The organism is Mycobacterium sp. 48b, from assembly GCF_048282725.1.
Taxonomy (GTDB): domain Bacteria; phylum Actinomycetota; class Actinomycetes; order Mycobacteriales; family Mycobacteriaceae; genus Mycobacterium.
This window is the reverse complement of record NZ_JBLVUL010000001.1, coordinates 629547-686446: the sequence shown is the minus strand read 5'-3', so window position 1 is coordinate 686446 and position 56900 is coordinate 629547. Positions and strand designations below refer to the sequence as shown.

The following is a 56900-nucleotide window of genomic DNA, read 5'->3' as shown; positions in this document are numbered from 1 at the left end:
ACCTGGCATCTGCCGTGCGCGACAACGGTTCTGGGCGGGTTTTCACCACCGAGCTCAGCGCCGCCAAGATCGCCGCCGCCAAGCAGACGTTCGCCGAGACCGGCCTCGACGACGTGATCACCGTGCTCGAAGGCGATGCGCTGGAGACGCTGAAGACGGTGACCGGCGACATCGGTTTCGTCCTTCTCGACGGTTGGAAGGAGCTCTATCTGCCGGTGCTCCAGCTGCTGGAGCCCCAGCTGACCACCGGCGCTCTGGTGGTCGCAGACAACACGTCGATGGCCGACACCCAGCCGTACCTGGACCGGGTCCGGGATTCGTCGAACGGATATGTCAGCGTCAACTTCCTCGCCCGCGACAGCGACAGCATGGAGCTCAGCTGCCGGGCCTAGCGCACCGGGCACCGCTAGGGTGCTGACATGGTGGATTTCGCCCTGCGGTCGTGCGGGCTGCGCGGGCACGCCACATTCGCCCCCGACGAACCCGAGCTCCGCGACCGGTTGCGGGTAGACACCCCGGTCGGTGAGGCATGGCGCTGCCTGCGGTGCGAGACGTTCGTCGTCGGCCCGCCGCGCGGGCGGGGGCCTGCCGACACCGCGCCGGAGATCCCGCGCGGACGGCTGCTGCGCGACCGCACCCTGATGCGACTGCTGGCCGTCGAGCGGGCCGTGCGCGGAATCGTCTTCACGCTGCTGGCGGTGGGCATTCTCAAGGTGCGTGCGTCGCGCAGTGAGTTGCAGGACGCGTTCGAGAAGGACATCCCGCTGATGCGGCCGCTGGCCGACCAAATCGGCTGGAACATCGATGATTCCAAGATCGTTCGGCACATCGGCGAGGCCTTCACCCTGTCGTCGACCACCTTGTTGTGGATCGCGGCGGGCGTGGCCGCCTACGCCCTGATCGAGTTCATCGAGGCCGCGGGCCTGTGGCTGATGAAACGATGGGGCGAGTACTTCGCGGTGATCGCCACCGGCATCTTCCTACCGCTGGAGATCTACGAACTGACCGAGAAGGTGACCGTTCTGCGCCTCGGCGCACTGGTCATCAACCTCGCCGCGGTGATCTGGTTGCTGTGGAGCAAGCGGCTTTTCGGGATCAACGGCGGCGGTGCGGCCTACCGCGCCGAGCATCACACCGAGAGCCTGCTCAGTGTCGAGCGGGCCGGATTGGTTGCTCCAGATGTTCCTCACGGGCCCGCGACCGATACGCCGACGGTGTCTCACCACAGAACTGACTGAAGCACCGGGTGAACGAACTGAGGTTCTCGAATCCCACAGCCGTCGCGGTCGCCTGCACCGACTGATCCGGCCCGGCCAGCAGCGCCATGGCCCGCAGCATCCGGGCATGCAGAAGGTATGTCCGCCAAGAGATTCCGATCGTCTCGGTGAACAAACGCCGCAGCGTCCGCTCGGACACCGCAACGGCCCGGCTGACGTCCTCGGCTGTCACCGAGGCGAGGTGTTCCTTGGTGTGGGCCAGCGCGGCGGCCACGATCGGGTGCTCGGTGGTCGGCAGGCTCAGCGGCGCCTCGTGATCGAGTGCGTCGGCGACGAGGTTGGCCAGTGCCTGGAAGAACGTGCCGGACGTGCCGTCGTCCTCGTCACCGGGGGACCGTTCGATCGACCAGCGCAGCGCGTAGACCATCATCTCGCGGATCAGCGGCGACACCGCGATGATCCGGGCCCGGTCGCCGCCATCGGGGAGCAGTTCGGGGTCGAACATCACCGCGATGGTCTTGACGTCGGGATTCATCACCGCCTGGTGGTGAAGTCCGGCCGGAATCCAGGCGGCCTGCTGCGGCGGCAGCAGGTAGTGCGCGGTCTCGGTCTCCACCTCGACCACGCCGTGCAGGGCGTACTCGATCTGATGCACATCGTGGAAGTGCCAGCCGGTGATCAGTCCTTCGCCCTCGTAGAGATAGCTGCCCGCCGTCGCCCGTCCACCCCGGCGCAGGTCGATGTGCCGAGGATTGGCCGATTGAGTCAAACCTCTGTCCGAAGATGCAGAGACGGTCACGCCATCCGAGGGTACTAGTTGAATCATGCAGACCGACGACCTGATCCTGATCAGCATCGACGACCACGTCGTCGAGCCGCCCGACATGTTCCTCAACCATGTCCCGGCCAAGTACAAGCCCGAGGCACCCATCGTCGTCACCGACGACAAGGGCGTCGATCAGTGGATGTATCAGGGCCGCCCGCAGGGTGTGTCCGGCCTGAACGCCGTGGTGTCCTGGCCGGCCGAGGAGTGGGGCCGTGATCCGGCGGGGTTCGCCGAGATGCGCCCCGGCGTGTACGACGTGCACGAGCGGGTCCGCGACATGGACCGCAACGGCATCCTGGCCTCGATGTGCTTCCCGACCTTCACCGGCTTCTCCGCGCGTCACCTCAACATGCACCGTGAAGAGGCGACGCTGGTGATGGTGTCGGCGTACAACGACTGGCACATCGACGAGTGGGCCGGGTCGTACCCGGGCCGGTTCGTCCCGATCGCGATCCTGCCGACCTGGAACCCCGAGGCCATGTGCCGCGAGATCCGCCGCGTCGCCGCCAAGGGCTGCCGGGCCGTCACGATGCCGGAACTGCCGCACCTGGAAGGTCTTCCGAGCTACTTCGACGAGGACTACTGGGGCCCGGTGTGGCAGACCCTGTCCGAGGAGAACGTGGTGATGTGCCTGCACATCGGCACCGGCTTCGGCGCCATCTCGATGGCCAAGGACGCCCCTATCGACAACCTGATCATCCTGGCCACCCAGGTTTCGGCGATGTGCGCCCAGGACCTGCTGTGGGGACCCGCGATGCGCAACTACCCCGACCTCAAGTTCGCCTTCTCCGAGGGCGGAATCGGTTGGATTCCTTTCTATCTGGACCGCAGCGACCGGCACTACACCAACCAGAAGTGGCTGCGCCGCGACTTCGGCGACAAGCTGCCGTCCGACGTGTTCCGCGAGCACTCGCTGGCCTGCTACGTGACCGACAAGACCTCGCTGAAGCTGCGCCACGAGATCGGCATCGACAACATCGCCTGGGAGTGCGACTACCCGCACAGCGACTGCTTCTGGCCCGATGCGCCCGAGCAGGTGCTGGCCGAGCTGAATGACGCGGGCGCAAGCGATTCCGACATCAACAAGATCACCTGGGAGAACTCGGCACGGTTCTTCAGCTGGGATCCGTTCAAGCACACCGCGCGTGATCAGGCCAACGTCGGCGCGCTGCGCGCCAAGGCCACTGATGTCGACACCTCGATCCGCCCGCGCGCGGAATGGGCCCGGCTCTACGAGCAGAAGCAGCTCACCAAGGCCTGACCTGTCAGGCCCGCAGAGGTACGCCGCCGCCCTGTGCGTTCATCGACGTGAACGCCTCGGCGGCGGACACCTCGTCGGCCGAGATGCAGGCAGCGGTGACGGCCAGGGTTTTGAATGCCCGCGCAGCCGCACTCAGGCTGTGCCCGAACAGGTGACTCGGATCCGGCGATTCGCCCCAGAGCAGAGCCTCCGCGTAGCCGGCCGGAAGCTGTTGGCCGTCACCGGAAATCGCGCGCGCGTACGCGTCGGCACCCATCACCAGGACACACTGTTCCTCGTCCGGGAGCCCGGGCGATGCCGCCGCATCGACGAGCTCGGCGCCGAGAATCTGGACCGGCCGAGTGTCACCCGGCGCGTCGGCGCTCTCGAGGAGCTGCACGCTGACCCGCCAACCGCTCATCATCCGGTCGACGATCAGCCCTCCGGCATTGACCGCCAGTTCCGCGGCATCGCGGGCCATCACGTGCATGCGGTATCCCACTGCGCCGCAGTTCTTCTCGCCTTTCATCGCAGCACCCGCACCGGAACATGCGCCCATCCGGCGACGTTCTGCATGCTCACCCGTTCGCACCGGTCCCAGGCCACCTCGTAGCGGGGCATGAAGTCGAGAAGTCTGTCCAGGGCGATGCTGCACTCCAACCGGGCCAGCGCCGCGCCGAGGCAGCTGTGGATCCCATATCCGAATCCGAGGTTCTGGGCCTCCGTACGGTCCCGGTCGATGTCGAAGGTGTCGGGGTCCGTCCACGCATCGGGGTCACGGTTGGCCGAGCCGCCGACGAGGAACACCGGCTTGCCCTCGGGGATCGTCATGCCGTGCAGGTGGATCTCCCGCTGTGAGCGGCGCACGTTGTACTGGGCCGGGGCCTCGTAGCGAAGCAGTTCCTCGATCGCCGCCGGGATCTTGCTGCGGTCCTCGCGCAGGCGCTGCCACTGTTCGGGGTGACGGGCGAACATCACCACGGCCGCGCCGACCAACTTGGTCACCGTCTCCGCTCCGGCACCGCCCAGAAGGGTGGCGAATCCGGCGATCTCGGAATTGCGCAGCCGGCTCAGCTCGCCGTCCTCACGCTCGATCTCGGCGGAGATCAACCGGCTGATCATGTCGTCACGGGGTTCGGCCCGGCGCTGTTTGATCAGGTCGTAGTACATCAGCCAGGTCTGGGCCATCGCCTCGACGCCGGCCTCCGACACCTCGATCTGACCCGGCTCCCGGTGCAGTTGCTCGTCGATCCACAGCCGCACCTGCTGGCGTAGCTCCGCGGGGACCCCGAGCATCGTGGTGATGACCTCGACCGGGAAGTACGCCGAGAAGTCGGCGACGACATCGAATTCCTCTGGACCGACGCCCTCGAGGTAGCCGTCGATCTGCTGCGCCACCATGTCCTGCAGTGCACCGATCGCCCTGGGCGTGAACACCTTGTTGACCAGGCTGCGCATGTGCCGGTGCTCGGGCGGGTCCATCGAGATGATCATCTTGGCCGGGACCTTCTGTCCGGTCCGCACCATGGCCAGGTCGACCCCGTAGGCCGACGAGTACGTCTCGAAGTCCTTGAACGCCGAGGCCACATCCACATGCCTGGTCAGCGCGTAGAAGTCGTATTCGGCGCTGTAGTAGACGGGGGCTTCCTCCCGCATGCGCCGATACGTCTCGTACGGACCGTTGAAGAAGTCCGCCGAGAACGGGTCGAACACCACCTGAGACGTCGTCAACATGACCTCCGGCCGGATAGGCAACCTGCCCCGATGCCATTCTGGGACGCCCAACTGTAATGGTTACAGTAGGTTCAGTTCAACTATCCGATCGGCTAGTCTCAGCGAGCGGTCGTGCCGCGACCTAATGCGTGATCTGCCAGTCCGCTGCCTCGCGCTGCTGGTTCCAGAACTCGTCAAAGCGTCCGTGGGCCGCCCGCAGCTCATCGATGCTGCCGTCTTCCACGATCTGTCCACTGTCGAGGAACAGCACCCGGTCCGCGTGCCGGATACTGGCCAGCCGGTGCGCGACGATGACCCGGGTCCGTGACCGCTCGTCGGCGGTCAGGGCGTCGACCACCGCGGCCTCGTTCTCGGTGTCCAGTGCGCTGGTCGCCTCGTCCACCAGCAGCACGGGCGCCGGTTTGACCAGCGCGCGGGCGATACTGACCCGTTGCCGCTCACCGCCGGACAGTGCCGTGCCTGCTTCACCGACCCTGGCGCCGTCCCCCTCGGGCAACCGGCCGGTCAGCTCGTCCACGCGAGCCAGCCGCGCTGCGGTGGCGAGTCGCTCGGCATCGGCTCCCGGATCGCCCACCAGAATGTTCTCCCGGATGGTCCCGTCGAACAGATAGGGATGCTGGAACACCACACTGGTTGCCGCCCTGCGGGTTTCAGCGTCCATCTCGGCGGTGTCGACGCCGTCGATCAACACCCGCCCGGCGTTCGGCTGATGCAACCCCGCGATGAGCGAGAGGATCGTGCTCTTGCCCGAGCCGGACGGCCCGACGATCGCGGTGGTGCCGCCGGGCTCCAGCACGAAACTGACATCCTGCAGCACCGGGGTGTCTCCGTAACCGAAAGTCACACCGGAGAATTCGATCCGCGGCGCGGTGTCCGTGGTCAACGTGGCAGTGCCGGTGACCATCACCGGGGCGTCGAGCACGGCCCGGATCCGGTCGAGCGTGGCCCGGGTGGTTTCGATCGCGGGAGCCAGCTCCGACAGTGACGTGAACGGCTCGAGATAGCGCGCGGCGACGACGATCATCGCGATCGCCTCGGGCACACCGAGCGTGCCGCGCACGGTCAGGAAGGTGGCCATCCCGGCCAGGATCAGCAGGGCCAGCTGGCTGGCCAGGCTGAACAGCAGCTGCCCGGGCACCTGCATCAGCAGCAGTCGCATGCTGGCGCCGTGCTGCGCCGCCAACGCGTCGCCGACCATGCTGCGCGCCGGCTCCACCCGCCGGGCCGCGCGCAGTGCCTGCTGGGTGCGGGCGAACTCGATGATGCGTTCGGTGAATGCGCGGTTCGTCTCGTCGGCCACCGCATCGGCCTTGCGGCTCAGCCGGCCCGAGGCCCAGAACGCCCCGAGCAGAATCACCACGCCGGCCAGCGCGGCCAGCCCGAGCGGTACCGAGATGAACAGCAGCGCAAGCGCAATGGCCGCCGGCAACAGAACCGCCCCGATCAACGGGGTGAGCAGGTTGACCACCATGCCGACCAGTTCCGGTCCGGTGGCCGCGATCGCCTGGCGGGCATTGGCGGTGTTGGCGCCGCCGTCGCCGCCCAGCCAGTCCATCCGGATTCCGGGCAGCCGGTCCGCCACGTCGTGCTGAGTGTGGTCCAACAGCGCGAAGCCGAGGTTGAATCCGAGCCGCGAGGTCGCGGTGTCGACGATCCAGCCGATGACCGTCGCGGCGGTGAGCCAGCCGAGCCACGGCAGCGCATCGCGTGGCGCATCGCTGAACAACGCTGCCACGAGGGGAATCAGCAGCACCGTGCCTGCCGCACGGATCACCACGGAAACCAGTGTGAGCGCGGCGTAGATGCCGACCTTGCCACGGCGGTCGGCCGGGATGAGGGCGATCAGGGTGCGGATCATCGGGTGGCCTCTCCTGCCGTGACGGCGTCGCCGGGGTGCAGCGCCTGTCCGGTCTGCCAGAGCTGGTGGTAGCGCCCGCCTGCCGCCAGCAGTTCTTCGTGCGTGCCGGTTTCGGCGATGCTGCCGCCGTCGAGGACCACGATCTGGTCGGCGTGGGTGATGGTGTGCAGCCGGTGGGCGATGACCAGAACGGTCCGGTCCTTGGTCAGCCGGTTGAGTGCCTGCTGCACAAGGTATTCCGATTCCGGATCGGCGAAGGCCGTGGCCTCGTCCAGGATCAGCACCGGGGTGTCGGCCAGGATGGCCCTGGCGATGGTGAGCCGCTGCCGTTCACCGCCGGACAACGCCGACGACGCACCGAGCACCGTCTGATACCCCTCGGGAAGCCGCAGCACACGTTCGTGGATCTGAGCGTCCCGCGCAGCCTGCTCGATCCGTGCGGGGTCGGCCTCCGGGTCGGCCAGCGCGATGTTCTCGGCGACGGTTCCCGCCACGAGCTGGGTTTCCTGCAGTACGAAACCGACGCGGCGGTACAACTCGTCGGCGGACAACGACCGGATGTCTTTGCCGTCCAACCGGATCGACCCGGTGTCGACGTCGTGGAAGCGCGCGAGAAGCGCGGCGAGCGTGGACTTTCCCGACCCCGACGGGCCGACCAGCGCGGTCACGGTGCCCGGGCGCAGGGTCAGTGACACGTCCTTGATCACCGGGACGCTCGGCCGGTAGCCGAAGGTCACGCCGTCGAACACCACCGCCCCCGCAGCTGCCGGCTCGCCGGCGTGCTCTAGCAACGCCAGGTCCGCCTCGTCGAGGGCGTTCTGGATGCGCCGCGCGGCCAGCATGCCGCCTCGGATACCGCCCAGCCCGTAGCCCACCCCGAGCAGCCGGACACCGAAGGTTGTGCCCAGCAACAGGAACGGCATCAGGTCGACCGGGGCCATCGAACCACCGATGATCATCGGGGTGCCGACGGCGGCGATCAGCCACAGGAAAGTGCCGGGCCGGGTGACCAGGTCCATCAACGACTTCTTGCCGGTGAAGGGTCGCTGCCAGCCGACCAGGAAGCCGATGTACTCGTCGAGGCGGCGGCGGAAACTCGATGACGCGGCACCGCCGAACACCCGGACGACGGGCTGGCCTTCGAGATAGGCGCCGGCCTCCCCGCTCATCCGGTCGGCCCAGCGTTGCGCCTGACCGATCTTGGCACCGGACTGGATGGTCATCACCGACATCAGCACCAGATAGGTGAGCACCGGGATGAACAGGACCAGCGCCAGCCGCCAGTCGACGGTGAACAGGTAGACCAGGACGGCCACCGGGGCGACCACCGCGGCCACGGCATCCGGGATCGCATGGGTCACCAGATAGTGCAGCGACAGGGTGTCGTCCTGCACGAGTTGTTTGATCGAGCCCGACCCGCGCGCGGTGAACCAGCCCAGCGGGAGCCGCGACATCTTGGTCAGCAGCCGGGTCCGCAGCTCACGGGCGAACTGCGCGTCGAGGCGGTGCAGCCACAGAGTGAGCCCGGCGCCCAGCAGTGCGCCGAGCCCCAGCAGCCAGACCGCGGTCAATCCCAGTGTCCACACCCGGGATTCCTCTGCGCCGGCCAACAGCAGTCGGGCGAGCTCGACCAGCAGCACGAACGGGGCCAGCTGGATCAGGGTGATGACCGCCTGCAGCACACCCGAGACGATCAGCGGGGTTTTCAGCGGGGACAACAGGCGTCCCGCACCCTGGGCCCGCCAGGTGCCGCGGGCAGGCGTGACGGCAGCCGGTGCGGGAACAGCTTCGGGCGCGGCGGTTTCTGGCTCAGCCTTGGCTTCGGTTTCGGCCTCGGCTTCGGTGCGGTCGGTGCCCATCGCCCGGCCCTCGGTCCAGTAGGCCTGGGCGTGCAGCTCGGATTTGGGAAAGCCGAACTCGTCCTTCAACCGCGTACGCAGATGCTTCAACGAGCCGGCTTCCGGCGTCACCCAGCAGTACCAGTCCGACCAGTCCCGGGCCTCGATGGCGGCGGCCAGCGACGTCGTGTCGCGGCGTTCGATCCAGTGCACCCGCAGCCGTGGGTGTTCGGCGATCGGGATCAGCAGATCATTCTCGTCGTGCTTCTCGAGATAGGCCTCGATCGAGATGTCCTGTGGCAGAGCGCCGATGATCCCGTTGATGGCGGGGATGGCCGCCGCGTCACCGATCAGCAGGTACCCGGCAGGCAGATCGTCGGGCACGGTGAACCCCGTCGAGCCCAGGGCCATCACCGGGATGGTGTCGCCGGGCTTGGCGCCCCTGGCCCACTTCGAGGCCGGGCCCGACGGTTCGTGCAGCACCACGTCCACGGCGAAATGCCCGGTCTCCGGGTCCATCTCGGACATGGTGTAGCCGCGCTGGAACTCGGTCTTCGAGCCGTCAGGATCGGGAACCCAGAAGCGCAGGTACGACGTCGGCTCGGCCACGGCGTCCTCGAACACCGTCGGCGACACCAGCCGCAGGCGCAGCATGTTCGGCGTCAGGTACGTGGTCTCCACAACCGTTGCCTGGTGATCGCGCGCGCCGAACCCGCGCATCATCACACCCTGAAATCCGCGTGCCATCAGCGGTCCCCTCCCCCGGCGGTCAGATCCGCCACGATGTCGGTAATCGGCCTGCCGGGTGCCACGGACGTCAGCAGCCCCCGGATCAGTGCGTTCATCAGAAGTTCCAGATACTGCGGGCTGCTCAGCTGCATGCCCGCGGTGTGCACCGGGCCCAGCGCGGCGTCACCGGCCAGGCGTTGGGCGGCGGCATCGCGTTCCACGACGAATTCCTCGCCGCCGCTGGCCTCAGCCTTGAGTTCGTGCTGGGCCGCCAGCCCGATGGCGAGCACAGCCACCGAACTGCTGAGCAGCGCCGCGCCCTCGGCCGGGTAGCCCCGCCTGCCCAGTGCGGCGATCTCGTCGGTCAGCAGCCGGGCGCCGGCCTCCCCGCGCGGGAACAACACCTGCATGTAGGTGGCCAGGCCCGGATTGCTCAGGGTGAACCGGTGCAGGCTGACCCCGAAGGCCAGCAGGTGGTCTTCGACAGATCGGGCCGGATCGTCGACGAATTCGAGCTCTGCCAGCAGACTTTCTCCGACCAGGCGTTCGAGCTCCCATCGCCCGCTGATATGCCGGTAGAGCGCGGTGGCCGAAACCCCGAGCCGGGCGGCCACCGCGTTGATGCTCAGGTTGCGCATGCCGAGGTCGCGTCCCGCGGCGACGATGTCGGACACCGCGATGAGCGGTGGGCGCCCACCCACGCGCGCTACGCGCGCGGGGACACCGGATCCGGCCACGACTACCTCCACAGGAAAGTTACCCCCACAAACTAAGGGTCACCTTACCGCTCGTCAACCGCTTCGTTAGTAACAGAGCACTTGCTCTGTTACTGTGACCGGGTGCCACGTCCTCGCGTCTACGACCCGGATGCGGTCCTCGATGCCGCGGAGGCCCTGGCCGTGCACTCAGGACCGGCGTCGGTGACCATCCGGGCGATCAGCGATGCGGTCGGACTGTCCAACGGCGCGCTGTATCACTCGTTCGGGTCGCGGGCAGGCCTGCTCGGCCAGGTCTGGCTCCGTGCCGGGCGGCGGTTCCTGGTCCTGCAGCGCGAACTGGTCGAGGCAGCCCAACCGGGCATCGCCGGGATCGCCGCGGCCGCCTACGCGCCGGTGTTCTTCGCCGAGCGTCACCCGGCCTCTGCACGTCTTCTTCTGCAGGTCCGGCGTGAGCAGGTGCTGGGCCACGATCTGCCCGCCGAACTGGCCGAGCAGGCGCAGGAGCTGGAAAAGCAGTTGGTGGACTTGATAATCGAACTCGCGCTGGCCGCGTGGGACCGGCGCGACCGGTCCGCCGTGGACACCGTGACGACGTGCATCGTGGACCTGCCCACGGCCGTCCTGCTGCACCGCAACCGCCTCGACAACCCCACCGCCCGCGATCACCTCAATGCGGCCGTGGCGGCCGTGCTGGCGGTAGGACCTGCTTCCAACCCCCGAAAGAAGGAATCCCATGGCCACAAACCTTGACTACGACGGCGACATCGCCATCCTCGATCTCGGCGACGACGAGAACCGGTTCTCCCCTGAATTCCTCGACGAGGTCGATGCGCAACTCGACACGGTCCTCGCCAAGGGTGCACACGGCCTGGTGACGACGGCGGACAGCAAGTTCTATTCCAACGGCCTGGATCTGGATTGGCTTGGCGCCCACAGCGATCAGGGTGACTGGTATGTCGGCCGGGTGCAGGGGCTGTTGGCGCGCATGCTGACGCTGCCGATCCCGACGGCCGCCGCGGTGGTCGGCCACGCCTTCGGCGCGGGCGCGATGCTCGCCATCGCCCACGACTTCCGGGTGATGCGTGACGACCGCGGCTACTTCTGTTTCCCCGAGGTCGACATCCGGATCCCGTTCACCCCCGGCATGGCCGCGCTGATCCAGGCCAAGCTGACCCCGCAGGCGGCCGTCGCGTCCATGACCACGGGCCGCCGGTTCGGCGGCGTCGATGCCAAGGCGTATGGGCTGGTCGACGGCACCGCGCCGGAGGGCTCGGTGACCACGACGGCCACCGATCTGCTGCGCCCGTTGAGCGGCAAGGACTCCGGCACCCTGGGCGCGATCAAGCAGGGCATGTTCGGCCCGGCGGTCCAGGCCCTGACCGCTGCCCAGGCCGGCTAGACCGGAATGACCGTGCCGGTCTCCCGCTCGGCGAATTCGACCACGCCTGCCGCGATTTCGTAGTCGCAGGCCACCGCTGAGCGTCCGATCAATACCGGTCCGCCGCGCAGTCCGAATCTGCCGTCGACCCCGACATAGCTTCCGGGCGGGATCGGCTCACTCAGGCAGTACAGCGTCGGCGCGGCCCCGGCGTCGACGTCGTTGGCGAAGACATCGGCCACCGCCTTGACGCCCCGCTGCACGATGGTCATCAACGGTTTGTCGGAGACGTTCGGCAGGTTGGACGCCACCCAGCCCGGATGCGTGAGTTGGGTGATCACCGGTGATTTGGCGGCCCGCAAACGCCGGTCGAGCTCAAGGCCCCACAACATCACGGCCAGCTTCGACCGGCCGTAGGCACCCATCACGGTCCATTTGTGGTGGCGCAGGTGCATGTCGTCCAACCGCAGCGTCGCCGACTTGTGCGCTTCCGAGCCGACGTTGACGATCTGTCGCCGGACCCGGCCGAACAGCAGATTGGTCAGCGCGAACGGCCCCAGAAGGTTTGTGCCGATGGTCATCTCGAAGCCGTCGACGGTCTCGGCTCGATGCTCGGTGAGCGCACCGGCGTTGTTGATCAGGACGTCGACATCGCCGTCGAGGCGCTCGGGAAAGCCGCGCACCGAGGACAGATCCGCGAGATCGAGTTCGATCACCTCGGTGGATCCGCCGATCTCGGCCGAGCGCTGCGCACCCAGCGCGGTGTTGCGGACCGCGAGGATCACGTGCGCACCGGCGCACGCCAACGCCCTGGCGGTCCCGAGGCCGACCCCATTGGTCGCCCCGGTCACGATGATTCGGGTGCCGGTGAGGTCGCCGAGACGACCGGGCGTCCAGTGCGTGGTCATGACGGGGCGGTCATCCCGGCGGATTCATGCCGGGATGACGCCCATCGGGGTGTCAGTTGCCCCAACCGCGCTGGCCGTCCCAGCCACCGCAGATACCGTTGAGGCAACCGTGGCCCCAGCCACCCTGGGCCGGGTTCCAGCCGCCACAGCCGTTCCAGCCGGGCCCGCTGTCGCAGCCACCGCCACCGCCGGCGTCACCGCCGCCACTGGGCTGGGCACTGAATGTCGTCGTCGAAGCAGGTGCATCGGTGATGAGAGCGGCGGCAGGCCCTGCTGCAATCACCGCTGCGGCTCCCGCTACGAACACTGACCCCATGAGTTTTCGTATGGTTAGCATGACTCCATACTCCTCTCCTGTGAGCCTCCTGCCAAGTGATGTGATCAAGCCCGCGTGTAACGCAGCAGTGTCGCACCAGTCCCAGCAAATGCGTCGGGATAGTCGGAGAACACTGGCTTCACCCGCATACCGACGCTGAGTTCTTCCGGTGCGACATCGACGATCTCGGTGGAGAACCGTGGCCCCTCATCCCATTCCACGATTGCCGGCATCTGCGGAACCGCGTCGGCGAAATGCGGGCCGACGGGGCGGCGGGCAACGGTGAACGAGTACAGCGTGCCCATCCCGGAGATCTCCCGCCACTCGAGGTCACCGGCCAGGGTGCGGGGCGCCAGCACACGTGGATAGAACACGTAGGCCTGCGTCGACGGGGAGTACTGGATGACGATGCGGTGCTCGGCGAGGGCGTCCCAGAACGGTGCGCTGGTAGGGGTTTTCACCGGCATCGGCCGGGCGAATCCGGTCATCGGTGTCACTCGCCTTCCAGGATCAGGGTGGTTTGCTCGGACAGGATGCCGCCGTTGCCGGAGACGAACGCTCGGTTGCAATCAGCGACCTGGGCCGCACCCGCTCGGCCCATGATCTGTCGGGTGGCATCGCACACGTGGTGCATGCCCCCAGCCAAACCTGCTTGCCCGAAACCGAGTTGGCCGCCTGCGGTGTTCATCGGGAAATCGCCGCGGAAGGTCAGGTCGTGATCGGACACGAAGGACATGCCCTTGCCCTTCTCGCAGAACCCGGCGTCCTCCAGGCTGAGCAGCACCGTGATGGTGTAGCAGTCGTAGATCGACACCATGTCCATCTGATCGCGGGTCAGCCCGGTCATCCCGAACGCGGTGTCCGCCGCCTTCCGGATCGGCGTATCCAGCAGATCCTCGGCGTAGGTGGGGGTCTTGAACGGCACGTGCTCACCAAAACCCTTGACCCACACCGGACGGTTGCGGGCTCGGGCGGCAACCTCGGCGCTGGCCACGACGACGGCAGCCCCGCCGACGCACGGCATCACGATCTCCAGCATGTGCAGCGGGTCGGCGATCACCGGGCTGGCCAACACGTCCTCGACGGTCAGCGGGGTGTCTTTCCAGATGGCGCCGTCGGTGTGGTTGGCGTTGACCCTCTGGTCCACCACGATCTTGGCCATCGCCCGCTCGTCGTAGCCGTACTCGTAGGCGTAGCGCTGGGCCACCTGCCCGTACGGGCCGTTCTGGCCGAGGTTGCCATAGGGAATCTCGAATTCGGCCTGCGGTGAACCGAATTGGTTGCTCGACGAGCCGAAGAACACCGCGTCGGTCAGCGTCTTCGGCTTCAGTTCCGAGCTCGCGGTGATGTAACGAGCAGGTAGGGCGCACAGCACCACGTCGCACAGGCCGAGTTCGATCGCGGCGGCCGCCCGCCACACCATGCCGGCCGCGCTGGCGCCACCGAGATCCAGCAACTCCGCGAAGTTCGCTCGTACACCCAGGTATTCGGCCACGGTGGACGGTACGAAGATCTCCGACTCGCCCAAGTGCGAGGTGACGATGCCGTCCACCTGCTCGGCCGACAGGCCGGCATCCTCCAGGGCCGCGGCGGCCAATAGCGCCCACTGCTCCAGGGTGAACGGCGCCGGCGACGCCTTGTTCATCTTCTCCGGCGGCAGCTCGACGTAGCCGACGATCGCGGCATCGCCCTGTAGTCCCCTACGCGATCCCAATGTCGTCTCCTTACTTTCGGGGTAGACCCAGAATCATCTGGGCGATGATGTTGAGCTGGATCTCGGTGGTGCCGCCGCCGATCAGTTCGGCGGGCAGGTCCAGGTACGGTGCCACCACGGCGGGTTGGCTGTCCTGTTCGAGGGCCAGTGGCCCGGTCAGACCCAGAGTGAGTTCGGCCGCCCGGCGCAACATCACGTTGGTGGCCACCTTGGCGATGCTGGATGCCGGCCCCGGGGCCTGCCCGTCGAGCAGACGCAAGGTCTCCCGTACCCCCAGCGCCTTGAGGGCGTTTGTGTAGGCGTCGATCTCGCCGATGGCGTGCAACACCGGGTCGGGATCGGGGCTCGTCCCAACCAGCTCACGCAGCGCACCCATCCGGTCGATGTTGACGTAGCCGCTGATCGCCACGCGCTCGTGGGCCATGGTGCTGATGGCCAACTGCCAGCCCGAGGCCGGGTCGCCGAGCACCATCTCGTCGGGAATGAAGACGTCGGTGAGAAACACCTCGTTGAACTCGGCGCGCCCGCTGGACTGGGTGATCTGCCGGAACTCGACACCGGGCGAACGCATGTCGAGGATGAAATAGCCGATGCCCCGGTGCTTGGGGGCGGTCGGATCGGTACGGGCCAGCAGCGCGCCGAAATCGGCCCGATGCGCCAGCGAGGTCCAGATCTTGTGTCCGTTGATCCGCCATCCGCCCTCGACGCGCGCGGCCCGGGTGCTCAGCGACGCCAGGTCAGACCCGGCACCTGGCTCGCTGAACAGCTGGCACCAGGACAGTTCCCCGCGCAGGGTGGTGGGCACGAAACGTTCTTGCAATTCAGGGGATCCGGCCGCCATGACACTGGGGAGAATCCATTCGGCGATGCCGACGGACGGCCGCACCAGGCCTGATCGCCTGCCGAACTCCTCGTCCACGATGAGCTGCTGGCGCACGGTGGCGTCACATCCCCACGGCGAGGCCCAGTGCGGGGCGATCAATCCCGCGTCGGCCAGCAACGTACGGCGCGCCCCGATCGCGAACTCCGGGTAGTCACCTTGGCGTCCGAAACCGTTGTCGGACAGGGTGAGCGCACGGTCCAGAATTTCGCCGACCCGGGCCCGGAAATCGGCGTCGGACTCACCGAGGTTCACCGTCACGTCGCGCGTCACGGTGGCCGACAGTTCACCTAGCCTGCGGGTCCAGCGCGACACCGGACCGATCGAGGCCGCCAGGCTGGTCGCCCGGCGCCAGTACAGGTGCAGGTCGTGTTCCCAGGTGAATCCGATCGCCCCGAGCATGGTGAGCGCCTCGAGCACCAGGCCGGGAACCGGCATGACCGCTCTCACCGCGGCCGAGCAGGTGGTCAGCCGGTGTTGGTCGGTGTCCGTGGACCCATCGAGGGCCCGCACCGCGTCCCAGGCCGCTGCCGTCGCCAGTGCGCTGTTCACCAGCAGCATCGCCGCCTTGTGTTGCAGCGCCTGGAACGTGCCGATCGGTTTGCCGAATTGTTCACGGGTGCGCAGATGTTCGGTGACGGTGTCCACGCACCACTGGGTGATGCCTGCCGCCACCGACGCGGTGAACGCAACGGTCAGCCCGGTGACCAGGTCGGCATCCAGCCCGGTCAGGACGGCGGCGGCGGGCACCGCCTGATCGCGCAGCCGCAGGAGACCCAGATCCGTGGTCAGGTCGGTGCCGCGGCGCGACTCGACCTGGCCCTCGGCAGGATTCAGCGACGCCCAGAGCAGCGCACCCGTCTCGTCGGCGAAGGGCACCACGACGCACTGCGCCGAGCACATCCCCAGGGTCAGGCCGGTCGAACCGGTGAGACGCCAACCGTCGCCGTCGCGGCGGCCCGCGATGTCGGACCGTTCGCTCGGCACCACGACGGCCGTGCCACCGGCGGCAATCTCCTTGAGCAACGTCTCGGCAGCGGGGCTCGGCCGCGAGGCCAGGGCGGCCCCGGCGATCGCCGTGGTGAGCAGCGGACCGGGCAGCAGTGCAGATCCCGCCGCTTCCAGCACGCAGGCCATGTCTTGCAGGCCGCCGCCCTGCCCGCCCACCGCTTCTGGCAGGTGTACGGCATGAAATCCGTTGTCCACCAAGGCACTCCACCACGACGGCAGATGCCCGTCAGCGAGGTGGTCGAGCACTTCCCGGGTCGTGTCGATCGGTGCATGCCGGCCCGCGAACTGCCCGACGGCGTTGCCCAGCTGTTGTTGTTCGGGTGTCAGTGCGATGGAGATGTGCGTGGTCATGCGCGCCGCCTGGACGCGAACAGACCGGAGACGAAGAACCGCGCGCCCTCGGCGATGGCCTCGGTCGTCGGTCGCGGCTGCCATCCGAGTTCGCGGACCGCCTTGCCGTGATCCATCGGCGACATCACGTGCATCAGGCGCACGGTCAGTGGGCTGAGCTGATTCTCCTTCTTGCGCAGCCGGGCCAGCGGATCGACGATCGCGCCCGCGGCTGCCAGTAGACGGACCGGTACGCCGCGCCGAGGCGGCTCCACATCAACAGCAGCACAGGCGGTTCGGTAGATCTCCCGGGCTGTCATGAAACGTTCGGACACGATGTAGCGTTCACCGACCCGACCCCGCTCGCCGGCCAGGATCAATGCCTCGGCGGCATCGGCGATGCCCACGGTCTCGGCGGCCGCTCCGTTGACGTAGAACGGCATCCTGCCTCGCACCGCGGCGGCGACCAGGCCGCCGTGCGGCGTCGGCAGCCAGTCGCCGGGGCCGTAGGTGTTGGACACACACATCGCCACCGCGGGCAACCCGTGCTCACGGGCGTACCGCAGCACCATCTGTTCGGCCAGCACTCGGGTGTGTACGTAGTCGCCGCCCACGTCGAGCCAGTTGTGCGGCAGATCCTCGGTGGCAAGCCCGGATTCGGCGATACCGATGGTGGCGATCGAACTGGTGAAGACGAACTTGCTCAGCCCCGCCTCGACGGCGACGTCCAGGACCTCTTGCAGCCCTTCGATGTTGGTCTTCCACAGCGGCGCCGGGTCGCTCAGCCAGGCCCGGGCGTCGACGACGCAGTAGTACACGACATCACAGTCGTCCATCGCGGCGCGCACGGAATCGGCGTCGAAGATGTCGCCGTAGACCCGCTCCACGTCGAGGTCGTCGATCCCGCGGGTGGAGCTGGTGGTGCGGATGAGCACCCGTACGTCCTCGCCACGCTCGACCAGTCGCCTGGCGACGTGCGAACCGAGGAATCCGCTGGCCCCGATGACCAGTTTCTTTGTTGCCATGCGCCCTTGCGTCCGTCGTTCTCCGATATTCACGAGACGCTACGTCTCGTCTTGTGGGAGACTACGGCGGGTAGCTTGCCGTGTAAAGATCCGTGCAGAGGACCGACGAGGACATACCGATGATCCCCACTACCGATGAGGTGACGCCGCCGCGGCGACGCAGCGAGAAGTCGCGGGTGGCCATCATCGAGGCCACCCGCGCGCTACTGCTGGAACGGGGCTTTGACGGCCTGAGCATCGAGGCCGTCGCCGCACGCGCCGGAGTCGGCAAGCAGACCATCTACCGCTGGTGGCCGAGCCGGCCCGCACTGGTCGCCGATGTCCTGCTGGAGGACGCCGACAAGATCCTGGCCACGATGCCCCACACCGGCGATGTGGCCGCGGACCTGGCCTCCTGGGCCGGAACCCTGGCCTCGGCCCTGACCTCAAAGCGCGGCAACGCCATGCTGCGCATCCTGACGGCGGCCTCCCTCGAACACGAGGACACCGCCGCGCGACTGCGTGCCGGATTCAGCCGACCGCTGGTCGATTCCGTGCGCAACCGGCTGCTGGCCGAGCACGTCGATGCCGACCTCGCGTCCGCAGCCGCCGACGCCCTGCTCGGCGGCGTCGTCTACCCGATCCTGTCCGAGGGACGGAACTATCCGCGCGGACGCGCCGAGGCCCTGGCCCGCATCATCGTCGCGAGCCTGCGCGGCCCGTCCGGCTGAAGGCCGGTGCGCTACGCCCCGGGAACGGCGCCCGGCGCCCGCACCACCATCGGCACCGCGGGAAAGTACGTCGCCATCTCCGAGCGGCACTTGCGCAGGGCGGCGGTGCCGTAGCCGCGTTTGCGGAAGTCCGGGTGGATCCAGATCCGGACGTTGACCTCACCGTGGCTCAGTTCGCCGAACACCATGCCGACCTTCTGGTCGCCCTCCAACGCGACGAACCAGGCGGCCTCCTCGGCGTCGACCCGGCCGAGGGCCGCGCGGATCTCGTCGTCGACATCGGCGGCGGCAGCGCCCGACCCGTCGCCGGAGGTACCGACGTCACTGGTTCGGGCGACGAAGATATCGCGGTCGGTGTCAGCGGCGAACGGCCGCAAATCCAGGGATTCGCCCGAGGCCGCCGGGCGTTCCGACACCGTGAAGCTGAGCTGGCTGTTCAGGTCGTCGAGCTCCGCGGCGATCGCGCGTCGCGAATCCTTGGTGATCTGCGCGAACGACAACCCCACCACGGCTTCGGCCGCGACATGAGAGGTGCCGAGCAGGCCGGCAACCGCGTCGACGGCCGCTGTGCGATCGTCGGCGTCCACGATCACGTCGAGCACTTCGTGGCGCCGGTTGAGGGCGTTGAGCAGAGCGTCGGCAATTTCGCGCCGGGCCGCGGCTTTGTCGTGATCGGTCATACCGCGAGAGTAGATCAGCAGTGCGAACTGTGCGCAGAGCAACCGTCAGCTCAGAGCCGGTCCATTTCTCGTGCCATCTCCGACCACTCGAAATAGATCAACCGTGATGCGCATTCAAAGGGATGGCGGCCGTGGTCATGACCGTCGATCGGCAGATGCCACGGCTGATGGGCAACCTCCATCGGTTGTGACGGGGTGAACGGGAACATGGCTGGCCCCCTTCGCTGGCTGGTACCCGCAGGAAACCACCCCGCTCGCGTCGACACATCATCCATCCGGTTGACATTGATCTGGATTATTCTGGCCTCAGGCGACGACCATGTATTCGACGACGAACGAATCGGGAACCGTGACATGTTCACGGTCGAAGGATTCTCGCGCCTCGTAGCCGGCATCTACGCCGCTGCGATCGCTCCCCAGCACTGGGAGTCCACGATCCGCGACATCCACCGCACCATCGGCGGCAACGGCGGCGCGTTGCTCACTTCCGAGAAGTCGGTCTGGTCGATCCAGAACTCGATCCTCCCCACTGGCGCGGCCGCCGGCTATGCCGCGTACTACCACCGACTCGACGCGCCGATGGCCGCCGTGGAGAAGGGTGCGGTGGGTACCGTCCGCACCGGGACAGAGCTGATCGTCCCGATTCGCCACTCGGAGTTCTACTCAGATTGGCTGCACCCCAACGAATTGGAGGACGGCCTGTTCATCCGGCTGTCCCGGGGTACGCGCCCGGCCTGCTTCCTGCTGCACTCCGCGGTGACGTCCGAACCGTTCGGGTCAAGGGAGCGGATCCGGCAGTTCAGCGGCCTGGTCCCGCACCTGCAACAGGCCCTGCGCGCGCAAGGGGCGCTCGACGACTTCGCCCATGAGGACGCCGACCTGCACGCTGCCCTCGATTCGGTGGACCACGGCATCGTCGTGGTGGGACCGAACGGGCAGGTGCTCAACCTCAACGCCGCCGCCGAGAAGGCCCTGCGCGGCGACGACGGCCTTCAGGTCGCCGCCGGTCGCATCACGGCCGCCGGCGCCGCGGCCAACCGGACCCTCAACCGCGCCCTCAACTCGGCCCTGACCGGCACCACCGACAACATTCGCGGTGGTTTCTCGTTCACGGTCCAAAGACCCTCGGACGCAAGGCCCTTCATCCTCCACGTGCTGCCGCTGCACCGACTCGAGGAGCCGGACCGGCGACGGGCCCTGCTGATACTGATCGACCCCGACCACGAGCCCGAACCCAGCACGGAACTCCTGCGACGCCTGTACCACCTGACCCGTACCGAGGCCGACATCGCACTGCGCGTAGCCCAGGGCGCCGACCCCAAACACATCGCCGAGGACCTGTCGGTATCGATCACCACGGTGCGTACCCACCTGCACCGGATATTCGACAAGACCGACACGCACCGCCAGGTTGAGCTGGTGCGCCTGCTGCTCAGCCTGCATCCGGTGGCCTAGTTCAGCCGAACAGCTCCCGCCCCAGGTGGCCGTCCGGGGTCCGCACCCCGCCGGGCACCACGAACACCGACGACCCGACCGCCGTGGTCCACTGGTTGAGCGCGTCGAACTGGGCGAGGCGGCGCTGCACCGGCAGGAACTGCTCGTCGATATCGCGTTGGAACGTCGCGAAGATCAACCCCGTGTTGGACGTCTGACCGGGTTCGGGCGGATCGTCGTAGTTGTAGGGCCTGCGCAGAAAGCGCTCTCGCGTACCGCGGTGGTGTGCCAGCGCAACGTGCGAGTTCTGCGGGATGACCGGAATTCCATTGTGCAGCAAGGAGAAATTCGGTTCATCCGTCTCCCGGGTGCCGGTCAGCGGTGCGCCGGAGTCCAGGGTGCGTCCGACGGCGAACTCCTTGCTCGGGCGGTCCAGCTCGTCCCAGGTGTCCAGGTGCATGGCGATGCGCCGGACGATCATCAACGTGCCGCCGACCAGGCCCGGGTGCACCGCGCCGGACATCCAGACCAGATCGTCGAAGTCGGCGGCGGTCAGGTTCGCGGTGCCGTCGACCTGTCCCATCAGGTTGCGCATGGTGGTGCCGCTCGCGTCGGCGCCGCGGGCGTTGCGGAACCCGGCCTGCCGCCAGCGCGGGGTGGCCATGGACCGCACGTTCTTGGTCAGCACCCGGTTGGCATGGGCCACCGTCACCGGATCGTCGGCACAGATCTGCAGCAACAGATCACCGCCGGACCACCTGTGATGGAGCTGGTCCACGTCGAACACCGGCAACTCACGAGCCGACCGCGGCAAGGATCCCGCAGGCCCGACCCGGCCGAGCAGTCCGATTCCCAGACCGACCGTGATGGTCAATCTGGCTGGGCGGGTGGCGAGTTCGGGTTCGGTGTCGGCCAACGCGGGCGCACCGCGCGTCAAGCGGGCGGCGTCAGCCGTCCACAACCTCAGGATCGCCGCGACGGTTTCCCGCTCCGAGCGCCGCATGCCGGGCTTTCCGCCGTGGTCGAGATCGAAGGCCACGAACAGCCCGTGGGACTGCGGCGCGGTGGCGACCCCAGCCTGATGCGGTCCGTAGAACGGTTCCACGTCGACCCCGAAACCGTTCTTCACGGTGGCGGAATTGGCCGCGCCGGACTGGTTCAGCATGGCGCCGGCAGCCAGCGCGGCGGCACCCCCGGCGAAGAGGCGCCGCCGGTTGACCGCCGGGCGGGACGGCTCGGCCTCAGCCATGTCCGTGCGGGGACGACGGCGCATAGTTCTCGTTGCCACCGGCGAAATCCCGCACCTGGGCCGTAACCGGGAGCGACGATCCGTCCTCGAACACCAGCGAGACCGGGACATCGGCGCCGGGCTGCAGCGGCGCCTTCAGGTCCATCAGCATCACGTGGTCTCCGCCGGGGACCAGTTCATGGGTACCCCCGGCCGCGATGCTGAGCCCACCGTCCTTGGGCCGCATGGTTTTCGACCCGCTCCCATCGCTGACCACCTCGTGCAGTTCCACCGTGCCGGCCGCCGGGGAGGTCGCCGAGACGATGCGCACATCGTGGTGCCCCGTGTTGGTGAGGGTGCCGAAGACCGCGGTCGTGCCCGCGTCAGCCGCACCGGCCCATTGCTCACTCACCTGGACCGTCTCGGCCATCTTTTCCTCGTGATGGCTCTCGGTACAGGCGGCAAGGCCTACTGCCAAGCTCAACGCGGTCGCCGTCAGAACAGCTGCGACCCTAGACATTTGATCGTCCTTTCCACCACGCCACCGCGACGTCGATCAGCAGAAAGGCCAGCAGGCTCAACCCGAACAACGGCAGGGCCCAGCCGATGACGGCTGCGACGACAACCACGGCCACGCTGCCCCACGGCGGCAACTCGCGGAGGGCTCCCCGCAGCGGCGGGCGCCCGACCGCCCAGGCCGAACCGCGCGTGGGCCTGCGCTGCCACCACATCCGGTAGCCACGCACGATGACACTGATCAACCCGATCATGGTGAGTGCCAGCACGATCTGGTTGGCGATGCCGAACAGCAGACCCATGTGGGCGTCGATCGTCCAATCGGTGAGCTTGGCCAGCAGCGGCCATTGCGCGAAGTTCACCCGGTCGGTTACTGCCCCCGTTTCCGGGTCGACCGCGATCTCGTCGGCACGGGACGGCCAATCGCGTTTGCGCTCGGCCACCTTCCACGCCTGGCCCGCTTCGGTCGGCGGGTACATCCACATCGGTCCGCGCAGCCCGGCCTGCTCGGCAGTGCGCAGTACGGTGTCCGCGCCGCGCAGCTCGGACTGGCCGCCATGCGCACCGTGGTGTGCCGCCTGGGCGGCCGCAGCCCCGGACAACGACGTGTCCACTGCAGGCGCCGTGGTGTTCAGCTGCGCCTGGATACCGTTGACCGTCTCCCCCGCATAACGCGACCAGGTGATACCCGACACCGACAGGGCCAACAGCACCGCCACGATCCAGACGCCGACCGCGCCGTGCCAGGACAGGGTGCGCCGGCGGCCGGATGCCGACCGGTCGGGCAGGACCAGATCGCGCACCGTGCGGTTCTCCCGGCGCCGCATGACCCACAGCGCGAGCCCGGCCAGTGCGATCACCCACATCCAGCTGGCGGCCAACTCGCTGTAGTTGCGGCCGAATGCCCCCAGATGCAGGTTGCGGTGCAGCTCGTCGAACCAGGCCCGCATCGGCATCCACTGCCCGTAGGTGGTCAGCGCCCCACGCACCGCACCGGTGTACGGGTCGACGAACACCGTGCGCGAATAGTCCGGCGGAATGTCCTTGAAGGCGGGGTCCACCAGCAGCCGGATCTGGGTGGTCTCGTCGGGGGCCACGGGCGGGCGGATGCTCTCCACCGTGCCTTCGGGATGGGCGTGGCGCGCCGCGGCGAGCTGGTCGGCCAGCGGCAGTCGCTCGGCCCCGACGTGCTCGACGGTCAGCTCATGCCGGTAGACGAATGTGTCGATCTGCGGGATCAGCGCGTAGAGCAGACCGGTGATCGCCGCGATCAGGATGAACGGCCCGACGAAGAGGCCGGCGTAGAAGTGCAGCCGCACCAGAAGGGGGCGGATGGAGTTGGATTTGACGGGGGGAGGCGATTTTTCGCGTAGCTGATCGTCGGGGGTCGTGGTCATGGCAGTGCTTTCGCTGAAAGGAACGTGGGAAGGTGCGCACGCGCGGGCACACCAAACGGGTGACAGCCCGTCGGTGATCGACGGGCTCAGGCGAAGAGGGGCGTCAGACGCCCGTGCCGGACCCCACCGGAGGTGCCCGCATTCCCAGACCGGCATGCAGCAGGACAGGCCGCGCCACAACCACATTCGAAGGCCACCAGAGCTCGCGGACCGGCGGCCGGATCCGGGCGGTGGCAAAGATCCGCAACCAGGACAGCACCGAGGCACAGACCACGTACAGGTACTCGGCCATGCCGATCACCAGACCGAGACCCACCGCCGCCGCGACGTGCATGCCGAGCATGGGTGCGGTGAGAAGCGACGCTGCGTGATGATGCCCGCCGGACATCGCCAGCGCGAAGTGACCGAGTAACTGCCCGGCGCCCAGGCCCGCGATGAGCAGACCGGTCTTGACCAGGCGCGTCTGCGGGTTCAGACCGCCCACAGCGGCGCCGAGCGCCGCGCACAGCAGCAACAGCACGATCAACGGGCTGCTCGTCGGGGCCATCCCGCCGGCCGCGGTGTGTGCGACCGTTGCGGTGAGCGCCGAGCACGCGCCGACCAGACCACCGCGCAGGCGCGCGGCATGCTCGGCTGACGTGCTCACCTGCGGAACCTTACCGTGCAGCCTGAGCTGGGCTTCCGGCATCGGCCCCTAGAGTTGGCCCGGTGGGTGGCCCGGCATATGAGCAGTACGACTTGATCGCCGACGAGTACGCCCGGGCGTTCGCCGGCGAGTTCGAATCCCGGCCCTTCGACCGCGCGATCCTGCGGTCCTTCGCGGATCTGGCGGTGCGGTCCGGCGGCACCAGAGCCCTCGATGTGGGCTGCGGCCCCGGCGAGGCCGCCGCCGAGCTTGCCGACTGTGGACTGCAGACCGAGGGGGTCGACGGCTCGGCCGCGATGATCGCCCTCGCCAGGCAGCGGTGGCCCGGAGTGCGGTTTCAGACCGCCGACATGCTCGGCCTCCCCTATGACGAGGGAACCTTCGATGCGGTGTGCGCCTGGTACTCGATCATCCACACACCCGCCGAGGCATTGCCTGACCTGTTCGCCGCGTTCCGCCGGGTCCTGACCGATGCGGGGTGGTTGCTGCTGGGATTCCAGACCGACGGTGAGACGGCGGTCTACGACCACGCCTTCGGCCGGGACGTGGCGTTGACCTTTCTGCGTCACGACCTCGGCACGGTCTGCGCAGCGCTGGAAGCGTCGGGATTCACCGTGTACGCGACCACCAGGCGCGCGCGTCAGGCGCAGCTGGACGAGCCCACGGCCCAGGCCATGGTCATCGCGCAGGCCGGCCCACGGTGATTATCATCCTTGACTTATATAAGTAAGAACTTCTAGTCTGGTCACGTGCACGCCTTCGACATCCTCGGAGATCCGGTGCGCAGGCGGATCTTGGAACTCATCCACATGGGCGAAATGTCATCCGGCGCCATCACCGAGGTGATCCGGGCCGAGTTCGAGATCAGCCAGCCTGCGGTGTCCCAACACCTCAAGGTGTTGCGGGACAACGGTTTCGCCAGCGTGCGCGCAGAAGGCACCCGCCGGCTGTACAGCGTCGACTCCGCGCCGCTGCGCGAGGTCGACCAGTGGCTGGAGCAGTTCCGGCGCAACTGGACGCCGCACCTGGATGCACTGGCGACCGAGATCGCGCGCGGCAAGCGGGAACGAAGAAGAACCACGAACAAGGAGGCTTCCCAGTGATCGACGTCCAACACCAGCTCAACGAAGTCCGCCGCAGTGTGGGCCGCAAGACGTTCGAAGCCCGCGAGGCGCGTGTGGTGAGCGTCAGCCAGACCTACGACACCGACGCCGCCGATCTGTGGGACGCCTGCACCAGCATCGAGCGGATCCCCCGCTGGTTCCTGCCGATCACCGGCGATCTGCAGGTGGGCGGACGTTTCCAGCTGGAAGGTAACGCGTCCGGCGAGGTGCTGAGCTGTGATCCGCCCCGGTCGTTCACGACCACCTGGGAGGCCATGGGCGCCACCAGCTGGGTCGAGGTCACCATCACGGCCGCGGGCGAGGATCGGTCCACCTTCACGCTGGACCACATCATGCACTCCGGCGACGACGACGAATTCTGGCTGCAGTTCGGCCCCGGGGCGGTCGGAGTCGGTTGGGACTCCGCACTTCTCGGACTTGCCGGTTACCTCGGTGGCGGCGACCGCATCACGCCGGAAGAGGGCGCGGCCTGGGCGGCCGGCGAGGAGGGACGCGCGTTCATGACTGCAGCCAGCGAGCTCTGGTACCAGGCCGACCTGGCGGCCGGCGAGGATCCGGCCCGGGCGCGCGGCGCGGCGGACCGCACCGCGGCCGCGTACACGGGGGCTGAACAGGGCTGACACCACGCGATGGGGCGCCACGGCACCGTCGCCGTACCCTGTCGTTGTGCCCGACCTCCACCCGAACCTGAACGTGCTGGCCCCGTTGCTCGGCACCTGGGCCGGTCCCGGCGCCGGCGAGTATCCGACGATCGAATCGTTCGAGTACCTCGAAGAGATCACGTTCGGCCATGTCGGCAAGCCGTTTTTGACCTACAGCCAGCGCACCAGGGCCCGCGACGACGGCCGCCCGCTGCACGCCGAGACCGGGTACCTCCGGGTCCCGGCGCCCGGCCGGGTCGAATGGGTGCTGGCGCATCCGACCGGGATCACCGAGATCCAGGAGGGCACCGTGCGCGTCGACGACGGGCGCATCGATATGGAGCTGGCCGCGACCACCATCGGGCTGACGGCATCGGCCAAAAACGTTGCGGCACTGTCACGCTCCGTCCACGTGACCGGGGACCAGCTGACGTACGACGTGCAGATGGGCGCCGTCGGACAGCCACTGCAACACCACCTTTCCGCGACCCTGACCAGGAAGAGCGAATGAGCCAACCAGCACCGACCGGCAAGATCGCCCTTCCCTCGGACCTCGACTCGGTCACCGACATCGGCGACGAGGACCACTCGGAGATCGACCCGAGGGCCGTCGAGCGGATCTGGGAGTCGGTCCGGCACTGGTACGGCTCCGGCCTGCACCCGGCCATCCAGGTGTGCTTGCGGCGCAACGGGAAAACCGTGTTGAACCGCGCGATCGGCCACGGATGGGGTAACGGCCCCGACGATGCGCCGGATGCCGAGAAGATCCCGGTCACCACCGCGACCCCGTTCTGCGTCTATTCGGCGGCCAAGGCGATCAGCACGACCGTGGTCCACATGCTCGTCGAACAGGGACACTTCTCCCTCGACGACCGGGTCTGCGACTACCTGCCCAGCTACACCAGCCACGGCAAGGACCGCACCACGATCCGGCACGTGATCACCCACAGCGCGGGTGTGCCGATCCACACCGGACCGCGCCCCGACGTCACCCGCGTGAACGACAGCGAGTACACCCGTGAGCAACTCGCCCTGCTCAAACCGGTGTACCGACCCGGCCTCGTGCACATCTACCACGGTCTGACCTGGGGTCCGCTGGTCCGCGAGATCGTCTCGGCCGCGACCGGCCGCAACATCCGCGACATCCTGGCCGACGAGATCCTCAACCCACTGGGGTTCCGGTGGACCAATTACGGCGTTACCGCAGAAGAGGTTCCGCTGGTGGCGCCCAGCCACGTCACCGGCAAGCCGCTGCCCGCGCCGATCGCGGCGGCGTTCCGGGCCGCGGTGGGCGGGACCCTGGACCGCATCATCCCGCTCAGCAACACGCCGCTGTTCCTGACCAGTGTCATCCCTTCGTCCACCACCGTCTCCAACGCCGACGAACTGTCCCGATTCGCCGAAATCCTGCGCCGCGGAGGTGAACTCGACGGGGTGCGGATCATGAAGCCAGAGACGTTGCAGGCCGCGACGGCGCCGTGCCGGCGCATGCGCCCCGATGTGGCCACCGGCCTCAAGCCGATGCGGTGGGGCACCGGCTACATGCTGGGAGGCAAGCGTTTCGGGCCGTTCGGCCGCAACACCGAGGGCGCGTTCGGGCACACCGGATTGGTCGACATCGCGGTGTGGGCCGACCCGCAACGCAGCCTGTCGGCGGCGGTCGTCAGCAGCGGTAAGCCCGGGGCTCACCGGGAGGCCAACCGCTATCCCGCGGTGCTGGACCGGATCGCGGCCGAGATCCCCGTCGGCTGAGAGTCGTTCGCCAGGTCAGCGCAGCTTCTCCCCGTACACCCGCTCGACCGTCAGCGTCATCAGCACCCGTCGGTCGGAGACCATGACCGACCGGTATTCATCCCAGTCGGGGTGCTCCCCCGCTGCGCTTCGGTAGTAGTCGACGAGCGCCTCGACCTCGGGGCTGTGCGGATCGGTACCCGGGCCGATCAACCTCACCGGCCCTTCTGCCGTTGCCCAGGCCCAGCCGTCGGCACTGGTCACCTCCAGCGCCGCGCGGGGGTCGCGACGCAGATTGGACGTCTTGGCGCGGCCTTCGGTCATCGACACGTGGATGACGCCCGCGGCCCGGTCGTAGAACGGCGTCACCGGCGACAGCTGCGGGATACCGGAGGCCTTGATGGTGGCCAACACGCCCAAGCGGGCCTCGGCCAGCAGTTCGTGCGGATCGAACGACGGGTTAGATGAGGTGGCGGTCACATGTGTGCGCAACCTCCGGCCGCCCGCCCGCTATTCCAGGAGCCTGCCGATGCCTGATGAACCACTCCGCGACGATCTCGCCGAGCTGCTGCGCCGGAGGGCGTTGACGCAGGATGCGGGCCGGCCCGACGCGGTCGCCCGCCGGCATGCCACCGGGGGCCGTACCGCGCGGGAGAACATCGGCGACCTGGTCGATGAGGGGTCCTTCGTCGAGTACGGGCGGTTCGCGATCGCGGCTCAGCGCCACCGTCGCAGCCTGGACGATCTCATCGAACGCACGCCCGCCGACGGTCTGCTGGCCGGGACCGCGCGGATCGGCGGTGCGGCGTGTGCGGTGCTGTCCTACGACTACACCGTTCTGGCCGGAACCCAGGGCGCGCTGGGGCATCGCAAGAAGGACAGATTGTTCGAGATCATCGAGCGGCTCAAGTTGCCGACGGTGTTCTTCGCCGAAGGCGGCGGCGGACGTCCCGGTGACACCGACATTCCCACGGTCTCGTCTCTGGAGATCCGGGCATTCGCGCTGTGGGCGGGGTTGTCCGGCGTGGTGCCGCGCGTCGCCGTCGTCAAAGGCCGGTGTTTCGCGGGCAATGCGGTGATCGCCGGTGCGGCCGACCTGATCGTCGCCACCCAGGACAGCTCGATCGGGATGGGTGGGCCCGCCATGATCGCCGGCGGCGGGCTGGGTGAGGTGGCGCCCGACGACGTCGGCCCGATCTCGGTGCAGGCGTCCAACGGCGTCGTCGACGTCGTGGTCGCAGACGAGGCGCAGGCCGTCGCGGTCACCAAGAAGCTGATGGGCTACTTCACCGGGCCCATCGAACCCGTTCCCGTCGCTGATCAAACCGCTTTGCGCACAATGATTCCCGAGCGGGCCCGGCGCGCCTACCCGGTGACCCCCATCATCGAGACGCTCGCCGACCCCGACTCGGTGACCGTGCTGCGGGAGAAGTTCGCCCCGGAGATGGTGACCGCCCTGGCGCGCATCGACGGTCGGCCGGTGGGCGTCATCGCCAACAACACCATGGTGATGGCCGGTGCCATCACCGCCGCGGCGTCGGACAAGGCCGCCCGGTTCCTGCAACTGTGCAATGCGTTCGGCCTGCCGGTCATCTCACTGGTGGACTGCCCCGGGTACATGGTCGGCCCGGCGGCCGAGGCCGAGGCCCTGGTGCGGCGCGGTTCACGGCTGCTGGTGGCCGGTGCGGCTCTCACGGTGCCACTGATAGCGGTGATCCTGCGGCGAGGTTACGGCCTTGGGGCACAGGCGATGTGCGGTGGCAGTCTCCATGAGCCGCTGCTCACGGTGGCCTGGCCCGGTGCCCACCTGGGTCCGATGGGCCTGGAGGGAGCCGTCCGCCTGGGCCTGCGGAAGGAGCTGGAGGCCATTGCCGACGAGGACGAGCGTGAGCAGGCCGTGCGGGCCGCCACCGCGGCGGCCGAGGAGAACGCGCGGGCGCTCAACTCCGCCTCGCTGTTCGAGATCGATGACGTCGTCGACCCGGCGGAAACCCGTGGCCTGATCGCCGCAACGCTGGCCGCGGCCGCTGCGCACGAGCGTCCGGCGCCCCATGCGCGGTTCGTCGACACCTGGTGAGGAACGCGATCGGCACCGTTGACTACACGCTGTAGTAGACGTAGCGTCCCCACACTGTGTCTAATGGTCCTCCTCGCGTGCGGGGTCGCCGCTGGAGTTTCGCTCAGTGGGGACTGCTGATCATCTCGCTGTTCCATGTGGTGCAGGCAATCATCGGTTTCATTGCCGAGCCGAGCTTCGCCATCGGCCCCGATGCACCGACCACGCCGATTCTGGGCATGGACTACAACGGCTGGCACGCAGTGGCCGGCCTGGCATTGTTCGGCCCCGGCCTGGTGCTGTGCCGGCGAAAAGCCTGGGCCGTGCTCTATCTCCTGCTCGCCGCGGTGGCCGGAGCGCTGCCGGGAATCTGGGCGTTCTTCTCGAACCAGGTGGCCTACGTGTTCGCCTTCCCGAACAACATCACCGATGCGATCGTGCACATGGCAACCGCCGCGGTGATGCTCGCCGTGGCAGGTGTGCAGATCTACCTCGATGGCGGGCTGCGCAACTCGCTGTCCGGGCTAACACTCAAGCGGTGAACAGATCAGTTAGCTGAGCGTTTCCTGGATAACAATTCGGTCACTACCGCGAACGCCGCAGATCACGATCAATTAAGAATGGCGCGCGGTCTCTGAGACATTTCAAGATCATCGGTCGCAATTCGTCGGTATTGAGGCGCAATTCACGGCGGCGCACTGTAACGCCGCCACAGCCGTCACTGCCGTTTCACACCGCAGATGTTTTGCTCGACCGCATCGCGGTTACTTTCGAATTCGGGCCGGGGACAGCGATCACGAGTCGCGACCCAATGAGAATCCCAGAAGGAAAAAATGATCATGAAATTCACTGCTCTCACCGCACGCCGTGGAATTGCCGGCGCCTGTGCCGCGGGCCTGCTCGGCGGGGTTACCGCGGCGATGATCGGCGCACCGACGGCGGCCGCCGCACCCGACTGCAGCGCCAGCGGGGTGGCCGGCACCGTCAGCAGCACCACCGGTGCCGCGCGCGCCTACCTGGACAGTCACCCGGGCGCCAACCAGGCTGTGACCGCCGCGTTCAGCCAGCCTCGCCCGCAGGCCGCGGCCACGCTGCGCGGTTACTTCACCGCCAACCCGCAGGAGTACAACGACCTGCGCGGCATCCTGGCCCCCATCGGGGACACCCAGCGTGCGTGCAACGTGACGGCGCTGTCGCCCGAACTCGCCTCGGCCTACTCGGAGTTCATGGCCGGGTAGTCATTACGGTGGAGCCAGGCCGACACGTCGAGGAGGACGGATGGCGAACCGGTGGCAGGCGGTCCGAGGCAACCAGGGCAACAGGGTGGCCGGACGATCGACGACACGTGTCCGTAAGCGCAATCCGTCGCCACTCGAACCGGCCTGGACCCCACCACCGGCCCGCTACGGCGTCGGCGTCCACCACAATGTGGCGGTCCGCGCGTCCGACGGCACGGTGCTCCGGGCCGACATCCACTACCCGACGGACCCCGAGACCGGGGCGCCGGCGGTGGGACCGTTCCCGGTGCTGCTGTCCATCACGCCCTACGGCAAGAAAGCCCCGCCGCCGGCCGCCCAGATCGGCGGCGGGGCCACCCCGTACCTGATCCGGCGCGGCTACATCGAGGTGATGGCCGACGTGCGCGGCACCGGCGTCTCCGGCGGATCGTTCGAGATGCTGGGTGCCGTCCAGGTCCAAGACGGTGTCGACCTGGTGAATTGGGCTGCGCGGCTGCCGAATTCCAATGGCCGGGTCGGGATGTTCGGCATCTCCTACCTCGCGATCAACCAGCTGCTCACCGCTGCCGCGGTCGGCCCTGACTCACCGCTGAAGGCGATCTTCCCGGTGATGGCCGCCAACGACTTCTACCGCGACGTGGTCACCATGGGCGGCGTGCCGCACATGCGCACAGTGCGCGCCTACGGTGCGGTCTATTCACTGCTCAACGTGGTCAACCCGGCCCTGGAGTTCGCCAAGCGCGGTACTCATGAGCGCCCCCGGGCCGGCGGCCTCGCGGCGGTCCGGCAACGCGGACGTGACCAGCGTCAGTACTTCCGCAGCATGATCGGTGACGCTGCCGCCGGCGGCGACACGGCCTTCGACGGCCCCTTCTGGGACACCATGCGCGCCTCGGACGTGCTGCCCGACATCGCGAAGAACGACGTCGCGGTGTTTCTGGTCGGCGGCTGGCACGATGCCTTCCAGCGCGGCGCCCCGCTCAACTACGTCGCGCTGCAGAACGCCTACACCGGCAGGCCCCCCAACGCTCCGATGGAGCCCGGCCAGCCGCTCTCGGACCGGGTGCAGCTGATCATGGGCCCCTGGTACCACGTCTCGGACCTCGACGGCCTGCATCTGCACGCGCTGCAGCTGCGCTGGTTCGACCGCTGGCTCAAGGACGACGCCGAGGCTGCGGTCACCGGTTCGCCGATCCGCTTCCAGGCCATCGGCAACCAGTCGTGGTTCCAGGCAGAGGACTACCCCTTTCCCGAGGCCACGCCGACGCGCCTGTATCTGGCCGAAGGCGGGCATCTTGAGACCGAGCCTGCCGCCGACCAGACCGAGGCCACCCTGCGCTACGCGGTGCGCGGGCCGATATCCGGTCGCAGCCTCGAACAGTGGACTCTCGGAATGGGCAGCTTCATGGCCGCGCAGGCCGGGCGACGAATCCGGTACGACATGGACAACCGCAGACTGCAACGCGAAGCCCTGACCTACACCACCGACCAGTTCACCGAGGCGCAACTCATCGCGGGACCGGTCACGGTGACCGTCCACGCCACCGCTGACACCACCGAGACCCTGTGGGTTGCCCACCTCGACGACGTGGCACCGGATGGCGCCAGCCGTCCGCTGACCCAGGGCGCGCTGCTCGGATCGCACCGGGCGCTGGATCCGGAGACGACGTGGTACACGGCGGACGGACCGGAAAGAGAAGTGTTGCGGCCGCATCACATCAGCACCCGCGCCGCCGTCGAGCCGGTGGTGCCCGGTGAGCTGACCCGGTACGACCTGGACGTCTTCCCCACCGCGGCGCTGATCGAGCCGGGGCACCGGCTGCGGCTCACACTGACCACCTACGACTTCCCGCACCTGGTGCCCACCCAGCCGGCCCGCCACGCCCTGGAAGGGGGTACCTACCGGATTCGTCAGGGCGGCGACGCGCCGTCGAGCCTGCTGATCTCGGTGGCCAAGCCCTCCGCGTTCACGCCGGACGAGTCGCACGGAGGTAGGTGAGTTTTCCGGCCAGCCGGATCCGCCCGAATCCCACCACCGCGCAATCGAACCCCGCGTCCTCGAACAGCTGTGAGAGGCCGTCGCCGCGCACGTCGACGACGTGCAGTCCCCCGCCCGGCTTCAGGACCCGGAACAGCTCACCGGCGGCGGCGGTCTTGGTCTCATCGTCGAGGTGGTGCAGCATCATCGAGGACAGCGCCTGATCGAACTCGCCGTCGTCGAACGGCAGTTCCTGGGCATACGCCCGGATGAATCCGATACCACTGAGCCCCTTGGCCTTTCGCTCCGCACGCTGCAGCGCCCGTGGGTCAGGGTCGGTCCCGACGATCTCGACTCCCGGGTACGCCTTCTTGGCACGGACAGTGAGATTTCCGGTACCGCAACCTATTTCGATGACCCGCTGGCCGGCTGAGAGTCCGGCCTGCGCCACGAGGTCGCGGTAGGCGGGGTTCATCCCCAGCACCCGGGTCAGAAGGTCGTAGCCGGGCAGGAACGCATCGTGGCCCGCGGCAGGCAGGTAGTCATGCCGGTTCTTCAGAAGATGTGGACGATGTTCGGTCATGACCTCCATGATCCATCTGGAGAAACCCGGATAGTTGGGTGAAGATTGGCCAGATCAGGATTATCTTTGGTCCCATGCCCGACGCGTCTCGCCTGGTGCGCCACCGCGACGGCGTCCCGGTCTACCGGTACTGGACGGATCACGACGCCCCGCCGGTGTCGGTGACCAGGGGTCGGCGCGCAGATCTGCCCGAGCACCGTCCGCACATCCACGACTTCCCGGTGCTCTGGTACGTGCCGACCGAAGGAGTCGTCTACGTGGTGGCAGCGGGCGAGGTGATCGATCCGCGACCGCTGACCGCCGAGTCCGACGGAATCGGCGTGTACTTCGAGCCCACCGCGCTCGGCCATGACGCCGGCTCACCCTGGCCCACCTGGCAGGCCCACCCGCTGCTGTTCCCGTTCATCCACGGGCGATCCGGCGGACTACTTCTGCTGCACATCCCTGCCGATCGACAACCGCTGTGGGACAGCACGATCCGATCGATCGAGGTGCAGCTGGCCGCTCGGCGCGCGGGCTATCGCCAAGCGGCGCTTGCCCATCTGACCCTGCTGCTCATCGACCTGGCCCGTTTCGCCGACGACGTGGTCAGCGATCTGCGCCGCAGCGGAGAGCCGTTGCTGGCCGAGGTATTTTCGGCGATCGACCGCAGGCTGTCGGAGCCGCTGTCCCTGCGGGACATCGCCGGCGAGGTCGGAATGACAGCGGGCCATCTCACCACGCTGGTCCGCCGGCGGACCGGACGGACGGTCGGCGAGTGGATCAACGAGCGCAGGATGAGCCGGGCGCGGGCCCTGCTCGCCGATACGGACCTGACCGTGGCCGAGGTCGCCGCCAGGGTGGGAATGGCCGATCCCGGATACTTCAGCCGTCAGTTCCGCCGGTCACACGGCCGCTCACCGCGCGAATGGCGCCGAACCTCCGGCATCGGAACCGAATCACCTTGATAACAGAGGGGTTACGCCAGGCGCGGCCCCGGTAGGGCCTGCACGGGCGTTGTTAGCGTGCCGGTGTGAGACTGAGAATGTTCGGTCGGATGTCGCGCCGCGTGGCGGCCGCGGCGATTACAGGACTGATGTTGCCGGGGCTGGTGATGGCCGCGCCGACGCCGACGGCCGCGGCGTATTCGCGCGATGGCCTGCCGGTGGAGCGCCTGCAGGTGCCGTCCGCCGCGATGGGACGCGACATCACCGTGCAGTTCCAGGGCGGCGGTCCGCACGCGCTGTACCTGCTCGACGGATTGCGCGCGCAGGACGACGACAACGGCTGGGACATCAACACCGCCGCGTTCGAGTGGTTCTACAAGTCCGGCATATCGGTGGTGATGCCCGTCGGTGGGCAGTCCAGCTTCTACAGCGACTGGTATCGCCCCGCGGCGGGCAGTGCCGGCACCACCACCTACAAGTGGGAAACCTTCCTCACCCAGGAACTTCCGGCCTACCTGGCCGCCAAACGAGAGGTGGCGCCCACCGGCAACGCCGTGGTCGGACTGTCGATGTCCGGCGGGGCCGCCCTGACGCTGGCCGCCTGGCACCCCTCCCAGTTCATCTTCGCCGGTGCCCTGTCTGGCTTCCTGAATCCGTCTCAAGGCCTGTGGCCCACCATGATCGGGTTCGCGATGAAGGACGCCGGCGGCTACAACCCCACCGACATGTGGGGCATCTCCAGCGATCCGGCCTGGCGTCGCAACGACCCGACGGTCAACATCAACCGTCTGGTCGCCAACAACACCGCGATCTGGGTGTACTGCGGCAACGGCGTTCCCTCCGAGCTCGACGATCCCGGCGGCAATTTCGGCACGCTGTACAGCGCGCAGTTCCTGGAGAACATCACGATCAACTCCAACAAGGAGTTCCAGCAGAAGTACATCGCCGCCGGCGGGCGCAATGCGAAGTTCGACTTCCCGCCGAACGGCACCCACAACTGGAACTACTGGGGATCGCAGTTGCAGCAGATGAAGCCGGACCTACTGCGGGTACTCAGCCAGGCCGCGGCAGCGGCCGCCGCTCCGCCTGCGCCGGTCCCTGGAGCGCCCGGGCAGGTCGCGCCGGTGCCCGGTCAGGTTGCCCCGGTGCCCGGCCAGGTACCGGGTGTCGCAGCGGCTCCGGCTGCACCAGTCCTGCCCGGCCAGGTGCCCGGCGTAACCGCAGCGCCGGCCCTGCCCGGCCAGGTCGCTCAGGTGCCGGGTCAGGTGCCCGGTGTGGCCGGCATGCCGCGGGTGGCGGGAGTGCCAGGGGCGGTTCCCGCGCCGGTGGCCCCGGTGTACCCCGGCCTGCAGACAGTGCCCGTGGCGCTGCCGCGGACCTGAGCCGCGTTTGCAACAACCGAGAAAGTGTCATCACTGATGCTGATGACGTTCATCAAAAAGCATCGTTGGACTCGATGAGCTGAGGCGAGTGTGATGGAGACATGACCCGCACACGCCTCGCCCTGACCGTCCTCGCCGTGTCCGCCGCCGCCGCGACCCTCACCGCTCCCGCCGCGCTCGCCGATGATCCGACCGCGGGTGTCTCACGCACCGAGCTTCAGCGTTCCGCTGCTCCCACACCTGGATTCGAGATCATCCAGACCCGCTTCGAGATCCCGGTCGGCAAGGAGTCCGGCCGGCACAGCCATCCCGGACCTGAGGTGGGCTACATCGTCCAGGGCGACGTGGACATGGTCTTCGACGATCGGCCGACCCAGCACCTGCACTCGGGCGATCCGTTCCTCATCCCGGCCGGTGTCGTCCACAACGCCCACAACGTCGGCACGGTGAGGACCCTGATGCTGTCCACCTACGTGGTGCCGGTCGATCAGCCCTTGGTGACGATGTACTGATCCTGCGCCCGCACCCCGCGGTAGATGCCGCGTCGGACGATCCACGGCTGCAGCACCCGTTCGATCGACCAGGAGGGGAACCGGAAGGCAAACCCGTTGGGTGCGAACACTTCCAGCCCGTCCGGTTGGACGCCGAGGATCGAGCCCCAGCGGCCGGCCGGCGGACGGTAACTGCGCATGCGGCCACCGGCGAAGTAGGCGGTGACGTTCCGGGCCACCAGTCCGTCGGCCCGGTTTCGGGCCGAGGAGCGCAGCGGGTCGGTAGCCGCGACATCGCCGACGGCGAATACGCCGTCGGTCCCCGGCACCCGCAGTTCCGGTGACACCCGCACGAACCCACGCTCGTCGAGAATGTCGGCGGGCAGCCAGGCGGTGTTGGGGCTGACCCGGCCGATGGCCCACAGCACGGCGTCCGCCTGCACCGGCGCCTGGCCGCCGCTGAAGTGGACGGGTTCGGAGGTGATGGCCGCGCAGTCGAAGCCCTCCGGTACCACGGCTCGATGCCCGGGGTGCAGGGTCACACCCAATGCAGCCAGCCGGTCTTCGACCCGTTTCCGGGCCCGCCGATGATGCTGCGGCAGAGGCTGTTCGCCCGGGTAGTACAACCCCACCCGGGTGCCCGGCCACCGGACGGCGATGTTGGCCGCACTGCTGGCCGCCGCGGCGCCACCACCGATGACGGCAACCGAGCGTGCCGAACCCAACCGCTCGTGCGCGGTCCGCAGACCCGCATCGACATCCCCTGCCGACTGCAGGACGGCTTGGCGCCAGAACCCGTTGGTCACACCGGTGGAGATGACCAGCGCGTCATAGGGTTCCACCCGCTCGTTCCCGTCGGCGCCGCGCAAGCTGACGGTGCGCGCGGACAGGTCCGCCCCGCTGAGCGTGCCGTGCACGGTGCGGACGCGGTCGAGTTCGCGGAAGCGCTCGAAGCCGATCCAGTAGTTGCGGGCCCAGTCCTCGGGCCGGGCCAGCCGCGTGCCGAGCTCCTGCCCGCTGACCAGGCCGGGGTTCACCGAGATCCCGACGACATCGAACCGACGCGCCAACCGGATCGCGGTGAGCACGCCGGTGTCACCGAGCCCTGCGATCACCACGCGCTTTCGGTCCACGATCGGTGACGCTACCGCCCGCGCGCGACCGGCTGAATCCCTTTCCCTATCGTGGCTGGATGAGCAGCGTCGCTGATGCGGACCGGGTCGCCGACCTCGCCCGCTGGGTCGTGGCCGACCACGACCCCAAGAAAGTCCCGATCCCCGAGTACTTGGCTGCCTGTTACGACGCAGGCCTGTCCTGGGTGCACTTTCCGGAGGGCCTCGGCGGGCTCGGGGTGTCGCGCGGTCTGCAGGCCGTGGCCGACCGCATCCTGCAGGGCGCCGGCGGGCCCATACCGTTGGGCCTCAATCCGATGGGCTACGGGATGGCCGCACCCACGGTGCGCGAACACGCTCAGTCCGAGGAGCTCAAGAAGTCCTGGCTGCGCCCGCTGGCGACCACCGAACACATCTGGTGTCAGCTGTTCTCCGAGCCGGGCGCCGGATCGGATCTGGCCGGGCTGGCCACCTCCGCGGTCCGCGACGGCGACGAGTGGGTGCTCAACGGTCAGAAGGTATGGACCAGCCTGGCGCACCGGGCGCGCTGGGGACTGCTGCTGGCCCGCTCGAATCCCGATGTGCCCAAACACAAGGGCCTCACGTACTTCGTGCTGGACATGCACGGGCCCGGCGTCGAGACCAGGCCGCTGCGGCAGATGACCGGCCAGGCCGAGTTCAACGAGGTGTACATCACCGACGCCCGAATCCCGGATGCTCATCGGCTCGGTGAGATCGGCAACGGCTGGAACGTCGCGATGACGACACTGATGAACGAGCGCAGCGCGCTCGGCGGCAGCGGCAACCGTCGCGGAGCCGGGACCATCTCGGATGCCGTGGCGCTGTGGGCATCCCGCCCGGAGCTGCGCACCCCAGTGCTGCGCGATCGGCTGACCAAGCTCTGGCTGCGCTCGGAGGCACAGCGGCTGACCGCAGAGCGTTCGCGCGCGGCGGCCACCGTCGGCGGGCCGGGTCCCGAAGGGTCGATCGGAAAACTCGTCGGTGCCGAGCTCAACCAGCACATCTACCAGTGGTGCATGGATCTTCTTGGGCCCGAAGGGATCCTGTATCACGGGTACGGCTCGGGTGACCGCGAAGACGACGAGAGCGCCAAGGATTGGCGTGGTCCCATTCAGCAGCGTTTCCTGCGCAGCAAGGCCAACACCATCGAAGGCGGCACGTCAGAAGTGATGCGCAACATTCTCGGCGAACGGATCCTCGGGTTGCCCGGCGATCTGCGGGCCGATGCTGGTATGCCGTGGAAGGAGATCCCGCGTGGCTGAATCTGAGTTCGCATTCACCGACGAGCAGGCTCAGCTGCGGACAGCGGTCCGAAAGTTCTGCGCCGAGAACTTCGACGAGCAGACGGTGCGGACGCTCATGGAGTCCGAGCCCCGGTTCGACCCGAAGGTGTGGGCACGGTTGGGCAGCGAACTCGGCGTGCTCGGCCTTGCAGTCCCCGAGGCCGACGGCGGTGCCGGCGGCACGCTCGTCGACCAGGCCATCGCGCTCGAGGAACTCGGTGCCGCACTGGCGTGCGGTCCGGTGTTCGGCACCGTGTTGCTGTCGATCCCGGCGCTCGTCGCCTCCTCGGCCGGTGCGGTGCGCGACGAACTCCTCGGCGCACTCACCGAGGGCACCCGCACCGCGGCGTTCGCGGTCCCGGACACGGCGGGCGCATTCGATCCGACCGCGGTGAATGTCAGTGTCGCCGAAGACGGGACGCTCACCGGCACCGTGGAGCGCGTCGTCGACGGCGATGCCGCAGATGTGTTGCTGGTGGCAGCGACGGGCCCCGACGGCGTGAGCCTTTACGCGGTCGAGGCGACGAGACCTGGCGTGGAACGCACCGCGCTGGTCACGCTCGATCTCACCCGGCCGCAGGCCGCCATCGTCCTGACCGCTGCCCCAGCACAATTGGTGGCAGGCACCGGCGAGGCCGATCGCGTCATCACCCACGCATTCCAGGTGGCTTCGGCGTTGCTGGCCGCCGAACAGGTCGGCGCCGCACAGCATCTGCTGGATCTGTCGGTGGAATACGCGAAATCGAGGCTGCAGTTCGGCAGGCAGATCGGCTCCTTCCAGGCCGTCAAGCACCGGCTGGCGGACTGCCTCGTAGACCTCGAGCACGCCCGCTCCGCGGCGTATCACGCGGCATGGGCACTGACCGACGGCACCGACGACCCGGTGCTGGCGAGCAGCATCGCGCAGGCCACCGCGTCGGCGGCGTTCGCCGAGATTGCCGCAGACACCATCCAGGTGCACGGCGGCATCGGATTCACCTGGGAACACCAGGCGCATCTGTACTTCAAGCGAGCCACCACCGATGCCGCTCTGCTGGGCAGCGCTGAGGCGCACCGATCGCGAGTGGCCGAACTGGTGCTTGACAACGCAACCGCCGAGCGGGTGCCGTGGGTGGCGACGGGCACGCTTTGATCGCGTGAAATCGCGCGGAGAGCATTACGCGACCGTAAAATCCCGCTGATGGACAGCGCTGCCGAACACCGCACGCTGGCTGTCGACGGGGTGCGGTCGCCGGTGCTCGTTGCCGGACCGTCAGGCCCGGACGGGCAACAAGCATCAGAAGCAGTGGTGTTCGTGCACGGCAATAATGCCGGGGCCAAATGGGACCGGTTGCTGACGCCGGTGGCCGGCTTCGCGCGGGTGATCGCTCCGGAGATGCCGGGTTTCGGCGCGGCCGACAAGCCGGCTCAGTGGCCGTACACGGTGGCTGCCTATGCGGAACACCTCGACGCGATCCTGGATCAACTCGGCGTCGAACGCGTGCATCTGGTCGCCCACGACTTCGGCGGACCGTGGGCACTCGCATGGGCCGTCGACCATCTCGACTCGGTCGCCAGCATCACGCTGATCAACGCCCCGGTGGTGATCAACCACTTCGCCGCCAAGCTGTGGCGAACCCCGGTGCTGGCCGAGGCATTGTCGCGGATCGGCAATCCGGCTGTCCTGCGTCGCGTGCTCGCCATGCGGGACCCGGGCCTGCCCGCCGACGCACTGGACTCGATCGCCGAGCACATGTTCGCCCGCGGAACACCCGATGCGGTGGTGAAGCTCTACCGGTCCACCGGTCCGGATGCCCTTGCGCCCTATGTCGATCGGCTCGCCGAATACGGAGGCGAGGTCCTTGTGGTGTGGGGCGCCGACGACCACTACGTACCCTTCGCGCAAACCGACGACTACCGCCGGATCTTCCGGAACTGCGAGATACAGCTGATTCCGGGGACCGGCCACTGGCCCTGGCTCGAGCAACCCGACGTGGTGTCCGGGCACGTCACCGCGTTCCTGCGCAGGCAATTGGGACGTGCCCGGTGAAGTTGCGTCGCGTCCGCACGGCCACCGGCCCGGGTCTGGAAGCCCTTGATTCTGAAGGTAACTGGTCCGGGTACCGCGACCTCACCCCACTCGGCGGCCGCGTTTTCGACGAGGCCTGGCTGACGGCGGCGGCCGAACGTCAGCTGCGGCACAGCGAACATCTGCTGCCGTTCCAGCCGCTGTCCTTCCGCGACTTCATGCTGTACGAGCAGCACAACATCGACGCGGCCCGCGGGCTGATCCGGCGCTTCCATCCGGGCCTGTACCGGGTGACGTCGCTGTACGAGCGGGTGACCGGCCGGCCGGTGCCGCAGTTCAAACCCAAGCCGCTGTTCTACCAACAGCCGATCTACTACATGTCCAACGCACAGACCTTCGTACCCACGGGAACCCCGGTTCCCGTGCCCGCCTATTCGCAGGCGCTGGACTTCGAGCTGGAGATCGGATTCGTCCTGGCTGCACCGCTGTTCGACGCGACGGCGCAGGAGGCGGCCGAGGCGATCGGTGCATTCGTCGTACTCAACGACTTCAGCGCCCGCGATGTCCAGCGTCCGGAGATGCTCAGCGGATTCGGACCGCAGAAGTCCAAGCATTTCGCCAGCTCGATGTCGGACACGGCGGTCACCGCCGATGAGATCCTGCCCCGGATCAATTCCCTCACCGGTTCGGTGCAGCTCAACGGGGCGGCGGTCAGCACAGTCAGCAGCGCGGGGATGCAGCACAGCCTGGGCGAGGTGCTGGCACACGCATCACGCAGCGAACCGCTTTATCCCGGGGAACTTTTCGGCACCGGAACCCTTCCCGGCGGAAGCGGCATGGAAACCGGGCACTGGCTACGCCCCGGGGACACGCTCACGCTGACCCTCGACGGAGTCGGCCGCATCGAGCACCGGATCACCTGACTACCGGGCGGCGGCGTCGATCGCTTTGTAGATGCGCTGCTCGCTGACCGGCCTCGGCGTGCCGAGCTGCTGAGCCCACAGGCTGACCCGCAGCTCCTCTATCTGCCACGCGATGTCACGGATGTCGGCAGCGGCGGCGCGGCCGGGCGAAAGCGCCTGGACCAGTTCGTCGTAGGCGTCCTCGACGGCATGCACCCGCGACATCCGGTCCCGATCGGCACCGACCGCCTGCGGCAGCCGTTCCAGCCGGCGGACGATCGCGGTGACGTAGCGAGTCAGATCGTTCAGCCGGGTGATCCCGGTTACGGTGACAAACCCCTTGGGCAACAGTCGATCCAATTGCGACCGGATATCCGCGATGGCGTCAGCCTGGGCAGCCGACGGCTTGTCGGGCAACGCGACCTGTACCTCGTGGGTGGCGGCGAGTACCTTCTCGACGCGGGTCACCGCGGCCTGCGTGGTCGGTCCCAAATCCTTGCCGGCCCGGGTAAGGACGCCGGCGAACTCGGCCTTGGTCCACACCGGCTTGGGAACCAGCATGTCGGCGGCCGCATCGACGCAGTCCTCGAGCAGCGCGGCCAGCGTGCCGTCGGGATTTGCGTTGAGCGCCAGGCGGGTCCGGGTGCTCAGGCCCCGTTCGATCGACTTGACCGGTGACGGTGCTGTCAGCCTCAGCAGTCGGCGAAGGCCCGGCCGCATGGCCGCGGCCTGATCGGCCGGGTTGGCGAACACCTTGATGTCCACGGCTTTTCCGGTATCCACGAAGGCCGGATAACCCCTGACGGTGTGTCCGCCGCTGACGCTTTCCACCGTGCGCGGCAACTCGTCGAGGTCCTCGGGCCAGGCCCGCAAGCCGGTGCGTTCCAGATCGCTGCCCAGCGCCGCGGCCACGGCCTGGGCGACCGGCACGGCCAACTGCTCGCGCAGCGCATCGATGTCCTTGCCGCGTGCCACCTCTTTGCCGTCAGCCGACTCCACGGCGAAGGTCATCCGGAGATGGTCGGGGATCTTGCTCAGGTCGAACGCCTCGATCGGCACTAGAATGCCGCTGCGCCTGCGTAGTTCGCGCTGCACCTCGTCCAGCAGGGACCCCGCGGCCGGATCGATGTCACCCAGGATCGCCCGCGCGGTGTCCGGAGCCGGGACGAAGTTGCGCCGCAGGTCCTTGGGCAGCGCCTTGATCAGTGCGGTGACCAGTTCCTCCCGCAAAGCGGGTACCTGCCAGGCGAAGCCGTCACCACCGAGCCGGGCCAGCACGCCGACCGGCACGTGCACCGTGACGCCGTCGTCGGCTGCCCCGGGCTCGAACCGGTAGGTCAGCGGCAGTTCGAGATCGCCGGTCTGCCAGGTGTCGGGATTGTCCGCACCGTCCTCGGAGCGCAACAGATCGTCCCGGGTGAAGGTGAGCAGATCAGGTGTCTTGTGCCGCTGCTTCTTCCACCACGCGTCGAAATGGCGCGCGGAGACGATGTCGGCGGGGATGCGGGCGTCGTACAGGGCGTAGATGTCGTCGTCGCCGACGAGCAGGTCACGCCGCCGGGCCCGTTCCTCGATCTCTTCGAGTTCGGCCCGCAGCCGGGCGTTGTCCCGGAAGAAGTGGTGCCGGGTCTGCCAGTCGCCCTCGACCAGTGCATGCCGGATGAACAACTCGCGGCAGAGTTCCGGATCGATCTGGGTGTAGCCGATCTTCCGGCGTGGAACCAGCGGCAGCCCGTAGAGCGTGACCCGCTCGAACGCCACCACCGCGCCACGCCTGGCCTCCCAGTGCGGCTCGCTGTAGTTGCGCTGCACCAGATGCCCGGCGACCCGCTCGATGGCCTCGGGTTCGGCGTTGGCGGCGATACGGCCGAAAAGCCGGCTGGTCTCGACCAGGTCGGCCACCACGATCCAGCGCGGCGGCTTGCGCGTCAGCACCGAGCCCGGTGCGAGCACGAACTTGGAATTGCGCGCGCCCGCGTAGTCGCGGCCCTCACCCTCGCGCAGGCCGACGTGGGACAGCAGGCCGGCGGTCAGGGCGGCGTGGATCGCGGCCGGCTCTGCGGCTTCATCGCTTTCGCGGATCCCGATGTCGCGGGCGATACTGCGCAGCTGCCCGGTCAGGTCCTGCCACTCCCGGATTCGCAGGTAATGCAGGAACTCCTCGCGGCACATCCGCCGGAAGGCATTCCCGGAGAGCTGGTTTCGCTGCTCGCGCAGATAGTTCCACAGGTTGAGGTACGAGATGAAGTCCGAATGCTCGTCCGCGAACCGGGCGTGCTTCTGCCGCGCCGCCTCTTCCTTGTCGCTCGGGCGTTCCCGGGGATCGGGAATCGACAGCGCCGCGGCCAGCACCAGCACCTCACGCACGCAGCCCTCGGTGTCGGCCTGCAGGATCATCCGGCCGACCCGCGGGTCGAGCGGCAGCCGGGCCAGTCGCCGGCCGACGTCGGTCAGCGCACCGGCCGCGTCGAACGCGCCGAGTTCCTGTAGCAGTTGGACGCCGTCACGGATACTGCGGGCATCCGGCGGATCGAGAAACGGGAACTCCGCGATGTCCCCGAGTTGCAGCGCGGCCATCTGCAGGATGACCGCGGCCAAGTTCGTCCGAAGGATCTCCGGATCGGTGTAGCGGGGCCGGGATTCGAAATCCTGCTCCGAGTACAGCCGGATGCAGACGCCGGGCGCGGTGCGTCCGGAGCGGCCGGCCCGCTGGGTGGCCGACGCCTGCGAGATCGGCTCGATCGGCAGCCGCTGCACCTTGGTGCGACGACTGTAACGGGAGATCCGTGCGGTGCCCGGGTCGACGACGTAGCGGATGCCCGGCACGGTGAGTGACGTCTCGGCTACGTTGGTGGCCAACACGATTCGTCGCCCGCTGTGGCTCGGCTGGAATACCTTCTGCTGATCTGCGGTGGGCAGGCGGGCGTAGAGCGGCAGCACCTCGGTGTTCCGCAGGTCCTTCAATGCTTCTGCGGTGTCGCGAATCTCGCGTTCGCCCGACAGGAACACCAGGACGTCGCCCGGTGGTTCGGACTCCAACTCGCGGACCGCGTCGACGATGGCCTCGGTCGGATCACGCAGTTCGGTCCGGACGATCTCGTGGTCGGGGTCGTCCGGATCCTCGGTGTCGTCCTCACCGCCGACCGTGACTTCCAGGGGCCGGTACCGGATCTCCACCGGGTACGTCCGGCCTGAAACCTCGACGATCGGAGCTTCATGGAAGTGGGCCGCGAACCGCTCCGGCTCGATGGTGGCCGAGGTGACGATGACCTTGAGGTCTGGCCGACGCGGTAGGAGCTCGCGCAGATAGCCGAGCAGGAAATCGATGTTGAGGCTGCGCTCGTGGGCCTCGTCGAGGATCAGGGTGTCGTAGCGCAGCAGCCGGCGGTCTCTTTGAATCTCGGCGAGCAGAATGCCGTCGGTCATCAACTTGATCAGGGTCGAGTCGCTGGCCTGGTCGGTGAAGCGCACGGTGTAGCCGACGGCGTCGCCCAATGGGGTGCCCAGCTCGTCGGCGATGCGCTGGGCGACGGTGCGGGCCGCCAGCCGGCGGGGTTGGGTGTGGCCGATGGTGCCGCGGATGCCCCGGCCCAGCTCCAGGCAGATCTTGGGCAGCTGCGTGGTCTTGCCCGAGCCCGTCGCGCCGGCGACCACCACCACCTGGTTCTCGCTGATGGCCTTGGCCAGCTCGTCGCGGTGCTCACTGACCGGCAGGTCGGGGTAGGTGATGGCCGGGACGGCAGCCTGGCGGGTGAGCACGAGCGCTTCCGCGGTCGCGATCTGTTCGGCGATCCTGGCCGTGTCTCCACCACGGAGATTCCGCAAGCGGCGGCGCAGCCGATCCGCGTCTCGGATGGTCAGGTCGTCGAGGCGGGAGCGGAGCTCGGCGACGGACGGTTCGGACACTCGGTCAAGGATAGGGGCTGGAATCAAATGTGATGTAGCTCACATCGCCCGCGGAACTGGCAACCTCCGGTTCCGTAGCCGTAGGTTGCTGGAACCTACGCTTGCGTACCCCGTCCGGCCTCGGCAACGCTTGCCGATCGTGGCTCACTACATCGCCAACGTTCGCGATATCGAATTCAATCTCTTCCAGGTTCTCGCATTGGGTCCGGTCCTCGACTCGGGCGCGTTCGGCGACCTCGACACCGACACCGCACGCACCATGCTCGAGGAGGTGGCGCGGTTTGCCGAAGGTGTGGTCGCCGAGTCGTTCGCCGACGGTGACCGCAACCCGCCCGAGTTCGATCCGGCCACCCACGACATCACGGTGCCAGGACCCCTCGCCAAGACCGTGCAGGCCGTCAAGGACGCCGAGTGGTGGCGCATCGGGATCGCCGAGAACGCCGGTGGCACACCGGCACCTGCCTCGCTGGTGTGGGCCATCCAGGAAATGATCATGTGCGCCAATCCGTCGGCGATGTTCTTCTACGGTCTCGGTCCGGCCATGGCGCACACCCTGGCCGAGGTCGGCACCGAGCAGCAGCGGCGCTGGGCGCGCATCAGCATGGACAAGGGCTGGGCCGGCACCATGGTGCTGACGGAACCCGATGCCGGATCCGATGTGGGCGCCGGACGCACGAAGGCCATCCCGCAACCCGACGGCACGTGGCACATCGACGGGGTGAAGCGTTTCATCTCCGGCGGCGACGTCGGCGACACCGCCGAGAACGTCTTCCACCTCGTGCTGGCCCGCCCCGAGGGCGCCGGGCCCGGCACCAAAGGCCTGAGCCTGTTCTACGTTCCGAAGTTCCACTTCGACCCGGAGACCCTGGAACTCGGCGAGCGCAACGGCGTGTTCGTCACCGGGCTCGAGCACAAGATGGGTATCAAGTCGTCGCCGACGTGCGAGCTCACGTTCGGCGCGCACGGCACCCCGGCCGTCGGCTATCTCGTCGGCGACGTGCACAACGGCATCGCGCAGATGTTCCGCGTGATCGAGAACGCCCGCATGACCGTGGGAGTGAAGTCCGCGGGCACCCTGTCGACCGGCTACCTCAACGCTCTGGCGTACGCCAAGGAGCGCATCCAGGGCTCGGACATGCTCAGGATGACCGACAAGACCGCACCGCGGGTCGCGATCATCGAGCACCCCGACGTGCGCCGCAGCCTGCTCACCCAGAAGGCCTACGCCGAGGGCCTTCGTTCGGTGTACCTGTACACCGCCGCGCACCAGGATTCCGTGGTGGCGCAGCATGTCTCGGGCGCCGATGCCGGCCTGGCGCACCGCGTCAACGATCTGCTGCTGCCGATCGTCAAGGGCGTCGGGTCCGAGAAGGCCTACGAGATCCTGACCGAATCGCTGCAGACCCTCGGCGGATCGGGATACCTGCAGGACTACCCGATCGAGCAGTACATCCGCGACGCCAAGATCGACTCGCTCTACGAGGGCACCACCGCCATCCAGGCCCTGGACTTCTTCTTCCGCAAGATCGTCCGCGACCAAGGTGCTGCGCTGGCCCACGTCGCGGCCCAGATCTCGGCGACGATCGAAGCCAACACCGATGGGCTGGAATCCGAGACGGCCCGGCTCGCCACCGCGCTGGCCGATGTGCAGTCGATGGCGGCCACCCTCACCGGTTACCTGATGGCGGCCCAGGAACAGCCCGAGCAGCTGTACAAGGTCGGCCTCGGTTCGGTGCGGTTCCTGCTGGCGGTGGGCGATCTGCTGATCGGCTGGCGCCTGCTGGCCGGCGCGCAGGTCGCTCAGACCGCGCTGGCCGGTCTGACCGGTCCGGCCGCCGACCGCGACCGGGCGTTCTACGAAGGCAAGGTCGCGGTGGCGAAGTTCTTCGCGCACAACATGTTGCCGCTGCTGACCGCCGTGCGTGAGGTCGTGGAGTCGGTCGACAGCGACGTCATGCAACTGGACAACGACGCATTCTGACAACGGACGGGGAAGATGGTCGCATGGCCGACTTCGTGATCCCGCCCCCACCGCAGGCATCGCTTCCGGTGAGCACCGGACCCGAGCGCTTCCCGGTACGACGGGTGTTCTGCGTCGGACGCAATTACGCAGCCCACGCGAGGGAGATGGGCAAGGACCCCGACCGGGAGCCGCCGTTCTTCTTCATGAAGCCGGCCGACGCCGTGATCGATGCGACGGGCACAGTCCCCTACCCGTCGCTGACCACGTCGTTTCACCACGAGATCGAGCTCGTGGTGGCGCTGGGTGCCGGTGGCCGCGACGTGGCGCCGGACGACGCGCTGGACCTGGTGTGGGGCTACGGCGTCGGCGTCGACCTGACCCGGCGCGACCTACAGGACGAGGCCAAGAAGCTGAGCCGGCCATGGGATTGGGCCAAGGGATTCGACGCGTCGGCGCCGTGCACCCCGATCCATCCGGTCGGCGAGGTCGGTCACCCCGACAGTGGCGAGATCTGGCTGCGGGTCAACGGCGAGCTGAAACAGCACGGTGACCTCAAGGACCTGATCTGGTCGGTGCCGGAGGTCATCAGCGCGATCTCGGCAGCCGTCGACCTCGCACCCGGCGACCTGATCTACAGCGGTACCCCCGCCGGGGTCGGCCCGATGCAGCCCGGCGACATCGTGTCCGGCGGCGTGGAGAACGTCGCGGAGTTCACCTTCACGGTCGGCTCAGCCGATCGGCGGCCCGCCTGACCCGATGACCGGCGGTCTCCACCTGGCGGGCGGTCATGGATCGCAGCGGGTGGACGGACAGGATCAGCGCGACCCGGCCGTGAGCGTCGAACACCGGAGCCGCGATCGTGGCGACCGGCTGTGACTTGCCTGCGCCGCCTGCCGGGGCCAGGCCGATGGTGGTGAATTCGGCGAGCAGTTGATCGGTGATCCCGCGGACGTGCTCGGGCAGCCCGTCACTCGGTAGCGAACCGACCATCTGCGCCGCCCGGGTCAGGTCCGGTGTCGTCCAGTCGACGTCGAAACCCCGCTCCCTGGTCTGGGCCAGAACGTCGCTGAGCCGTGCGGTCAGCGCCTTTCCCGTGGTGGGGGCCCGGTCGATCCAGGCGAGCTGCTCGGCCGGCGAATCCCATGCCGCGAAGGCGACGCCGAACGGCGGCGCATACCGGATACGGTCCCCCGGCGTGCCCGCCGGACGCGGGCCCGCGCCTTCGAAGGCGGTGATCACCAGCTCGTCCGACACCCGTTCCACCACAGAAGCGGCGTACTCCAGCTGCTGCGAAAGTTCCTGTGCGGCAATGCGGGCCGCATGCGCCAGCGGTCGCGCCGCCTCCGTTCGGGCAGCCACCACCGCCAGGCCCGGCCCGAGGGCGAAGGTTTTGTCGACCGGGTCCCGGATCAGCCAGCCCCGGTCACACAGCGTCTTGAGGATTGCGTGCGCGGTGGCCTGCGTCAGGTCCACTGCGCTGACCACATCGGAGAACCGCAACCGCGAGTCGCCGGAACCCGCCAGCAACTCGATCACGTCGAGCACCCGTCCCGTCGGCGCCGAGCCCGCACCGCGCACCCTTGACTCCGTTCTGGGCGGTTCCTACAGTCAGCCTTGTCAATTCGAGAGACTATCTCGAATATTAGAGAATTGATAGGTGCGATGCGCGCAGTCGTCTTACGAGAGGGCGCACTGACGGTGCGAGAGATCCCCGATCCGCTGCCGGGCCACGGCGAGCTTCTGTTGCGGGTACTCAGCACCGCGATCTGCGCGTCCGATGTCCACTTCATGGACCACCCAGAACTCGGGCTCGACGACCCGACAGGCCGCTCGCTCTACGATGCCGACCGGGACGTGGTCCTGGGCCACGAGTTCATCGGGGAGGTCGTCGGCCACGGGCCCGGCTGCACCGATCAGTTCCCCGTCGGCACCCGCGTCACGTCGATCCCCATCAGACTGGTCAACGGCGGCGCCGACGGTGCACACATCATCGGCCAGCACCCGGATACCCAGGGCAGTTTCGCCGAACTGCTGGTGGTCGCCGAATCCATCGCCCGGGCCGTCCCCGACGACTGTGCCGCCACCGACGACGCCGTCGCACTCACCGACGCCTTCGCGGTGGGCGAGTTTTATGTGCGCAGCGCCCGACTCGAACCCGGCGAGATTCCCATCGTGATCGGTGCCGGCGCGATCGGGCTGTCCGCGGTGGCGGCCCTGGCCCGCCGCGGCGTCGAACCGATCATCGTCTCGGACTACCAGGCCGATCGACGTGACTTGACCTGCAAAGAGTTCGGCGCCCATATCGCCGTCGACCCGGCCGAGCACTCACCGCTTGCGGTCTGGCGCGAGGTACGCGCCGAACGCAACCTGTGGGGTCCCGCCGTGGTGTTCGAATGCGTCGGGGCATCCGGCTTGATCCAGAAGATCGTCGAGGAGTCCGACATGGGGACCCGCATCTACTGTGCCGGCGGTTGGTACACGGGCGACACCCTCGACATCACGACCGCCACCCGCCAGGGAGTGACCCTGCAGTTCGGCGGCGGGCCGTGGCCCCAGGACTGGTACGGAATACTGGACGCCATCGTCGCCGGAGACCTGGACCCGTTACCCAGCATCGGCATGGTGGTGCAGCTCGACGGGGTTCCCGACGCGCTCGACCTGGCCCGGCGGTCGGCGGGCCCGGCGCGAATCATTGTGCATCCGAACGGAGATCACGCATGACCTACCACGAAGACCACCTCGGCATCGTCGATGTGCTGGTTCGCTACGCGACGGGGATCGACCGCCGGGACTGGCCGCTGTTCCGCATGGTGTTCACCGATGACTGCGTGCTGGACTACGGGGAGATCGGCAAGTGGAACGGGGTGGATGCGGTCACCGAGTTCATGGATCAATCGCACGCGATGGCCGGCCACACCATGCACCGGTTGAGCAACTACGCGATCGCCGTCGATGGCGACACCGCAACCGCACGGACCTACATCGACGGTCTGATCATGGCGCAGGACAACAATTCCGGCGTCAACGCCGTCGGCTTCTACGACGACGAGCTGGTGCGCACCGCCGGCGGTTGGCGCATCGCGCGGCGGCGCTTCACCCCGGTCCGAGTCATAGCTGTCTAGGGAGACACGTATGGAATACGCAGACAAGTACGGTCCGTGGGCGCTTGTCGCCGGCGCCTCCGACGGGGTCGGCTCGGCGATGGCCGAAGAGCTGGCCCGGCGCGGCCTCAACGTGGTGCTGCTGGCGCGACGCCAAGCGGTTCTCGATGACGTCGCGGCGGGCATCGCCGCCCGCACCGGGGTGCAGACCCGCACGCTGGCAATAGATCTGGCAGCGTGCGGTGCCGCCGACGAGGTGATCTCGGCGACCTCGGATCTGGACATCGGGTTCCTGGTCTACTGCGCGGGCGCCGATCCCAGGTTCGCGCCGTTCTTGTCCGGGCCGCTGTCGGACGCCGAATCACTGGTGCAGCGCAACTGCATGGTGCCGATGCAGTTGTGCCACCACTACGCACAGCCGATGGTGGATCGCGGCCGCGGGGGCATCATTATCTTCGGGTCAGGGGCCGGATTCGCCGGCGGCCCGAACATGGTGGCCTACGGTGCGAGCAAGGCTTTCGACATGGTGTTCGCCGAGGCGCTGTGGACCGAACTGCATGACAAGGGCGTCGACGTGCTCGGGCTGATCCTCGGTAAGACCGACACCCCGGCGCTGCGCAAGCTCGAGTACGAACGGGGCCAGATCTCCTCGGCCGAGCAGACGCCGCCGGGCGCCGCCGCCGTCGACGACGTGGTGGCGACCGCGTTCGCCAACCTCACCGAGGGACCGACGTGCCTGGTGGGCCCGGAGATTCAGGCGGCTGCGCAGTTGATGGCATCGGTCAGCCGCAACGACGCCGTGCGCTTCATCGCGCAGGCGGTCACCGCTGCCATGGGTGCGGACTAGGGCCCGCGTACTCCCTTGCCTCCGCCGGCGCGGTCGTTGTCGACGCGTTGCCATGGGTCGGGGTGGTCGAGCAGGGTCCAGTCGTGTGGGAGTCGGGGATCGGACAGGTCTGGGTGTAGCGGGTCTGTGTCCCAGAGGTGTTCGATGTTGGGTGGGGTGAGCCCGGGTGGGTCGAAGTCGTTGTTCCACTGCGGGTCCCAGTCCAGGTTCGAATCGGGTGCCCACTCTGGCTCGGGTTGCCGCTCCCACGCTGGATCCGGCTTGAAGTCCCATTCGGGTGGCCACTGCGGTTCCTGCGCCCGGTCCCACTCCGGTTGTGGTGTCGTGTCCCACTCCGGCTCCCGGACGTGCCCGGGCTCCGGGTTGCGTTCCGACTGTGGGTTGCGCTGGGGTGCCGGCTCAGCGTGCTCGTTGAGCATCGGCGCGGCGTCCCGTTCCGGTTCCTGCTCTGGCTCGGGAACGGGCTGCAGGTTCTGTTCGGGCGGGGTGGGCTGGTGGGCTGCGGGTTCGGGTGGGGTGAGCAGCAGTTCGGGGCGGTGGAGGTAGTTGATGCGGTTCTGGCCGTGGTCGAGTTCTGGTGGCGGTTGCCATTCGGGCACACCGTCGGGATTGATGGTGGTGCTGTACCCGCCGTCGGTGTGGACCAGACGGTTGTCGGGGCCGCAGGCCAGGGCCATCTCGTCGACATTGGTGTTGCCGCCATCAGCCCAATCGGCGGTGGCGTGATGCACCTGGCATCCATAGGCGCCGACAGCACAGCCCGGTTTGGTGCAGCCCCCGTCACGAGCGATCAACATGATCCGCTGCGCCGGGCTGGCAATGCGCCGAGCCCGAAAATAGTTCAGTGCTGATCCGGTGGCGCGGTCGAACACCGCGAGGTGATGGTGGGCATGGCTACCCATCCGGATCACGTCTTTGATGGGTAGTTTGGTGCCGCCGCCGCTGACTCCGATCCCGGCCCGCGATTCGAGGTCGTGCAGGGTGGTGCGGATGATGATCGACACCGGTAGCCCGTTGAGCTGACCCAGATCGCTCATCAACGCGATCCGCCCGATCACGATCAGGGCGTCGTGTTGGCGTTGGGCCAGGCTGCGGTGATCGTTGTCGATCTGGGCTTGGCTGGGGGTGCCGAACGTGCAGGGTTCCTCGTCGTCGGGGTTGCACATGCCCGGCGCGGCGAATTTCGCGAACAATACTTCCCACACCGCAGCGGCTTCGGGGCTCAGGTTCGCCGTCAGCGCGGTGATGCCGTCGCGGCCCTGTTTGCCCACCGACAGCCCGCGTTTGCGGGCGCGTTCGGTGTCGTCGGGTTCGGGCCCGTCCTGATCGAGCAGGAACAACCGCAACTCCGCGGTGTCTTTGAGTTCCTTGGGGCCCACCCCGACCGCGACCCGCACCAGGTCGGCTTCGAACTGCTCACGGGTCACCTGGTCGACAAACCCCGGCAGTCGGTTGATCGCGTCGCGCAACACCTTCACGTGATCACCGTTGATCAACCCGGCGCCTTGCGCGGCGGCGACCACTGGCAGCACCGGGGGCAGGGGTTGCCCGGTCAACGAACGCCGCGGACCCAACTCGGCGGTCTCACCCAACCGCCGGCCCGCTTCGGTGGTCGAGAGCCGCCACCGGATTCGCAGGACCTCATTCCACGACTTGGCGCCTAGCTCCCGAGGTGTGGCCTCGACCTGCAACCGCGCCAGCATCCGATGCATCGACGAGGGCAGCTGACACAGCAGTGCCTCGTACTCATCGAGCACCTCAACCAACTCGGACCGGGTCAGCAAGGCGAAGTCACAGGCAGCGAACGCGTCGTAGGCGGTCCGCAACGCCGCTACCGCCTCAACCGCACCCGCCTGCATGATTCGAACATACATTCGACCACCGACAGGTACAGCCCGCGTCCGTCAATCCCGCGCGGGCGGGATGCCATCTGCGAGGGCCGCCGCTCCGAATACCGATTGAGGGGCGGCAACGAGTGCCGCCCCCGGGGTAACTACGCCGAGTTCCAGCCAAGGGGGCCACTTGCAGCCTGAACAGCAGATCAACTCCGCTGAAGCGGATCGCTTCGCCCCTGAGGAAGTGGCGCTGCGCCCGCGGCAGGTTCAGTTCGATTGGAAAACAGCACCTCTGCATTGGATTCCGGGAGACCCTTACGGTTCGCACATCGTCACGGCGCTCAACCTGTTTCTTCCGGTCGCTGAGCGGTGGTTCAGCAGACTGCTCCGCGACTCGCTGGAGTATGTACGCGACGAACAACTGCGAGACCAGATCGTGGGTTTCATCGGTCAGGAAGCCGTGCACGCCAAGACGCACGACGACGTCCTCGTCGAATATGTGCGACGACATGGGATCGACCCCGACCCGTTCTACCTGCAGCTGGAATGGGTTGCGGGCCAATTCGACCAGCGGGTCAGCTCGGCCACCGGCCAACGCCGACGCAAAGCCCTGTCCTCGGGCACCCATGCGCTTTGCGCCGCAGAACATTTCACCGGCGTACTGGGTCACTGGGCACTGAACAACGCCTGGGACGACGCGGACGTCGATCCGACGCTGTGCGACCTCTACCGGTGGCACGGAGCCGAGGAGGTAGAGCACCGCCACGTCTCCTACAACGTCGCCAAGTACTTCGGCATGGACTACGTCGCCCAGGCGGTCTCCGGTGTCCTGGTCAGTGTCGTGTTCTTCGCGCTGCTGCTGCGCGGCACGAGATTCCTCGTCCACGAGGATCCGGCGTTGCCCAACCTCGGGTACCTGCGGATCCTGTGGAAGCTGCGCGCGTCTGGCAAGTGCGGCAACGTACCGACGGCCGGCTTCATGCTCAGGTCCGGGCTGAGGTTCCTCAGACGTGACTACACCCCGGTCGATGAGGGCGTCACGGCGCAGGCGGTGGCATATCTGGCCACCTCCCCGGCGGCGCGAGTTGCCCATGGCTGAGAAGTACGACGGACCCGCTCGGTCCCGGCGGGTTTCCCGACTGGCGCAACATCTGTTCAAACCGTATGTCGATCAACCGCCACCGGGCCTTCACCGGGCCGTGCGTCCCGACGCCTTCACCCGATTGGCCGGATCCGCGGTATCCCACTTCGCGTCGGGGGTGATGCGCCTCGGTGGCGATCAGAAACTGCCCGAACTCGGGCGAGCCTTCAACCGTAGGGCTGTGTTCGTGACGGATCGACGAACGGTCGCGCGCGACGGCACCGTCGTCGAACTCACTTTGGCGGTTGGGGACGGAACGCCTCTGCCCGCGTGGCATCCGGGCGCACACGTCCACCTGCATCTGCCGTCCGGCCGAGTGCGGCAATACTCACTGTGCGGAGATCCGTACCGCACGAAGGAGTATCGGATCGCGGTGCGCAGGATCCCCGGAGGCACGGGCGGTTCGGTGGAGGTGCATGACCTCCGTGTGGGCGAGATCGTCGAGATCAGTGACCCGCGTAATGCTTTCATGATGCCCATTCCCGGATCTGCGTCACGCGCCGAGAAACTGCGCTTCATCGCGGGCGGTATCGGCATCACCCCGATCCTGCCGATGGCCAGGCTCGCCGAGTCTCTCGATGTGCCATGGTCGTTGCGCTTCGTCGGCCGTCACCGGAGCAATCTGCCGTTCTTGGAAGAACTGTCGGCTTGGGGCGACAAGGTGCGGGTGCGCACGAGTGACGAACACGGCCGGCCCGCCGTCGCCGAACTGCTCGACGGGTTGGATGAGCAGACCGCGGTGTACCTGTGCGGCCCGACGACGATGGTGGAGACCGTGCGCCGGGCCGTGCCAGTCGGTTCAGGGATCGAACTGCATACCGAACAATTTTCGCCGCCACCGGTAGCCGGCGGCTCGTCATTCGAAGTGGAGCTGGCGCGTAGCGCGAGGGTGATCCGGGTCGGACCGGGCGAGAGCATCCTGGCCGCTTTGCGAGCAGCCGTGCCCGACGTGGGCTACTCGTGCCAGCAAGGCTTCTGCGGGACCTGCGTCCAGCGGGTGCTCGACGGCACCGTCGACCATCGCGACACGCTCCTGACCGATGGGCAACGCCAACTCGGCCAGATGCTGGTGTGTGTCTCTCGCGCCGGATCGAAATCCGGACGGCTCGTCCTCGACATGTGATTCGACCTGACGCGTCACGGCTACCGGCGCATCTGACCGGGCACTAGACCCGATCCGGCGCCCAGTACTCCAGCATCTCGGCGAAGGTCTCGAACGCCGGCCTCGAGACCCCGTAGGCCGCCTCGAAGTGGATGCTCAGCGGGAAGCCGAGCTCGGCGACGCCATCGATGACCCGCTTGTAGAGGTCGAGCATCAGCCGGCGCTTGTCGGCGGGCTCCCGCTGGGCCAGGTCCGCGACGAACGCCTGCTCGGCCGCGACGGCCTCGTTGCCCGGGTCCTGGATCAGCCAGTTGATCAGACCGACGTTGGTCTCCATCTTCGGCACGAACCCGAAGGACAGCAGGATCTCAGGGCGGTGGTCGGTGGTCTTGGCGAGCTCGGTCAGGAACTCGACGATGGCGTCGGAGTACAGCAGTTGGGTCATGCCGTACGTCGCGCCCTGGTCGCACTTGAAGTTGAACCTGCCCTGCTCACCCTCACGGGTGGGTATCAGGATGGCGCCGCGGTTGGGCACCAGCTCCTCATAGATCGACAGGGCATCGGTGGGCGCCACGCCCTCGCCTTCGCCGTCCTTCATGGTTCGCGGCACGCCGACGAACGCGATGCCCTCGAAGCCGGCCGCGCTCAGATCGTTCAGGCGCTGGCCCAGCGCCTCGGAGTCCAGGAATGAGGTGACCTGCGTGCAGAGACCGTGCATGCCGGGCAGCTCGGGCCGGAGGATGTTCCAGTAGTCCAGGACATCCATCCGCGGCTTCATCTCGATCGGACGGTCGTCGTCCTCATCGATCATCCCGGGGATCATCACGTGGCGGATCCGGCCTTCGATGCCGGTCTCAGCTGCCAAGGCGAGCACTTTTCGCGCCTCTTCGACGGGGTACTGCACACCGCGTTCAAGGGTGGGCGGGACGAGCTCCAGCGCGATGGTGTTCAGAGGCACCTGATTGCTCCACACTCTCATTACATTCAGACACGGCGTCATGGGCGACGTTGACCATGACCGGCCGGTCCATTCACCCTACGGAGCCAGGCTGGCGACCACACAGGTACCTCCGGTCAACACCTGGCGCGCGGCATCGTCGCCGCTTTGCTCTGGCCCGTGGTAAACCACCGTCATGGGTGAGCGCGTCACATTCGCAGGTTCGACCGGCCCGACGCTGGCGGGTGTGATCGACCG

Annotated in this window: 55 protein-coding genes (2 of these 55 cut by a window edge); 31 read left to right on the top strand and 24 right to left on the bottom strand. The window is 67.8% G+C overall.

Annotation, left to right across the window (positions count from 1 at the left end; translation table 11 throughout):
* Both ACNQR1_RS03195 and ACNQR1_RS03190 read left to right on the top strand, forming a co-directional pair.
* Positions 1 to 392, top strand: partial view of an O-methyltransferase gene (locus tag ACNQR1_RS03195; RefSeq protein ID WP_418043951.1) — the 3' portion only. The gene continues 268 nt to the left of window position 1, outside the view; the window shows 392 of its 660 coding nt (coding positions 269–660); the start codon falls outside the window, past its left edge; its stop codon occupies positions 390 to 392.
* Positions 393 to 419: 27 nt separating this feature from the next.
* Positions 420 to 1238, top strand: a complete 819-nt coding sequence (locus ACNQR1_RS03190; RefSeq protein WP_418043949.1) for a DUF2127 domain-containing protein — start codon at positions 420 to 422, stop codon at positions 1236 to 1238.
* Here ACNQR1_RS03190 and ACNQR1_RS03185 read toward each other — a convergent pair.
* On the bottom strand, positions 1147 to 2016 hold the full coding sequence (locus ACNQR1_RS03185; RefSeq protein ID WP_418043947.1) for an AraC family transcriptional regulator: 870 nt from the start codon (positions 2014 to 2016) through the stop codon (positions 1147 to 1149). The two genes, ACNQR1_RS03190 and ACNQR1_RS03185, sit on opposite strands and share 92 nt — an antisense overlap.
* Positions 2017 to 2041: 25 nt before the next feature.
* On the opposite strand from ACNQR1_RS03185, the gene ACNQR1_RS03180 reads away from it, so the two are divergent.
* Positions 2042 to 3304, top strand: a complete 1263-nt coding sequence (locus ACNQR1_RS03180; RefSeq protein WP_418043945.1) for an amidohydrolase family protein — start codon at positions 2042 to 2044, stop codon at positions 3302 to 3304.
* A 4-nt stretch (positions 3305 to 3308) separates the two neighbouring features.
* Here the strand turns inward: ACNQR1_RS03180 and ACNQR1_RS03175 are convergent, their stop codons facing one another.
* From ACNQR1_RS03175 to ACNQR1_RS03155, 5 genes are all read right to left on the bottom strand, one after another.
* A complete protein-coding gene (locus tag ACNQR1_RS03175) occupies positions 3309 to 3812 on the bottom strand; it encodes a hypothetical protein (RefSeq protein WP_418043943.1) in 504 nt (167 codons plus the stop codon).
* Positions 3809 to 5017: a cytochrome P450 gene (locus ACNQR1_RS03170; RefSeq protein ID WP_418043941.1), complete on the bottom strand. Its 1209-nt coding sequence runs from the start codon at positions 5015 to 5017 to the stop codon at positions 3809 to 3811. Before ACNQR1_RS03170 ends, ACNQR1_RS03175 begins: the two co-directional genes overlap by 4 nt.
* 121 nt (positions 5018 to 5138) lie before the next feature.
* Positions 5139 to 6875, bottom strand: a complete 1737-nt coding sequence (locus ACNQR1_RS03165; protein ID WP_418043939.1) for an ABC transporter ATP-binding protein — start codon at positions 6873 to 6875, stop codon at positions 5139 to 5141.
* On the bottom strand, positions 6872 to 9460 hold the full coding sequence (locus ACNQR1_RS03160) for an ABC transporter ATP-binding protein/permease (RefSeq protein WP_418043937.1): 2589 nt from the start codon (positions 9458 to 9460) through the stop codon (positions 6872 to 6874). The genes ACNQR1_RS03165 and ACNQR1_RS03160 overlap by 4 nt, the downstream gene beginning before the upstream one ends.
* Complete coding sequence (locus tag ACNQR1_RS03155; protein ID WP_418043935.1) at positions 9460 to 10179, bottom strand: TetR/AcrR family transcriptional regulator; 720 nt, start codon at positions 10177 to 10179, stop codon at positions 9460 to 9462. The genes ACNQR1_RS03160 and ACNQR1_RS03155 overlap by 1 nt, the downstream gene beginning before the upstream one ends.
* A gap of 102 nt (positions 10180 to 10281) precedes the next feature.
* On the opposite strand from ACNQR1_RS03155, the gene ACNQR1_RS03150 reads away from it, so the two are divergent.
* Positions 10282 to 10911 (top strand): TetR/AcrR family transcriptional regulator, encoded by a 630-nt coding sequence (locus ACNQR1_RS03150; protein WP_418043933.1) that lies wholly within the window; start codon positions 10282 to 10284, stop codon positions 10909 to 10911.
* Positions 10895 to 11560: an enoyl-CoA hydratase-related protein gene (locus ACNQR1_RS03145; protein ID WP_418043931.1), complete on the top strand. Its 666-nt coding sequence runs from the start codon at positions 10895 to 10897 to the stop codon at positions 11558 to 11560. The genes ACNQR1_RS03150 and ACNQR1_RS03145 overlap by 17 nt, the downstream gene beginning before the upstream one ends.
* Here ACNQR1_RS03145 and ACNQR1_RS03140 read toward each other — a convergent pair.
* The 6 genes from ACNQR1_RS03140 to ACNQR1_RS03115 all read right to left on the bottom strand — a co-directional run bounded on the left by ACNQR1_RS03140 (position 11557) and on the right by ACNQR1_RS03115 (position 17723).
* Positions 11557 to 12447 carry an SDR family NAD(P)-dependent oxidoreductase gene (locus tag ACNQR1_RS03140; RefSeq protein ID WP_418043929.1) on the bottom strand — a complete coding sequence of 297 codons (891 nt, stop codon included), beginning with the start codon at positions 12445 to 12447 and terminating at the stop codon, positions 11557 to 11559. The genes ACNQR1_RS03145 and ACNQR1_RS03140 overlap by 4 nt on opposite strands.
* Before the next feature lie 52 nt (positions 12448 to 12499).
* On the bottom strand, positions 12500 to 12784 hold the full coding sequence (locus ACNQR1_RS03135; protein WP_418043927.1) for a hypothetical protein: 285 nt from the start codon (positions 12782 to 12784) through the stop codon (positions 12500 to 12502).
* A gap of 44 nt (positions 12785 to 12828) precedes the next feature.
* Positions 12829 to 13251 (bottom strand): Zn-ribbon domain-containing OB-fold protein, encoded by a 423-nt coding sequence (locus ACNQR1_RS03130; protein ID WP_418043925.1) that lies wholly within the window; start codon positions 13249 to 13251, stop codon positions 12829 to 12831.
* A gap of 5 nt (positions 13252 to 13256) precedes the next feature.
* Positions 13257 to 14408, bottom strand: a complete 1152-nt coding sequence (locus ACNQR1_RS03125) for a thiolase family protein (RefSeq protein WP_418050257.1) — start codon at positions 14406 to 14408, stop codon at positions 13257 to 13259.
* 79 nt (positions 14409 to 14487) lie between these two features.
* A complete protein-coding gene (locus ACNQR1_RS03120; RefSeq protein WP_418043923.1) occupies positions 14488 to 16719 on the bottom strand; it encodes an acyl-CoA dehydrogenase in 2232 nt (743 codons plus the stop codon).
* On the bottom strand, positions 16716 to 17723 hold the full coding sequence (locus ACNQR1_RS03115; protein ID WP_418043921.1) for an NAD-dependent epimerase/dehydratase family protein: 1008 nt from the start codon (positions 17721 to 17723) through the stop codon (positions 16716 to 16718). Before ACNQR1_RS03115 ends, ACNQR1_RS03120 begins: the two co-directional genes overlap by 4 nt.
* 119 nt (positions 17724 to 17842) lie before the next feature.
* On the opposite strand from ACNQR1_RS03115, the gene ACNQR1_RS03110 reads away from it, so the two are divergent.
* Positions 17843 to 18433 carry a TetR/AcrR family transcriptional regulator gene (locus ACNQR1_RS03110; RefSeq protein ID WP_418043919.1) on the top strand — a complete coding sequence of 197 codons (591 nt, stop codon included), beginning with the start codon at positions 17843 to 17845 and terminating at the stop codon, positions 18431 to 18433.
* An 11-nt stretch (positions 18434 to 18444) separates the two neighbouring features.
* Here ACNQR1_RS03110 and ACNQR1_RS03105 read toward each other — a convergent pair whose 3' ends face one another.
* Complete coding sequence (locus ACNQR1_RS03105; protein ID WP_418043917.1) at positions 18445 to 19113, bottom strand: GNAT family N-acetyltransferase; 669 nt, start codon at positions 19111 to 19113, stop codon at positions 18445 to 18447.
* A 279-nt stretch (positions 19114 to 19392) separates the two neighbouring features.
* Here ACNQR1_RS03105 and ACNQR1_RS03100 point away from each other — a divergent pair, with 279 nt between their 5' ends.
* Complete coding sequence (locus ACNQR1_RS03100; protein ID WP_418043915.1) at positions 19393 to 20568, top strand: helix-turn-helix transcriptional regulator; 1176 nt, start codon at positions 19393 to 19395, stop codon at positions 20566 to 20568.
* Position 20569: 1 nt separating this feature from the next.
* On the opposite strand, the gene ACNQR1_RS03095 is transcribed toward ACNQR1_RS03100, so the two are convergent.
* From ACNQR1_RS03095 to ACNQR1_RS03080, 4 genes are all read right to left on the bottom strand, one after another.
* Positions 20570 to 21796: a Dyp-type peroxidase gene (locus tag ACNQR1_RS03095; protein WP_418043913.1), complete on the bottom strand. Its 1227-nt coding sequence runs from the start codon at positions 21794 to 21796 to the stop codon at positions 20570 to 20572.
* Entirely contained in the window at positions 21789 to 22295 is a 507-nt protein-coding gene (locus tag ACNQR1_RS03090) for a copper chaperone PCu(A)C (RefSeq protein WP_418043911.1), read from the bottom strand. The genes ACNQR1_RS03095 and ACNQR1_RS03090 overlap by 8 nt, the downstream gene beginning before the upstream one ends.
* A complete protein-coding gene (locus ACNQR1_RS03085) occupies positions 22288 to 23688 on the bottom strand; it encodes a PepSY-associated TM helix domain-containing protein (RefSeq protein ID WP_418043909.1) in 1401 nt (466 codons plus the stop codon). The genes ACNQR1_RS03090 and ACNQR1_RS03085 overlap by 8 nt, the downstream gene beginning before the upstream one ends.
* Before the next feature lie 103 nt (positions 23689 to 23791).
* The gene (locus tag ACNQR1_RS03080) at positions 23792 to 24334 is read right to left on the bottom strand and encodes a hypothetical protein (protein WP_418043907.1); all 543 of its coding nucleotides are present in this window, start codon (positions 24332 to 24334) and stop codon (positions 23792 to 23794) included.
* Between the two features lie 62 nt (positions 24335 to 24396).
* On the opposite strand from ACNQR1_RS03080, the gene ACNQR1_RS03075 reads away from it, so the two are divergent.
* From ACNQR1_RS03075 to lipE, 5 genes are read left to right on the top strand one after another with little or no spacing between them, the layout of a single operon-like run.
* Positions 24397 to 25038: a class I SAM-dependent DNA methyltransferase gene (locus ACNQR1_RS03075; protein WP_418043905.1), complete on the top strand. Its 642-nt coding sequence runs from the start codon at positions 24397 to 24399 to the stop codon at positions 25036 to 25038.
* A gap of 45 nt (positions 25039 to 25083) precedes the next feature.
* Positions 25084 to 25437 (top strand): ArsR/SmtB family transcription factor, encoded by a 354-nt coding sequence (locus tag ACNQR1_RS03070; protein ID WP_418043903.1) that lies wholly within the window; start codon positions 25084 to 25086, stop codon positions 25435 to 25437.
* Positions 25434 to 26078 (top strand): SRPBCC domain-containing protein, encoded by a 645-nt coding sequence (locus ACNQR1_RS03065; protein WP_418043901.1) that lies wholly within the window; start codon positions 25434 to 25436, stop codon positions 26076 to 26078. Before ACNQR1_RS03070 ends, ACNQR1_RS03065 begins: the two co-directional genes overlap by 4 nt.
* Positions 26079 to 26124: 46 nt before the next feature.
* Positions 26125 to 26610 (top strand): peroxynitrite isomerase, encoded by a 486-nt coding sequence (locus ACNQR1_RS03060; RefSeq protein ID WP_418043899.1) that lies wholly within the window; start codon positions 26125 to 26127, stop codon positions 26608 to 26610.
* Positions 26607 to 27851: a lipase LipE gene (lipE, locus tag ACNQR1_RS03055; RefSeq protein WP_418043897.1), complete on the top strand. Its 1245-nt coding sequence runs from the start codon at positions 26607 to 26609 to the stop codon at positions 27849 to 27851. The genes ACNQR1_RS03060 and lipE overlap by 4 nt, the downstream gene beginning before the upstream one ends.
* A 15-nt stretch (positions 27852 to 27866) precedes the next feature.
* Here lipE and ACNQR1_RS03050 read toward each other — a convergent pair whose 3' ends face one another.
* A complete protein-coding gene (locus ACNQR1_RS03050) occupies positions 27867 to 28310 on the bottom strand; it encodes a PPOX class F420-dependent oxidoreductase (RefSeq protein WP_418043895.1) in 444 nt (147 codons plus the stop codon).
* Positions 28311 to 28359: 49 nt separating this feature from the next.
* On the opposite strand from ACNQR1_RS03050, the gene ACNQR1_RS03045 reads away from it, so the two are divergent.
* From ACNQR1_RS03045 to ACNQR1_RS03030, 4 genes are all read left to right on the top strand, one after another.
* Positions 28360 to 29907, top strand: coding sequence for an acyl-CoA carboxylase subunit beta (locus tag ACNQR1_RS03045; RefSeq protein WP_418043893.1), 1548 nt, complete (start codon positions 28360 to 28362; stop codon positions 29905 to 29907).
* 77 nt (positions 29908 to 29984) lie between these two features.
* Entirely contained in the window at positions 29985 to 30428 is a 444-nt protein-coding gene (locus tag ACNQR1_RS03040; protein ID WP_418043892.1) for a DUF4383 domain-containing protein, read from the top strand.
* A 297-nt stretch (positions 30429 to 30725) separates the two neighbouring features.
* Positions 30726 to 31124 (top strand): heme-binding protein, encoded by a 399-nt coding sequence (locus ACNQR1_RS03035; protein ID WP_418043891.1) that lies wholly within the window; start codon positions 30726 to 30728, stop codon positions 31122 to 31124.
* Positions 31125 to 31164: 40 nt separating this feature from the next.
* A complete protein-coding gene (locus tag ACNQR1_RS03030; RefSeq protein ID WP_418043890.1) occupies positions 31165 to 33123 on the top strand; it encodes a CocE/NonD family hydrolase in 1959 nt (652 codons plus the stop codon).
* Here the strand turns inward: ACNQR1_RS03030 and ACNQR1_RS03025 are convergent.
* Positions 33092 to 33685 (bottom strand): class I SAM-dependent methyltransferase, encoded by a 594-nt coding sequence (locus ACNQR1_RS03025; RefSeq protein WP_418043889.1) that lies wholly within the window; start codon positions 33683 to 33685, stop codon positions 33092 to 33094. The two genes, ACNQR1_RS03030 and ACNQR1_RS03025, sit on opposite strands and share 32 nt — an antisense overlap.
* Before the next feature lie 74 nt (positions 33686 to 33759).
* Between ACNQR1_RS03025 and ACNQR1_RS03020 the strand changes: the two genes are divergently transcribed.
* The 3 genes from ACNQR1_RS03020 to ACNQR1_RS03010 all read left to right on the top strand — a co-directional run bounded on the left by ACNQR1_RS03020 (position 33760) and on the right by ACNQR1_RS03010 (position 36505).
* Positions 33760 to 34632, top strand: a complete 873-nt coding sequence (locus tag ACNQR1_RS03020) for a helix-turn-helix domain-containing protein (RefSeq protein WP_418043888.1) — start codon at positions 33760 to 33762, stop codon at positions 34630 to 34632.
* Positions 34633 to 34721: 89 nt separating this feature from the next.
* Positions 34722 to 35993, top strand: a complete 1272-nt coding sequence (locus ACNQR1_RS03015; RefSeq protein ID WP_418050256.1) for an alpha/beta hydrolase-fold protein — start codon at positions 34722 to 34724, stop codon at positions 35991 to 35993.
* A gap of 101 nt (positions 35994 to 36094) precedes the next feature.
* A complete protein-coding gene (locus ACNQR1_RS03010; protein WP_418043887.1) occupies positions 36095 to 36505 on the top strand; it encodes a cupin domain-containing protein in 411 nt (136 codons plus the stop codon).
* Here ACNQR1_RS03010 and ACNQR1_RS03005 read toward each other — a convergent pair.
* A complete protein-coding gene (locus ACNQR1_RS03005; protein WP_418043886.1) occupies positions 36481 to 37617 on the bottom strand; it encodes an FAD-dependent oxidoreductase in 1137 nt (378 codons plus the stop codon). The two genes, ACNQR1_RS03010 and ACNQR1_RS03005, sit on opposite strands and share 25 nt — an antisense overlap.
* A 59-nt stretch (positions 37618 to 37676) precedes the next feature.
* Between ACNQR1_RS03005 and ACNQR1_RS03000 the strand changes: the two genes are divergently transcribed.
* Genes ACNQR1_RS03000 through ACNQR1_RS02985 form a run of 4 tightly spaced genes read left to right on the top strand, consistent with a single transcriptional unit; the run spans position 37677 to position 41831 of the window.
* Positions 37677 to 38879: an acyl-CoA dehydrogenase family protein gene (locus tag ACNQR1_RS03000; RefSeq protein WP_418043885.1), complete on the top strand. Its 1203-nt coding sequence runs from the start codon at positions 37677 to 37679 to the stop codon at positions 38877 to 38879.
* Positions 38872 to 40032: an acyl-CoA dehydrogenase family protein gene (locus tag ACNQR1_RS02995; protein ID WP_418043884.1), complete on the top strand. Its 1161-nt coding sequence runs from the start codon at positions 38872 to 38874 to the stop codon at positions 40030 to 40032. Before ACNQR1_RS03000 ends, ACNQR1_RS02995 begins: the two co-directional genes overlap by 8 nt.
* A gap of 48 nt (positions 40033 to 40080) precedes the next feature.
* Positions 40081 to 40929 carry an alpha/beta fold hydrolase gene (locus ACNQR1_RS02990; protein WP_418043883.1) on the top strand — a complete coding sequence of 283 codons (849 nt, stop codon included), beginning with the start codon at positions 40081 to 40083 and terminating at the stop codon, positions 40927 to 40929.
* Entirely contained in the window at positions 40926 to 41831 is a 906-nt protein-coding gene (locus tag ACNQR1_RS02985; RefSeq protein WP_418043882.1) for a fumarylacetoacetate hydrolase family protein, read from the top strand. Before ACNQR1_RS02990 ends, ACNQR1_RS02985 begins: the two co-directional genes overlap by 4 nt.
* Here the strand turns inward: ACNQR1_RS02985 and hrpA are convergent, their stop codons facing one another.
* Positions 41832 to 45716 carry an ATP-dependent RNA helicase HrpA gene (gene hrpA / locus ACNQR1_RS02980; protein ID WP_418043881.1) on the bottom strand — a complete coding sequence of 1295 codons (3885 nt, stop codon included), beginning with the start codon at positions 45714 to 45716 and terminating at the stop codon, positions 41832 to 41834. It lies immediately after the preceding gene.
* A gap of 139 nt (positions 45717 to 45855) precedes the next feature.
* Here hrpA and ACNQR1_RS02975 point away from each other — a divergent pair, with 139 nt between their 5' ends.
* Entirely contained in the window at positions 45856 to 47697 is a 1842-nt protein-coding gene (locus ACNQR1_RS02975; protein WP_418043880.1) for an acyl-CoA dehydrogenase, read from the top strand.
* Between the two features lie 23 nt (positions 47698 to 47720).
* On the top strand, positions 47721 to 48431 hold the full coding sequence (locus ACNQR1_RS02970) for a fumarylacetoacetate hydrolase family protein (protein ID WP_418043879.1): 711 nt from the start codon (positions 47721 to 47723) through the stop codon (positions 48429 to 48431).
* On the opposite strand, the gene ACNQR1_RS02965 is transcribed toward ACNQR1_RS02970, so the two are convergent.
* A complete protein-coding gene (locus ACNQR1_RS02965; protein WP_418050255.1) occupies positions 48397 to 49224 on the bottom strand; it encodes an IclR family transcriptional regulator in 828 nt (275 codons plus the stop codon). The two genes, ACNQR1_RS02970 and ACNQR1_RS02965, sit on opposite strands and share 35 nt — an antisense overlap.
* A 117-nt stretch (positions 49225 to 49341) precedes the next feature.
* Between ACNQR1_RS02965 and ACNQR1_RS02960 the strand changes: the two genes are divergently transcribed.
* The 3 genes from ACNQR1_RS02960 to ACNQR1_RS02950 are packed head-to-tail and all read left to right on the top strand — an operon-like array spanning position 49342 to position 51627.
* Positions 49342 to 50400, top strand: a complete 1059-nt coding sequence (locus tag ACNQR1_RS02960; protein WP_418043878.1) for a zinc-binding dehydrogenase — start codon at positions 49342 to 49344, stop codon at positions 50398 to 50400.
* Positions 50397 to 50801 (top strand): nuclear transport factor 2 family protein, encoded by a 405-nt coding sequence (locus ACNQR1_RS02955; RefSeq protein ID WP_418043877.1) that lies wholly within the window; start codon positions 50397 to 50399, stop codon positions 50799 to 50801. Before ACNQR1_RS02960 ends, ACNQR1_RS02955 begins: the two co-directional genes overlap by 4 nt.
* A 10-nt stretch (positions 50802 to 50811) precedes the next feature.
* Positions 50812 to 51627 (top strand): SDR family NAD(P)-dependent oxidoreductase, encoded by an 816-nt coding sequence (locus ACNQR1_RS02950; protein WP_418043876.1) that lies wholly within the window; start codon positions 50812 to 50814, stop codon positions 51625 to 51627.
* Here the strand turns inward: ACNQR1_RS02950 and ACNQR1_RS02945 are convergent.
* On the bottom strand, positions 51624 to 53501 hold the full coding sequence (locus tag ACNQR1_RS02945) for a DUF222 domain-containing protein (protein WP_418043875.1): 1878 nt from the start codon (positions 53499 to 53501) through the stop codon (positions 51624 to 51626). The genes ACNQR1_RS02950 and ACNQR1_RS02945 overlap by 4 nt on opposite strands.
* Positions 53502 to 53649: 148 nt before the next feature.
* Between ACNQR1_RS02945 and ACNQR1_RS02940 the strand changes: the two genes are divergently transcribed.
* Entirely contained in the window at positions 53650 to 54561 is a 912-nt protein-coding gene (locus ACNQR1_RS02940; RefSeq protein WP_418043874.1) for a metal-dependent hydrolase, read from the top strand.
* Positions 54554 to 55726: a PDR/VanB family oxidoreductase gene (locus ACNQR1_RS02935; protein WP_418043873.1), complete on the top strand. Its 1173-nt coding sequence runs from the start codon at positions 54554 to 54556 to the stop codon at positions 55724 to 55726. Before ACNQR1_RS02940 ends, ACNQR1_RS02935 begins: the two co-directional genes overlap by 8 nt.
* A 43-nt stretch (positions 55727 to 55769) precedes the next feature.
* On the opposite strand, the gene ACNQR1_RS02930 is transcribed toward ACNQR1_RS02935, so the two are convergent.
* Positions 55770 to 56663 carry a mycobacterial-type methylenetetrahydrofolate reductase gene (locus ACNQR1_RS02930; protein ID WP_418043872.1) on the bottom strand — a complete coding sequence of 298 codons (894 nt, stop codon included), beginning with the start codon at positions 56661 to 56663 and terminating at the stop codon, positions 55770 to 55772.
* Positions 56664 to 56838: 175 nt separating this feature from the next.
* On the opposite strand from ACNQR1_RS02930, the gene ACNQR1_RS02925 reads away from it, so the two are divergent.
* On the top strand, positions 56839 to 56900 hold the start of the coding sequence (locus tag ACNQR1_RS02925) for an alpha/beta hydrolase family protein (RefSeq protein ID WP_418043871.1). Its footprint extends 700 nt past the window's final position; only the first 62 of its 762 coding nucleotides appear in the window; its start codon is at positions 56839 to 56841; the stop codon falls past the right edge of the window.

Coding starts and splice junctions, on each gene's coding strand:
- ACNQR1_RS03190 (WP_418043949.1), top strand. CDS start 420: ATGGTGGATTTCGCCCTGCGGTCGTGCGGGCTGCGCGGGCACGCCACA.
- ACNQR1_RS03180 (WP_418043945.1), top strand. CDS start 2,042: ATGCAGACCGACGACCTGATCCTGATCAGCATCGACGACCACGTCGTC.
- ACNQR1_RS03175 (WP_418043943.1), bottom strand. CDS start 3,812: ATGAAAGGCGAGAAGAACTGCGGCGCAGTGGGATACCGCATGCACGTG.
- ACNQR1_RS03170 (WP_418043941.1), bottom strand. CDS start 5,017: ATGTTGACGACGTCTCAGGTGGTGTTCGACCCGTTCTCGGCGGACTTC.
- ACNQR1_RS03165 (WP_418043939.1), bottom strand. CDS start 6,875: ATGATCCGCACCCTGATCGCCCTCATCCCGGCCGACCGCCGTGGCAAG.
- ACNQR1_RS03160 (WP_418043937.1), bottom strand. CDS start 9,460: ATGGCACGCGGATTTCAGGGTGTGATGATGCGCGGGTTCGGCGCGCGC.
- ACNQR1_RS03145 (WP_418043931.1), top strand. CDS start 10,895: ATGGCCACAAACCTTGACTACGACGGCGACATCGCCATCCTCGATCTC.
- ACNQR1_RS03140 (WP_418043929.1), bottom strand. CDS start 12,447: ATGACCACGCACTGGACGCCCGGTCGTCTCGGCGACCTCACCGGCACC.
- ACNQR1_RS03135 (WP_418043927.1), bottom strand. CDS start 12,784: ATGCTAACCATACGAAAACTCATGGGGTCAGTGTTCGTAGCGGGAGCC.
- ACNQR1_RS03130 (WP_418043925.1), bottom strand. CDS start 13,251: ATGACCGGATTCGCCCGGCCGATGCCGGTGAAAACCCCTACCAGCGCA.
- ACNQR1_RS03125 (WP_418050257.1), bottom strand. CDS start 14,408: ATGAACAAGGCGTCGCCGGCGCCGTTCACCCTGGAGCAGTGGGCGCTA.
- ACNQR1_RS03120 (WP_418043923.1), bottom strand. CDS start 16,719: ATGACCACGCACATCTCCATCGCACTGACACCCGAACAACAACAGCTG.
- ACNQR1_RS03115 (WP_418043921.1), bottom strand. CDS start 17,723: ATGGCAACAAAGAAACTGGTCATCGGGGCCAGCGGATTCCTCGGTTCG.
- ACNQR1_RS03110 (WP_418043919.1), top strand. CDS start 17,843: ATGATCCCCACTACCGATGAGGTGACGCCGCCGCGGCGACGCAGCGAG.
- ACNQR1_RS03105 (WP_418043917.1), bottom strand. CDS start 19,113: ATGACCGATCACGACAAAGCCGCGGCCCGGCGCGAAATTGCCGACGCT.
- ACNQR1_RS03095 (WP_418043913.1), bottom strand. CDS start 21,796: ATGGCTGAGGCCGAGCCGTCCCGCCCGGCGGTCAACCGGCGGCGCCTC.
- ACNQR1_RS03090 (WP_418043911.1), bottom strand. CDS start 22,295: ATGTCTAGGGTCGCAGCTGTTCTGACGGCGACCGCGTTGAGCTTGGCA.
- ACNQR1_RS03085 (WP_418043909.1), bottom strand. CDS start 23,688: ATGACCACGACCCCCGACGATCAGCTACGCGAAAAATCGCCTCCCCCC.
- lipE (WP_418043897.1), top strand. CDS start 26,607: ATGAGCCAACCAGCACCGACCGGCAAGATCGCCCTTCCCTCGGACCTC.
- ACNQR1_RS03045 (WP_418043893.1), top strand. CDS start 28,360: ATGCCTGATGAACCACTCCGCGACGATCTCGCCGAGCTGCTGCGCCGG.
- ACNQR1_RS03035 (WP_418043891.1), top strand. CDS start 30,726: ATGAAATTCACTGCTCTCACCGCACGCCGTGGAATTGCCGGCGCCTGT.
- ACNQR1_RS03030 (WP_418043890.1), top strand. CDS start 31,165: ATGGCGAACCGGTGGCAGGCGGTCCGAGGCAACCAGGGCAACAGGGTG.
- ACNQR1_RS03025 (WP_418043889.1), bottom strand. CDS start 33,685: ATGACCGAACATCGTCCACATCTTCTGAAGAACCGGCATGACTACCTG.
- ACNQR1_RS03020 (WP_418043888.1), top strand. CDS start 33,760: ATGCCCGACGCGTCTCGCCTGGTGCGCCACCGCGACGGCGTCCCGGTC.
- ACNQR1_RS03015 (WP_418050256.1), top strand. CDS start 34,722: ATGTCGCGCCGCGTGGCGGCCGCGGCGATTACAGGACTGATGTTGCCG.
- ACNQR1_RS03010 (WP_418043887.1), top strand. CDS start 36,095: ATGACCCGCACACGCCTCGCCCTGACCGTCCTCGCCGTGTCCGCCGCC.
- ACNQR1_RS03000 (WP_418043885.1), top strand. CDS start 37,677: ATGAGCAGCGTCGCTGATGCGGACCGGGTCGCCGACCTCGCCCGCTGG.
- ACNQR1_RS02990 (WP_418043883.1), top strand. CDS start 40,081: ATGGACAGCGCTGCCGAACACCGCACGCTGGCTGTCGACGGGGTGCGG.
- ACNQR1_RS02970 (WP_418043879.1), top strand. CDS start 47,721: ATGGCCGACTTCGTGATCCCGCCCCCACCGCAGGCATCGCTTCCGGTG.
- ACNQR1_RS02960 (WP_418043878.1), top strand. CDS start 49,342: ATGCGCGCAGTCGTCTTACGAGAGGGCGCACTGACGGTGCGAGAGATC.
- ACNQR1_RS02955 (WP_418043877.1), top strand. CDS start 50,397: ATGACCTACCACGAAGACCACCTCGGCATCGTCGATGTGCTGGTTCGC.
- ACNQR1_RS02950 (WP_418043876.1), top strand. CDS start 50,812: ATGGAATACGCAGACAAGTACGGTCCGTGGGCGCTTGTCGCCGGCGCC.
- ACNQR1_RS02945 (WP_418043875.1), bottom strand. CDS start 53,501: ATGTATGTTCGAATCATGCAGGCGGGTGCGGTTGAGGCGGTAGCGGCG.
- ACNQR1_RS02935 (WP_418043873.1), top strand. CDS start 54,554: ATGGCTGAGAAGTACGACGGACCCGCTCGGTCCCGGCGGGTTTCCCGA.